We start from the raw sequence: 57,671 nt of genomic DNA, 5'->3' as shown, positions 1-57,671 counted from the left end.
TATTTCATCAAGGAAGGCCGCGAAGACCTGATCGAAAAATTTGGCATTCCGCTCGATGAATATCCAAAGCGCTGCGTCGAGCAGATCGCGAGCTGGAAACAGACCTCGCAGGACTACCGCAATGCCGACCGGATCGAAGTCAAGCAATCCAAGGAATATGCCTCCTCGATCGTCAACTCGGTGTGGACGGGCGAACCTTCGGTGATCTACGGCAACCTGCGCAACAATGGCGTCATCACCTCGCTGCCCAACAATGCAGCCGTGGAAGTGCCCTGCCTGGTCGACGATAACGGCCTGCAGCCGACCTATATCGGCGAACTGCCGCCACAGTTGACGGCGCTGATGCGCACCAACATCAACGTGCAGGAACTGACCGTCAAAGCGCTGATGACCGAAAACCGCGAGCACATCTATCACGCCGCGATGATGGACCCGCACACCGCCGCCGAACTGGATCTGGAACAGATCTGGAATCTGGTGGACGACCTGACAGAAGCCCATGGCACCTGGCTGCCCGAATGGGCTCGTGGCTCCCGGAAGCAGAAAGTCGCGTAAGCGACTGGCTTAATCCTCCTCTGCTTCCAACGGCCCCGGCGCGCAAGCGCCGGGGCTTTTTGTTTGAGGATGGCGGGGCATATTGCTTGTGGTGGCCCCCCTCCCTTCCCTCCCCGCAAGGGGGAGGGTGACATCCAGTTCTTTGCACTATCAAATCCCCCCACCGGGCTCACCCTCCCCCTTGCGGGGAGGGCAGGGAGGGGGTTCTAGCGGCAATCGCCAGATTCAGTGCCAGCTTTGCAGCGTCTGCCCGATCAGTAATACCGCAAACACCGACAGCGCCACTGCACTCACCTGCTCCACCCGCTTTGCCGTCAGTAAGCCGCGTGAGGATAGCGCCGCCGCAGCGCCCAGCGATTGCCAGGCCACCGCTGTCGCCACCACCAGCACCCCGAACACACCCAGATAGGGCAGGCGCGCCACAAAGCTGACATGCGGAAAAATGGCGAAGGCGAACACCAGCGCCTTGGGGTTGAGCAGGGTTGTGAGGAACACGCGACCCAAGGTAATGCCGGGCGCGGCGGTGTCAGATGCTGGCTTGCTGGTCCACAGTTTCCATGCCGACCAGAGCAGGAACGCGGCGGCGATGAGTTTGGCGGCAGTGCCGATCCAAGGTTGGCTGGTGCCGGCGGCGCCGACGAGTTCGGTCCAGACGGTGATGGCAATCAGATAACCGCCAAGTTCACCCGCCAATAGAGGTAGCGAGCGCTGCACGCCGCGTGCTGCGCCCGCCGCGGCCATCAGCGTGTTGGTGGGGCCGGGCACGATCAGCAGCCCCAGCACCGCCAAAACGAACGGCAGCAGATCGATCACTTCATGTCCCGGATGATGCGGAAGAATTCCTCATGCGGGAGCGCCAGTCTGGCGGCCTCGCGGTATTCCTTGGTGAGGCTTTCGACGGTCTCCCGGGCGAAGGCGCGCAGCTTGGGATCGGCGTCCATTTCCTTGCGGGCGACCTCGCGGTCGAGCAGGCCGAGCCCATCGAGCACCGGGTAGTGCAACTGGGTTTCGATATGGGGCAGGCCGTTGAGATAGGGCACGAACTGGTCCTGCCGGGGCATGGTGTGCTTCCAGAAATCGAGGCGCTGCCGGGTTTCGGCGTGGATGCGGTTGGCCTTCACGTCGCGCCAGAATGCGGTGTCGTCGCGCTCGGTGACATAGTGGGTGTTGACGAAGGTGCGGAAGTCATCGACCTGCCGACCGACACGATTGTTATAGTCCTTGCGATCATCCGGCGTCATTTCCGATGGCGCCTTGAGGAAGTTCTGCGCAAACAGCATCATCTGCACGATGGTGCCGTGGATCGAGGTGGACTCCAGCGGTTCGAGAAAACTGGAGCTGAGGCCGACGGCCACCACATTGCCGATCCAGGCGTTTTCCAGCCGGCCGATCTGGAACTGGATATCGCTGCGCACCTCGATTTCATGGCCGAGGGCGGCCTCGATTTCGAGCTTGGCCTCGTCCGGGGTGATGAACTGGTCGGAAAACACATAGCCGCAGCCATAGCGGCCCTGGGTCGGGATCTGCCACATCCAGCCATTGTTCTGCGCGGCGGCCAAAGTGTAATTGGCAAAATTCTCGCCGTCCTTGATCGGCAGCCAGAATGGCAAAGCGCGATTGACCGGCAGTTCGTTGGCATAGGAAATCCAGCCGGCCTGCAGCTCTTTCAGGATCAGCCGCTTGCGGAAGCCGGTGGCGTCGATGAAGAAATCGCCTTCGACGGTTTCGCCATTGTCCATCTGGAGGGAAAGGATATTGCCGTTTTCCGGATCGCGGGTGACCCCATCGACCACCGCATCGATGATGTCGACGCCGGAGGATTTGCGCTTGAGGAACTGGCCGACCAGTGCCTGATCGAAGTGATAGGCGTGATGGAACGGCCCGAGCGGGATCAGCGAGCCATCGGGCTTTTTGGCATAGGGCGCCTTTTTCTGTTCCAGCAGCGGTCCGAACAGATGCATGTCCTGCACCTTGCGGCCGGCGGCGACGGAATAGACGTTGAGATAATCGTGTGGCGCCCCGGCGGGCGGCTGGATCACCTGATGGGGATCATCGATCGGCCCATAATAAGTATAGCCCTTGTGGCGCCAATCCTGATGGCGGATGCCGAGCTTGAAGGTCGCCCCGGTTTCACGGAAAAATTCGAACTCGTCGATCTTGAAATGCTTGAGGAAAACCCGGAAGGCGGCCGTGGTTGCTTCGCCGACGCCGACGGTTGGGATCTTGGTGCTTTCAACCACCGAGAACGTCGCGTTCAGTTTGGCGCGCTTGGCGCTGTCCTGAAGGATGAAGGCCGTCAGCCAGCCGGCGGTTCCGCCACCGACGATGACGAAATGTGCAGGTTTTTCCATTGCTTATTGTCTCCCTGATCCACTTCTAAAACCAGAAAGGGCGCCCCACAAGAGGCGCCCTTCCGGCTAACAGGATTGGTTGCATCGAAGGCACGAAATCGGCATCACAAGCGACGGGATGCGCTGGCAGCGGGAGGTCTGCCAGTGCAGCTGGGCCTAGTGGTGGCCGCCGGTGACTTCGCGCAGTTCTTCGACGGAGCGAACGCGCTTGCGCGCCGCGCCTTCCCAATCCGTGGTCTTGACCGTGCCCTTGGCCAGACGCTCCCTGGCAGCCGGAACTGCGTGAGCGTACTGGGGAAGCCATTGGGCCTGGGTCACGACCAGTTCGTCGACCATCTGCCAGACTTCGTCGGGGGTGCAGATGGCACCCACCAGCGGGTCATGCAGGACGGCAAGTTTGAGCATGTCGATATCGCCCGTGACGGCGGCTTCGACGGACATGCGCTGCACCGAAATCGAAGCAGAGCAGGTAGCAGCGCATGCCAGCGGCAGGGTGATGCCTTCGACCATGTTGAGGCCGAACCGGTCGACAAAGCCGGGGCTTTCGATGATGGCGTCATCGGGCAGATTGGTGATGATGCCATTGTTGCGCACATTGAAATGGCCACGATAGACCCGGCCCGTTTCCATCGCCTCGATGATGTAGGAGGCGTGTTCGCTGGTGCGCTTGTGTTCGCTGAGCGGCTTTTTGGCCTGATCGAGGAACATCGGGAAATCGGTTTCGAACCAGTTGCGGCGTTCGGTCGAATAGCGCAGGTAGCCGCCGGTTTCGCCGTGGATCCAGTCGGACATGTCGATCCACTTGTTGATCTCTTCGGGACGCTTGCGGTACCACGGTAGGTATTCGGAGAGGTGGCCGTTGCTCTCGGTCGAATAGACGCCGAAACGCTTCAGCACGTCGATGCGCACCTTTTCCTGCTTGGAATAGACCGGGTGCTTTTCAAAGCCCGCTATCAGCTCTTCCTTCTCGATCTTGCGGCCCTTGGCGCGGATATCGATGTACCAGGTCTGGTGATTGATGCCGGAGCAGACATAGTCCAGTTCGCTGTCATCGACGCCCAGAACCTGGGCGATCTGATGGGCCCCGTGCTGAACGCCGTGGCAGAGGCCGATGGTCTGCACGCCGCCATAAGCATTGGCCGCCCAGGTGTTCATTGCCATTGGGTTGGCATAGTTGAGGAACACGGCGCCCGGCTCGGAGACTTCCTTGATGTCCTTGCAGAACTCCAGGATCACCGGGATGTTGCGCTGGCCATAGAGGATGCCGCCGGCGCAAAGCGTGTCGCCGACGCACTGATCGACGCCGTATTTCAGCGGCACCGAGATGTCCGAGGCGAAGGCTTCGAGGCCACCGACGCGGACGCAGCTCATGATGTAGCGCGCACCGGTCAGGGCTTCGCGGCGATTGGTGGTCGCGGTGACCTTGGCCGGGAGATTATTGACCGAAACAATCTGCGAAATGATCTGGTGAACCATGTCGAGATTGTGCGGATTGAGATCAGTCAGGGCGAACTCGACATTGGCGAATTCGGGAACTTTCAGCAGGTCGGAAATCAGTGTCTTGGTGAAGCCAACCGAGCCCGCGCCGATGACGGCAACTTTGAATGACATTGCGTTCCTCCAGATGCAGACGTGGCCGCCTGCCGTTTATTTCGGCACCATGTCTAGCTGCGTCGCGTTGACGGGTGTAGAGAAAGGTTATGCGAAGGCGGGTAATTTTGTGCTCAAAGATCTGATTGCCTATGGCCATTCGGTGCGTCGGGTGACGGCGCCCAAGGGGCCGGTGAGCCTGCATTGCATGGCCACGAGCGCTGGATATGAACAGCGTCTCAATGAGGTTTACTCGTGGGACGGGCTGCAGCGCGGCGCCGAGCCGTTCCTGGTGATCCAGCACACGCTGGCGGGCAGGGGCAATCTCGACTTCTCGGGCGTGCGCTACAGGTTGGTGCCGGGACAGACCATGGTGTTGAGCTTTCCACACGCCAATCGCTATTGGCTGGAGCGGGGCGAACACTGGGAATACTTTTGGCTCTTGCTCAACGGGCGCGAGGCGCTGCGGCTGGCCCATGCGGTGATCGACACGGCAGGGCCGGTCCTGACCATGTCCGAGCCTTTGGTGGATCGGCTGGCGGCGGCGTGTCTGGCGATTGTGGGGACCGAAGGATTGACGGCGGGCGCCGCATCGAGCGCCGCCTATGCGGCGGTGACCACCTTGCATGATGGCGCATTCGCCGATCGGGTGACGCCGGTTGGCGTATTGCCGCCGGCGCTGGCGCGGGTGACGGCGCATATCGACGGGCATCTGGCGGCGCCGCTGGACATGGACCGGCTGGCGCGGATTGCGCAGATGAGCCGTGGGCATTTCGTGCGGCAGTTTTCATCGGCAGTGGGGGTGGCCCCGTCGCATTATCTGTTTCATGCGCGGATGGAGCGGGTGACGCGGCTGTTGCTGGCGACGGATATGACCGTGGATGCGATCGCCACCGCATGCGGATTTTCCAACGGCAATTATCTGGCCAAGGCGTTTCGCCGGGCGTTCGGGGTTTCGCCGGTGGAGTATCGGTTGAACAACCGCAATCCGGCGATGGCGGGGTGAGCACGCCGGTGGCGGAAGCGCCCCCCTCCCTGCGCTCCCCGCAAGGGGGCGGGTGACATCCAGTTTTTGCAAGATCAGGCCTATCCACAAGGTTCACCCTCCCCCTTGCGGGGGGGAGGGAGGGGTTCTTGCTACTTCGCAGGTCCCGCGGGAAAAATCCCCGACATCACGACAAAGCCCGGAATGCGCCGAACGCGGTCGGTCCAGCGGCGGATGGCGGGATAGTCCTGCCGGGAGACGCCGCCTTCTTCGCTGAGCATGATGTAGGGGAAACAGGCGATGTCGGCCGTGGTGGGGTGCGCCGGAGTGCAAAGCCAGTCGCGGCCTTCGCGCTCACCGAACCACAGGTGTTCGTCGATGACGCGGAACAGGCGGTGAGCGCCCGCCTGGGCCTTTTCCAGATCGACATCGTAGAAGAAGCCGAGATTGAGCCGGGCGGCTGAGGCGGTGGCGGTGATGTCGTCGGCAATGGCGTGCCAGCGCAGGACTTGCGAGAGGATTGCCGGATCGGTGGGGAACCACTGGCCACTGGGATCATATTTGCGGGCGAGGTAGCCCAGGATGGCGCCGCTATCGACAAGCGTCAGGCTATCATCGACCAGCACCGGCAATTGTCCGAACGGGTTGAGGCGCAGGAACCAATCGGATTTGTGGGCGCGACCGGGGTAGAAGTCCACCGGCACGATGTCATAGGGCAGGCCGAGAATGCTCATCAGTAGGCGCAGCTTATAGCAATTTCCCGAAAGTTCGAAGTCGTACAGGGTGATCATGGCTGGTGATCCCCCATTGCTTTGACGCTACATTCTCCGTCGGTTCCCTCGGGCTTGATCCGAGGGCCGCCCTCTGCTCCGGGCGCGCTGTCAGTGGCCCTCGGGTCAAGCCCGAGGGAAAGAGCTGAAGGTGTGGCCACGGGAGAAAGCATCCTCATAAATCCAGCACCAGTCTCGGCGTCTTCGCCCGGGATACACAGGTCATCATGCAGGTATTGGCGCGTTTTTCGCTCTCGTGCAGATAGACGTCCTGATGGTCGGGCACGCCTTCGAGCACAGTGGTGAGGCAGGTGCCGCAGGCGCCCTGTTCGCAGGAGCTGGGCACCTGCAGGCCGTGGTCGCGCATGACGTCGATGATGCTCTTGCCGGCGGGCACCTGCAGGGTCATCGCCGAACGGGCCAGTTCCACTTCGAAGGCCGAACTGTCATCGATGGTCTTGGTGTTCTGGAAATATTCGAAGTGAATGGCGTCTTCCGGCCAGCCCAGATCGGTGGCGGTCGAGCGCACGGTTTCCAGCATCGAGCCGGGGCCGCAGACATAGACGTGTTCGGCAAACCGGTGCGGACCAAGCGTCGTCTTGATGGTTTGCCCGATGGTGTCGCGCGACAGGCCCGCATGGATGGTGACCTTGCCGGCCAGCGTATCGAGCTGGTCCTTGAACGCGACCTGTTCGTCGCTGCGGACGAAGTAGTGCAGTTCATAGGGCAGGCTGGATTTGTCGAGGAAACGGGCCATCGACAACAGCGGGGTAATGCCGATGCCGCCGGCGATCAGCACGGTGCGGGTGGCGTCGCGACGCAAAGGGAAATTGTTGCGCGGTTCGGAAATCGCCAGCACGTCGCCTTCGCGCACGGTTTCCACCAGTACCTTGGAGCCGCCTTTTGAGGCGCTCTCCTGCTTGACGCCGATGATGTAGCTGAGCAGGTCACCGGGGCCGTTGGTGATCGAGTATTGCCTGATCATGCCATTGGGCAGATGCACGTCGATATGAGCGCCGGGCTGGAACGTGGGCTGGTGGCCATCGATGGCGGCAAGTTCAAACCCCACGACACCATCGGCGCTTTGCCATTTGCGCTTGACCACGACATTGAGCGTGGTGCCGCGCGGGATGGCGATTTCGGGCATGGTGGAGAGTTCGGCGGAGACTTTTTCGAAGGCGGGTTCAAGCGGCGCGGGAGCCGGCCTGCGGACGGCAGCGCGTTCGACGCTGTCGCGGAGTTGGGTCAAGGTTTGGTTGTGTGACGTGAGCTGCTCAAGACCATCACCAAAAGTGTGGTCGAGCATGCCGCGGATGACAGAGCGGCTGGAGTCGACCGGCTGGATAAAATAGTAGGCCGACCGATGTCCTTCTTTGAATTCTACAGTCAGGCGGAGCGCCAATCCGGGTAGCCGCGTGGCGGTTGTTGCCACACCGAGAATTGCCCGTTCGGCCGGTGTCGCCCGCTGTTCGAGGTCCAGCAAAATGTCTTCAGCGGGGGCGTTGACCGGAACCGGACGCAGCACCAGCCAGTCGCCGGTTGAGGTGTCGATTGGGGCGACGAACGGCACGTCATTACTGGCCGCCGACCAGATCAGCCCCATGGCCTCACGCACGGGGTAAGTCTTGTTTTCGATGCGGCGTGCGGGCGCATCGGCGGGATGGGCGGGGATGTAGGTGCAGCCCGCAGAGCGGTTGGCGTAGCGCCAGCCGTGATACTGGCATTTGAGTTCGGCGCCTTCATTGATGCCGATGGAAAGGCGCACGCCGCGATGCAGGCAGCGGTTCTCCCAGACATTCACATTGCCGTCGTCCGCTCGCCAGACCGCCAGCTCGCGGCCGAGCAGTTGGGCTTGATAGACGTGCCGGAACGGCAAGTCGGTGGATGAGGCGATCGGATACCAGGTGGGATCGTCGGGGGAGGGAGACGACTGCGAACCCTGTTCAAACATCGCAGTCATCCTCACCCCACCATCGGGATCACGCCATACGTAATCCCTTTCTGGCTCAGCCACCGGCGGTAGGCGATGGCGGATTTGTCGGCGCGGATCGGCGTTTCGGCCCGGGGATCGAGGGGCAGGCGTTTTGGGAACTGGTTTTCGAGGATCGGCTTGTCCTGGCCGAAAATGGTCTGCTGGAAGCGGCGCAACTCGACCACGGTGGAGGTTGAATCGATCATCGATTGCAGCAGATGGGCGCGGCAGCGTTCCTGGGTCATCGGTTGCAGGAAAATTGCGATGACGTCGCGGCGGCTTTCGTCCTCGGGGCAGGATTTGTACAGCACCGAGCAGAACGGATGCGGTACGCGATAGACGTATTCGACCTCGATACCCTCGGTTGCCGACAGCGCAGCGCGGGGCTGGAAAAAGCGGCAGCGGGTGGCCAGCACCTCGTCGCGCTCCTCGGAAACCTCGACGTCGTATTCCTTGACCTCGGTGTGCGGCTCGGCCCCCAGAATGCCGGTGTGGACATAGGGAAAGTGGCCCATGTCGAGGAAGTTTTCGACAGCGCGCGGCGCGGAGGTGCCAATGCCGATGGAGCCGCAGCTCATGTTGACACGGTCGGGTTCGGCATATTCGCGGATGGGGAACAGCGGGCCGGTCGGGATGCCGAGGCAGATCCAGATATAGCCATAGCCGATGATGGCGGGGAGCGGGTTGGCGATGGCGCCGACTGCATCGCCATGCTGTTCAGTGGTCCGGAGCCAAGCCACCGGTTCGCCGCTGGCATCGCGCGTATAGGCGATCGGATGATCGAGCAGCAGCGTGACGTGGACGATGCCGGCTGGGGTTTCATCCCTGGCGGCAATGACATGCCAGAGATTGAGAGTAACCGGGTCGATCGGATTGGGCATTGCGGCTCCACGCACTTGGTGAAGCGAGATTAGCCGGTGTGGGGTGGGGCGCCAGTAGAAATTGCTGCAGGGTTGGTATGACGGGCGCGGCTCTGCACCCTCAAATGGCTATTCCCGATAAATATCGAACGCCCCAAACGCCTGCGTCGTTGCCATCATCTGCAGCCGGTTGACGTTGAAGTGCCTGGGTAATGTCGTGGTCCAGAAGATCGACTCAGCAATATCGTCGGCATTCATCGCCGTGGTGCCCTGATAGGGCTTGGCGGCCTTGGTTTCGTCGCCCTTGAAGCGGACCAGCGAGAATTCGGTTTCGGTCAGGCCCGGTTCGATATTGGTGACGCGGATGTTCTTGCCCTGCACATCCGAGCGCAGGTTGAGGGCGAACTGTTTGACGAAGGCCTTGGTGGCGCCATAGACGCTGCCGCCCGGATAGGGGTAGTCGCCGGCCACGGAGCCGAGGGTGACGATGTGGCCGCCGCCGCGCTCGATCATGCCGGGCAGCAGGGCGCGCACGGTATAGATCAGGCCATTGATATTGGTGGCCACCATGGTTTCCCAGTCGGTGATGTCGGTTTCGGCGGCGGGCTGCAGGCCCAGCGCCAGGCCAGCATTGGCGAGCACCACATTAATGGCTGCGAACCGGGCGGGAATGGTGGCGATAGCGGCATCAAGCGCCAGGCGGTCGCGCACGTCGAGGGTGATGATGTGAACCTTGTCGGTGCCCAGTTCAGCCTGCAGGGCCTCGAGCCGATCGGTGCGGCGGCCGGTGGCGATGACCTTGGCCCCAGCGGCGACATAGCGGCGGGCGGCAGCGGCGCCGAAACCGGAGGTGGCGCCGGTGATGAACACTGTCAATTCAGCCGGGTCGATCATCTGGTACATGGCGGGCTCCGAAGCGTTTGCTGGTGGCTTTAGCTAGCATGGCAGTGCTGCCGGTGGGCCAGCGAAATCGGCAAAATCTGCCGACCTTTTGGCCAACATTGCCAAAACTTACCCCACCTTACCAAGTTCTAACGTTACCAGGGGCACTATGCGGCGTTATAAACGCGCATTGTTCGGATGGTGGCTCGATTGAAGATTTTCATCAGAATTCTGGTTTTGCTGGTGGTGGCAGGCGTGGCCGCCGGTGCCTACTGGTGGACCTTCGCCGCGCCCAAGGCGGCGACGGTACCAGCGACGGTGGCGGTGACGCGGGGCAAGATCGAAACCACGGTGCTGGCTTCAGGCGTGTTGCAGGCCAATGCGCTGGTCAGTGTCGGCGCCGAAGTGTCGGGCCGTATCGACAGTGTCGATGTGGTGTTGGGTCAGCAAGTGGCCAAGGGTGATCTGATCGCCACCATCGATTCTCTCAATCAGGAAAACGCGGTGAAGGCGGCTCAAGCCGCTCTACAGGCGGTCAATGCGCAAAAGCGCGCCAAGCAGGCGTCGCTGACGCAGGCCGAGGCGGCCTTGACCCGGCAGACCCAGATGTTTGACCAGAAGCTGATCGCCCAGACCGATTTCGAAACGGCGCAGGCGGCGGTCGAGTCGGCGCAGGCGGAGATCGACGGGCTGGATGCCCAGATCAGCCAATCGACGCTGGCGGTTGAGTCGGCACAGTTGAACCTGAGCCGCACCAGGATCGTGGCGCCCAATGCCGGCACGGTGGTCGCGGTGCTGGTGGACGAAGGGCAGACGGTGACGGCCAATAATACCGTGCCCACCATCGTCAAGATTGCCGATCTCGATACCATGGTGATCAAGGCGGAGATTTCGGAAGCCGATGTCACCCGGGTGCAGCCGGGCCAGAAGGTGTATTTCACCATTCTGGGTGAGCCCGACAACAAGATCGACGCGACGTTGCGCGAAGTCGAGCCGGCGCCGACCTCGATCAGCTCGGACGCGACCACCACCGATACGGCGATCTACTATAACGGCCTGTTCGAGGTGCCTAACCCCGACCACAAGCTGCGCATTTCGATGACGGCGCAGGTCACCATCGTGTTGCAGGAGGTTGCCGATACGCTGCTGCTGCCGACCGGCGTGCTGCGCAATGGCCGCGATGGCGGCAAGATGGTGCTGGTCTACAATCCGGCAACGCAGGAGACGCGCCCGCATCCGGTCAAGGTTGGCCTCAACAACAATATCCAGGCGCAGATTACCGATGGCCTGGCCGAGGGTGATCAGGTGGTTTCGCCCAATGCCACGCCGGTTGCCTCGAGCGGCAACCGCAATGGTGGGGCCGGCGGCTTGTTTGGTGGCGCGCCCGGTGGGCTTGGTGGCGGGGCTGGAAGGCCACGCTGATGACCGATCCAATCATTTCCATTCGACAATTGCGGCGGTCGTTCCAGGCCGGCGCCGAGGCGGTGGCTGTGCTCAAGGATGTCGATCTGGACATTCATGCGGGCGAAATGGTCGCCATCATCGGCCAGTCCGGCTCCGGCAAATCGACGCTGATGAACATCCTCGGTTGTCTCGATCGGCCAACCTCTGGCACCTATAAATTCGGCGGCCGCGAGGTGGGCAGGCTGGGACCGGACGAACTGGCAGAGCTGCGGCGCGAGCATTTCGGCTTCATCTTCCAGCGCTATCAGTTGCTGGCTGATCTCGACGCCGTGGAGAACGTGGAAATGCCGGCGATCTATGCCGGTGTGGACGGCGGCGCGCGGCGCAAGCGGGCAATTGACCTGCTGTCGCGGCTGGGCCTGGGCGAACGGCTGACGCATCGACCATCGGCGCTTTCGGGCGGGCAGCAACAGCGCGTCAGCGTGGCGCGGGCGCTGATGAATGGTGGCGAAGTCATTCTGGCCGACGAGCCGACCGGCGCGCTCGACAGCAAGAGCGGCAAGGACCTGATGGCGCTGCTGGGCGAGCTGCATCGCGATGGCCACACCATCATCATCGTGACCCATGATCCGCTGATTGCTGCGCAATGCGAGCGGGTGATCGAGATTTCCGACGGCGTGATCATCGCCGATCGAAAGGTGGGTGAACAGACCGCCAACGCGCTCAAGGATGATGGTCCGATCCGCAAGATTGCCCGCTGGCGCGAGGGGCTGGACCGGTCGATTGAAGCGCTGCGGATGTCGCTGCGGGCGATGATCGCGCACAAGCTGCGCACGTTTTTGACCATGCTCGGGATCATCATCGGCATTGCCTCGGTGGTGAGCGTGGTGGCGCTGGGGCAGGGCAGCCAGCAGACGGTGCTGGAAAACATTGCCTCGATCGGCACCAATACCATCAACGTCTATCCCGGCACCGGGTTTGGCGACCGGCAATCCAACCGCATCCAGACGCTGGTGCCGACGGATGCCGAAGCGATTGCCGAGCAGCCTTATGCCGACAGCGTGTCGCCCCAGGTGACGTCCAATGCCACTGTGTTGTTCCGCAATACCTCGTCGAGCGCCTCGATCACCGGGGTGGGCGATGCCTACTTCCAGGTCAATGGCCGCGAGTTCATCGAGGGCGTTGGGTTCAGCAAAACCTCGATCACCGACCGGACGCAGGAAGCGGTGATCGACCAGAACGCCCAGACCGGAATTTTCGTCAATGGCGAAGATCCGATCGGGCAAGTGATCATGCTTGGCAAGGTGCCGGTGCGGGTGATTGGCGTGGTCAAGACCGTCACCGGTTTTGGTCCGGGCGGTAACAGCGCCAATATCTATGTGCCTTACACCACGGCAATGGACCGGATTTTGGGCCGGTCGTATCTCGGTTCGATCGCGGTGCGGGTGAAGGACACCTACGACATGGCGCAGGCCGAGGCTGAGATCACCGCGTTGGTGAACCGGCTGCATGGCAAGACCGATTTCTTCCTGCAGAACACCGCGACCATCCGCGACACCATCGAAAGCACCAGCCAGACGCTGACACTGCTGATTTCCACCATTGCCGTTATTTCTCTGGTGGTCGGCGGGATCGGGGTGATGAATATCATGCTGGTTTCGGTTTCCGAGCGGACCAAGGAGATCGGCATCAGGATGGCAGTGGGTGCCCGGCGCGGCGATATCATGCGGCAGTTCCTGATCGAGGCGGTGCTGGTTTGCTTTGTCGGCGGGGCGGCCGGGGTGGCGCTGTCATTCGGGTTGGGGCAGGCGCTGACCAGTTTCGTATCGGGTGCGCGGATGTCCTATTCAGCGCAAACCATTGCGCTGGCTTTCCTTTCGTCGAGCCTGATCGGGGTGATCTTCGGGTTCATGCCAGCCAGGTCCGCGGCGCGGCTCGATCCGGTGGAGGCACTGGCGCGGGAGTAACTGTCGCCGATCGGCAACGATCATCGATCACATTTGGAACAAATTGGCGCGCAGGGTGTTTATTGGCTCGGGGCAGCCTTAAAGTGGCCGCATGGATGAACCCTTCCTGACAATTCGGAGGGGTTGGCGCGGCGGTTGGTTTTAACTGAATCTTCGCCGTGCCCGATGATAGTGGCATTCCGGTTGGTGACAGCCGGACCAAGGCGGGGACGATCCACTGCTTAAAGCGCGTTTTGTATCGAGTATCAGCGCTGTCTGTCTGCTTGCCGCCATCACTGGTGCGGTGGCGATTACGCCTGCCTATGCGTTCAACCTGTTCGGCCTCAAGCTGTTCGAGGCACAGGCCGCGGCAGATGCCGACGCGGTGATTGGCGATCCGCAACCCTACACCATCGAACTGACCGTGACCTCGCCGCAGGGCGATGTTGAAAGCGTCGTGCGCAATGCGTCGGGGCTGGTGGCAGATGCCGGCAAGCCCGCGTCGGGTGCGGCCGGGCTGTTGGCCAAGGCGCGTGGCGATTATCGCAAGATCACTGCGGCGCTGTATGGCGAAGGCTATTATGGCGGGGTGGTCAATATTATGGTCGGCGGACGCGAGGCGGCCAGTATTGCCCCTGACGCCAACCTGCCTGATCCGGTGGCGGTGCAGGTCGCAGTCAATCCGGGTCCGCTGTTCCATTTCAATCGCGTCACGGTGGTCAATCAGGCGCCGCCGACCGATGATCCCAATGATTATGTCGAGCCGCCTTTGGGCATTGGCTACGGCGCAGGCGAGGTTGCCAAATCCACCGTGGTGCTGAAGGCCGAGCAGTTGGCGCTGCAGGCCTGGCAGCAGCAGGGTTACGCCAAGGCTGCGATCGCCTCGCGCGATGTTGTGGCAGATCACGATACCAATACCGTCGATGCGACGATTACCGTCAATCCGGGCGCGCGCGCTGTATTCGGGCCGGTAGCGGTCAGTGGCACCGAGCGGATGGATCCCAATTTCGTGCGGCGGCAGACCGGCATTGTCGAAGGCGAAGAGTATGATCCCGATGCGCTGGAACTGGCGCAGAAGCGTTTGGACCGGCTCGAAGTGTTCCGGGCGGCGCGCTTGCAGCCGGGGGATGTGATCGGGACAGGCGGCATTCTGCCGTTTGACCTGATCGTGCAGGAATTGCCCGGCCGCCGGTTTGGTGCCGGTGCGACGTTCTCGACGGTCGATGGACTGGGCCTTGAGGGCTATCACCTGTGGCGCAACCTGTTCGGGCAGGCCGAACGGCTGCGGCTCGATGCCAAGGTTTCCAGCATTGCCTGGCCGCTCGATACGGCGCAGTTCGACTATTTCTTTGGCGGCACCTTCACCAAGCCGGGGATTTTCACCCCGGATACCGATCTGGTCGCGGCGATTTCGGCCGAGCGCACCGTGGTGCCGACCTATAGCGAAACCTCGGTCAGCGGTCGGGTCGGGCTGACGCAGATTTTTTCGGACCAGCTGACCGTCGAAGGTGGGGCAACCTTCGAACGTAACCGGTTCGACGATGATTTCGGGACGCGCGATTTCTCGACGGTCGGGATTTATGCCGGGGCCGTGTTTGACGGGCGCGACGACAAGGTCGATGCCGCGCACGGCTTTTACCTGTCGGGCAAGGTCGAGCCGTTCTACGAATTTTTCTATGGCAAGACGGCGGTGCAGGCCACCGTCGAAGGCCGCACCTATTTCGGCTTTGGCGAGGACGACAAGTTCGTGCTGGCCGGGCGGATCAAGGCGGGCGCGCTGTTTGGCCCGGCGCTGAACGAGATTGCGCCGGACAAGCTGTTCTTTGCCGGTGGCGGCGGGTCGGTGCGCGGCTACGGGTTCAAGAGCATTGGCGTGGTCAACAATGGCGTCACCAGCGGCGGGCGCTATCTGCTGGAGGCCTCGATGGAGGTCCGTGCCAAGGTGACAGATGACATTGGCGTGGTCGGGTTTGTCGATGGCGGCTATGTGGCCGCGGATACCTTCCCAAGCCTTGCCGATCTGCGGCTCGGCGCTGGTATTGGCCTGCGCTACTACACCGGGCTTGGCCCGTTGCGAGCTGACTTTGCTATTCCGCTCAACAAGCGTCCCGGCGATCCCGACTATGCGCTTTATGTCGGTATAGGGCAGGCATTCTGATGGGCTGGTTCACTCTCATGCCACGGCGCGTGCTGGCGCTGCTGATTGGTGCGCTGGCGCTGTTTATTGCGGTGCCGCTTGTCGTCGTCACTGCGCAAGACGTGGCGCAGATGAGCAATGATCAGCAGAAGGATTGGCTGACCGGCTTTGTGCAGGACAAGCTCTCAACGCCGGAGCGGCAGATCAGGCTGTCCAATATCGATGGTGCGCTGGGCTCGGACGTGTCGGTGCGCGAGATTACCATTTCGGACAGCAAGGGCGTCTGGTTGCGCGTCAACAATGCGCACCTGACCTGGAGCCAGGCGGCTTTGTTCCTGGGGCGGCTGGAAATCCAGTCGCTGCAGGCGGAGTCGATCGATTATATTCGCAACGCCGTGCCCAGCGATCAGATGGACCTGCCGCCGCCCGAAGCCGGCACGCTGGAAATTCCGCAATTCCCGGTCGCGGTGATCCTGCAGGAACTGTCGGTGCCCAAGGTGACCTTCGGCGAGAACGTCTTCGGCCTCGGCTCGGAGATTTCACTGGGCGGATCGCTGACGCTGGATGGCGGCAATCTCACCAGTAAGCTCGATATCGTGCGCCTTGATGGGCCGGGCGGCACGCTTGGTCTCGATGTCGACTACAAGAAGGACAGCGCCAATCTCGATCTTGGCCTGAACCTGACCGAGCCGCCAAACGGGGTCTTGGCCAACCTGCTCAATATCGAGGGGCGCCCGGCGGTTGAGCTGAGCCTCAAGGGTTCTGGCCCCGTAAGCGATCTCACGGCGCAGTTGAACCTCAAAGCCAACGGCCAGACGGCGTTGAGCGGCGCGGCGGGGATCAAACAGACCGACGCCGGCTTTGCCACGCAGACGGTGTTGCGCGGGCCGCTGTCGACGCTGATGGCCGAGCCGTATCGGCCGTTCTTTGGCGCCAACACCATCCTCAATGTCAGCGCTTTGCTGCGCAAGGCGGGCGGGGTTTCGGTCAGCAATGTGACGCTGAGCGGCGGGCAACTGGCGCTCAAGGCCAGCGCTGAAACTTCGGCGGATAATTTTCTGCAGCAGCTGACGCTGAACGCACAGATTGCTGATGGCGCGGGTGGGTTGGTGACGCTGCCTGTTCCCGGCGCCGCCACGCAGGTGCAGGGCGCCCGGCTGACGGTGGATTTCGGGCAGAACAGTTCGGAAAACTGGACCAGTACGCTGGGCATCGATGGCTATCAGAGCAACGGCTTTGCGGCCAAGACCATCGCGTTCAATGTGGGTGGGGTGGCCGCAAATCTCAGCGATGCGGCAAACCGCCGGATTACCTTCAATGGCGATGGCACTGTTTCGGGCATTACCGCGACCGACGAGGTTGAAGCGGCGCTGGGCGACAGCATCGGGCTTGGTGTGGCGGGTCTGTGGACTGCCGGGCAGCCGGTGCAACTGGCGCAGTTCCGCGTGGTCGGCAAGGCGCTGACGGCGGCGCTCGATGGCGTGATCGATGGTGCGGTATTCAAGGGCAATGTGGCGCTGGATACCTCCAGCATCGCGCCGTTCTCGGGTCTCGCCGGTCGGCAATTGTCCGGCGCGCTGTCGCTCAAGTCCACTGGCAGTATCAGCCCGCTGGCGGGTGGGTTCGACCTGATGCTAGGCGGTAAAGGCACCGACCTGTTGATCGGCGACAAGATTGCCGATGGCATTCTGGCCGGCGTCGTTGATCTTTCGGGCCGGGTGGCGCGCGACACAAACGGCTTGACCTTCGACCAGTTCAAACTGGGCAACAGCCAAGTGCAACTGGCTGCAAATGGCACTTATTCCAACGCGCTGGCCGATTTCAAATTCACGCTCGACCTTGCCGATCTGAAGCTGCTGTCGGAGCAGGGCAGTGGCGCGGTCAATGTCGTCGGCACTGCCAAGGGGCAGGACAATGTGCTGGCGCTGAACCTTGCCGTGGCGGTGCCGAGCGGCACGCTGGCGGGCAAGAGTCTGAAAAACGCGATGCTCGGTTTTGCCGGGCAGGTCGACAAGACCCAACTCGCCGGCAAAATCACCGGCGCGGCGGCGCTCGATGGCTTCACCACCCAGCTTGGCGCGGATCTGGCGATCACGCCAACCACGCAAGCGCTGACCAACATCGATTTCCAGGCCGCCGGCACACGACTGACCGGCTCGCTGACCCGCAGCGCAGCAGGCCTGACTGATGGCGCGTTGAAACTGGCGTCGCCGGATATTTCCGTGGCGGCGGCATTGCTGTTGCAACGGGCCAAGGGCGCGCTCAACGCCGATATCAACCTCGACAGCGCCGATGGCAAACAGAACGCCGGCATACGCGCCGACGCCAGCGGTGTGGTGTTCAACGATATCCAGGTCGGCAGCGCCGATGTTTCGGCGACGTTGAGTGACCTGCTCGGCGTCCCGGTCATCAATGGCTCGGCAACGGCTCAAAAGGTGTCGGCAGCCGGAATCGACATTGCCGGACTGACCGCCAAGGCCACCCAGACCGGCACGACCACGGCGTTCGACGCACAAGCCAATCTGGCCAATGGAGCAGTGGCGGTCGTGGCCGGTTCGCTGGCGCCGCTTGACGCAGGTTATCGGTTGGCGCTGGATCGCGCCTCGCTGACGCAGGGGCAGTTGAACGCTACATTGGCGCAGCCAACAGTGTTGACTGTCAACGGCGCAGCCGTGTCACTCGATGCGGTTCGCTTTAACGTCGGTTCGGGTAGCATTACGGCCAGTGGCGTTGCGGGCAATGCTAACAATATCGTGCTCGATGTTAACGCACTGCCACTCTCGATCGCCAATGTCGTGGCGCCCGACCTAGCCTTGGGCGGCACGCTCAACGGCAAGGCGACAATAACCGGTTCGGCCAGCAATCCGGCCATAAACTTCACCGCCGACGCCAGCGGCGTGCAGGCCGCGGCGATTGCCGATCTCGGCGTCACCCCGATCACCGCCTCGGTCAATGGCACTTTCAACGACAACGTGGTGACCCTCGCCGCCTTCCGCGCCAACGGTGCCGGAGGCCTGCAATTGTCGGGCTCAGGCACAGTGCCACTGACCGGTAACGGCCTCAATGTCACCGTCACCGGCGCGGCACCATTGGCGCTGGCCAATCGCTTCGTCGCTGATCGTGGCGGGCAGGCCAGCGGCACCTTGGCGCTCAATGCCAAGGTCACCGGCGGCATCGGCGCGCCACAGTTTGGCGGCACAATCTCGACCAAAGGCGCCGGCTATATCGATCCGGAAGCCAATCTGCGGTTGCAGAATATCACCGGCTCGGCAGCGCTGAGCGGCGCCGCGCTGACCATCCAGTCGTTGTCGGCCTCGCTGGCAACGGGCGGAAACGTTAGTGTTTCCGGCTCTATCGGCCTCAGCAATGGCTTCCCCGCCAATCTGGCGATTGGGCTCAATTCTGCGCGCTACGCCGATGGCAACCTGTTCGTGGCGACGGCTTCTGGCAATCTGACGCTCACCGGAAGCCTGGTCGGCAATCCGCTGCTGGCGGGCAATATCGGTATTGAAAAGGCCGACATCACCGTGCCGGAGAATTTTGGCGGCGGGGCCGGGCTGATCGACGTCAAGCATATCGATCCGCCCAAGGCCGTGGCACAGACGCTGGCGCGGGCCAAGATCGATGAGCGCGCCGCGCCCAGCCCGCAGCGGCGTTCTGCGGGGCTGCTGCTGGACGTCAATGTCAACGCGCCGAACCAGATTTTCATCCGGGGCCGGGGTCTCGATGCCGAAGTGGGCGGGTCGGTGCGGCTGACTGGTTCACTGACCGATATTCAACCGGTCGGCGGGTTTGCGCTGACCCGCGGCCGGCTGGCGATCCTGGGACAGCGGGTGACATTTGAAAGCGGCACCGTCACGCTGGTGGGCGACCTCGATCCGTTCCTGAACCTGGTGGCGCGCACCGAGGGCGAGGGGATCACGGTCTTTGTCACCGTGTCCGGACGCGCTTCCAACATCGCGGTGGACTTCACCTCAAGCCCGGCTTTGCCGCAGGACGAAGTGCTGTCGCGGCTGATTTTCAATCGTTCCGTGGGCGAGCTATCGCCATTGCAACTGGCCAAGCTGGCAGGCGCCGTCGCCGAACTGGCCGGTGGCGGCAACAATTCGCTGCTCGACAGCCTGAGAGGCGCCGCCGGGCTGGCGGATCTTGATCTGGTCACCGACGACAAGGGCAATGTGGCCGTGCAGGCCGGGGCCTATATCCAGGACAATGTCTATCTGGGGGTCCAGGCCGGTGCCAACGGGCAGAGCAAGGTGACCGTCAATCTCGATATCACCAGCGACCTCAAGGCCAAGGCGAGTGCCGGGGCGGACGGCAATTCCAGCGTCGGAGTGTTTTACGAGAAAGACTACTGAGGGGCACGACTATGTGCCGGCCCCGGTGAAGGACCAGTGGGTCTGTACTATCCGCCAGCCGGCTGCGTCGTTGCGGTAAACTTCGGTGCAGTTCCAGCGCATTTCGGCGCCTTCGCTGCCGCCCCAGGACGTGAACCGGAATGTCAGGATGGCGGCAGTGCCGATGAGCTGAACATGCGGTTCGATCATTTCGTAGCGAGACGCGAAAATCTTGCCGCGAATGCCTTCGTAGTACGCTGTCAACTTGGCCAAGCCATCCAATCGCGCCGGCAGGAAAGGGTCGAAATAGACAACTTCGTCGGCGCACAGTTCGAGAAAACCTGAAGGGTCGCCCCTGCACCACCGGTCAAGCGCGGCCGCTTCAAGATTTACGACAGATTGTTTTTCGGTCACGGCTTGCCCCTTGTGGTGGTTGGATGCAATTGTTTGAACCAGAAAGCAAATCTGCGCCAGTATGCACAAATGGAGCCAATACTGTCGTATTTGATAGTGTGGGACGGACGGCGATGCGCAAGCAGCGGCATCAGGTTTATGGAAATTGTCCTGTGGAGGCGGCGCTCGACATTGTCAGCGGCAAGTGGAAGGCAGTTTTGATCTTTCATATTCTCGGAGGAACGAAGCGGTTCAATCAGCTTTCGCGCCTTGTGCCGGGGGTGACCCAGCGCATGTTGACCACGCAGCTCCGGGAGCTGGAGGCCGATGGCGTGATCGCCCGCGTGGTCTATCCACAGGTGCCCCCAAAGGTTGAGTACTCGATCACGCCCTTTGGTGAAACGCTGACCCCGGTATTGCAGGCACTGGCGCTATGGTCCCAAAACCACGCGCCGTCCAAGCCACCCGAGGACAGTATGGTGACCCAGACCGTGCAGTGACCTGGTGCGAATTGGCATTGTTATCTCCACCGCCGCGGCAAGGACCCAGGGGTCTCAAAGGCGGAGCGATCGGGTCTACTGGCTGCCACCAGTCTTGGCGGCTTTTTCTTTGTCGTACCACCAGGTCGCAGGGAAGCCGATGCCGAACTCGGGCAGGATATCGGCATGGCTGAAGCGGTCCCAGCGGGCGATACGGGCGTTGCGCAGGGTATAAGACGGGATGACATAGGCATTAGCCATCAATACCCGATCGAGCGCGGCGGTGGCGGCTTCGAGCGTGGCGCGGTCCTTGGCGAAGATCACCTTGTCGATCAGCGCGTCGACGCCCTTGTCGGCGATGCCGGCATAGTTGCGGGTATCCTGCTCATTGGCTGAACCGGAGCCGAACTGGAACCGCTGTTCGTTGCCCGGCGAGAAGGTTTCGCCCCAGCCGGAATAGATCATGTCGTAATCAAAACTGCGCGTGCGGTTGATGAATTGGGCGCTGTCGACGCTGCGGACGGTAGCGTTGATGCCGATCTGGGCAAGGTTGGTGACGAGATTGGTGGCGACGGGTTCGATAGTGGGGCCATCGAGCAGGATTTCAAAGCTGAGCTGGGTGCCATTGGCATCGACCAACTGGCTGCCGTTAAGGCTGTAGCCAGCCTGGGTGAGCAGGCCGAGCGCCGTGCGCAGGTTGGCGCGCAGCTTGCCCGGGTCGCCGCTGACGGGGTTCTTGTATTCCTCCGTGAAAACGCTGGGCGGAACCAGGTCCTTGACCGAATTGAGGATTTCCAATTCCTGCCCCTGCGGCAGACCCTTCCAGCGGAACGGCAGGCCAAAGAAGTAACTATCGATGCGGTCGTACTGGCCGTAGAAAATGGTGCGGTTGAGCTCCTCGAAATCGAAGGCATAGTTGATCGCCTTGCGCACCAGCGGGTTCTGGAAGATGGGTTTGCGCAGGTTGGGAATGAAACCGACCATGACGCCGCTGCCATTGTAGGCCTCGGGGAACAGCTGTTGCACGACGCGGCCGTCCTTGACTGCCGGGAAATCATAGGCGGTGGCCCAGCGCTTGGCGCGGTTTTCGCTCCACCAGTCGAACTGGTCACCCTTGAAGGCTTCGAATTCCACATCGGTATCGAGGTAATATTCGATGGTGTAGGTGTCGAAATTGTTCTGGCCGATCTGGGTTGGCTCGTTGATGCCCCAATAGTCAGGGACGCGCTTGTAGGTGATGGTGCGGCCCGCTTCAAAGGTGCCGATCTGATAGGGGCCGGACCCCAGTGGCGGCTCAAGGGTAGAGGCGCCGATATTGCGCTTGTTGCCCTTGGCGTCGGTTCCCTCCCACCAGTGCTGGGGCAGAACTATCAGCTGGCCAAGGATTTTTGGCAGTTCGCGGTTGCCGGTCTGGTCGAAGCTGAAGGTGACCTCGCCCGGCGCGGTTTCCTCGGCGCCGGTGACGTTGGCGTAATATTGCGCGTAGGTCGGGTTCAGCTCCTTGAGCTTGTCGAACGACCAGATGACGTCCTGCACGGTCACCGGCTGGCCGTCGTGCCATTTGGCCTTGGGGTTCATGCGGAACGTGACCGATGAATAATCGGCTGGATATTTCATCGCCTCGGCGAGCAGGCCGTAATCGGTCAGCACCTCGTCCTGGCTGGGGGTCATCAGGGTTTCGTAGATCAGGCCGAGGCCGCCTTCGAGCTCGCCCTTGGGCAGGATGGGGTTGAAAGTATCGAAGCTGCCCAAGGCGCCGAGGCGAACCGTGCCGCCTTTGGGCGCGTCGACATTAACGTAGTCGAAGTGCGTGAAGCCCTCGGGATATTTCGGTTCGCCGATAGCGGAGTTGGCGTGGTGCCATTCGCCGTCGCCCTCTATGGCGACGCTCGGGAGCGACAGTCCTGTCAGCAAAGCAAGCGCCAGTCCGGCGGCGGCAAGAGGGGCGAATTTCATGAATGTGCTCCCGGCAGATTGCTGATTTGTGACGCCAGCTTAGGGCCAAAGCGCGCTGCGGCACAGTGGGGCCGGATCAAGATTCTGCGCGTTGTCTCGGGGTGCTTCAGCCGAGAAGCTGGCGCATCATTTTTTGGGATAGCGCCGGGTTCACCAACAGGGGCGTGAGATCGCTGACCTGATCCAGCGAACCGATGACCGGAAGCTGTTTGATCATCGGATCGGTTATGCCGGCGCGGGCCGCCTCGGCGGCGTCATCGGCGTTGATGGTCGCGAAGGGGCGCCCGTGGTACGGGCCCACGACCGGCTCGAACCGGGTGATCCCGATCGCGTTCTGCCGGTGAGCCAGTTCAAGATAGGCCGCTGCAAGCGCCTCGCCACGCTCGGTCCACTGGTCCGCGCGCAATGCCCGCTGCAGATGGGGCGACAGGCTAGCGGCGATCGGGAGCCTGGCAAAGCTGCTGCCAAACCACTTCGCATAAGGGGCGTAGCGCCGGTCGAGCAGAAACCCCATCCGCATCACGTCGCGGACCAGCCGTGCAGCGACGACCCGCGACCCCAGATTGTCGCCGACCTGTCCGGTGCGGCCGACAAAGGCTTGTTCTTCAGCGATGCGCCGCCACTGGCAGGCGATCTTGTAGAGCCACACATCGTTGGGGAGGTAAGCCAGGTGCTCGCGAGCCTGGCTCAGGCGACCATCGTCATCGCGGAAGACGGCGCCGGTGGTAAAGGCCAGAAGCCTTTGTTCGGCAAAGCCCAGCCAGTCCAGAGAAGTCAGGTTCTCCGCCGATCGCACGGCCAGCAGGTCTTCCAGTTTTGCTTCGAAGGTATGAAATTCGAGGCCATGCTCAAAGGCGCCGGCCGCTTCGGCTCCGCTGGACGGCGGATTTGGCCGGCTGCGCCAACCGATGGGTTCACCGAGATAGCTCGTCGGAGCGACCTTGGAAAATTCATCGACCAGCCCACGCGCAGACAGCTCGAACTGATCGCGGCTCAGGAAAATCTGAACGCGGGGACCCCAATTATGGTCTCGTGATGTCTCGTCGTCAAAGCCGAGAAGCTCCGAGCCATAGCCGATCAGAGCTGCGGAGTAGCGGAGGTCGGGGGCCGTGCTGCGCAGCCAGGGCTGAACGATGTCGGCATAGAAACGGCGCGACAGTTCGATGCCTTGCATCGTGGGTGGCCTCAGCGGTTGCCTCGTTCATAAGCGGCGATCAGATCGGTCACGAGCACGCCATTGATCCGCATGCCGGTCAAATCGGCGTCCTGGATCTGCGAATGCGCCAAGGTGACGCCGCGAAAGGTCGCTCCCGACAGGTTTGCATCGGTAAATAAGGCACCGGACAGATTGGCATTGTTGAATCGCGCATCGGCAAGATTGATGTCGTCGAAAGCCGCTTCGCCCAGATTGGTATCGGTGAATATGGCCTTCGTCAAAACCGCATGAAATCGTGCGTTTTGCAGGTTCACGCCGTCAAAATTAGCCCCCGACATATCGGCGCGCTGATAGTGGACGCCTTGCATTTGCGGGCCATCAAACGGGCTGCCCTGCTGGTTATCGCTCAATGCAGTTTCCTTTGGCTTTTCAAACGCTTCAATGGTCAGATCGGGGTCAGGTCAAACGCTGCGGCCATTAACGCCCTGGTGTAATCGCTTTGGGGAGCGGCAAAGATTTGCGCGGTTTCGCCTTGTTCGACCACCTTGCCGTGGCGCATGACGATCATGGTATTGGCCAATGCCCGTACCACCTTGAGATCGTGGGAGATGAACAGGTAGGTCAGGCCGTGGCGGCGTTGCAGTTCGCGCAGCAGATCGACGACCTGGGCCTGAATGGAAACGTCGAGCGCCGAGGTGGGTTCGTCGAGCACGACGAATTTGGGTTCGAGCACCATGGCGCGGGCGATGGCGATGCGCTGGCGCTGGCCGCCGGAAAATTCGTGCGGGTAGCGGAAGCGGTTTTCGGGGGCGAGGCCCACTTCTTCGAGCGCCTTGACGACACGGGCGTCGCGTTCGGCGCGGCTGATCTGTGGCGCATGAACCTGCAGGCCTTCGCCGATGATATCGGCGATCGACATGCGCGGGCTGAGCGAGCCATAGGGATCCTGGAACACGATCTGCATATCGGCGCGCAGCGGGCGCATGGCTTTCCATGAGCGCGACTGGATTTCGTTGCCCAAAAAGGCGATACGCCCCTTGGACGAAATCAGCCGCATGATCGCGTAGCCAAGCGTGGATTTTCCAGAACCGCTTTCGCCAACGACGCCAAGGGTTTCCCCCTGGCGGATGGCGATATTGACGCCATCGACCGCCTTGATGTGGCCCACAACGGTCTTGAGCAGGCCGCGGCGGATCGGGAACCAGATGCGCAGGTCATCGGCCTGCATGATCACCGGACTGTCGGGCATCGGCTGTGGCGGCTGGCCCTTGGGCGCGGCAGCGAGCAGGTGTTTGGTATAGGCGTGTTGCGGGTTGGCAAAAATCGCTTCGGTGGGGCCGGCTTCGACGATTTCGCCATTGGTCATGACGCAGGTGCGGTCGGCGATGCGGCGGACGATGCCCAGATCATGGGTGATGAACAGCATGGCCATGCCGAGGTGCTGTTGCAGCGACTTGAGCAGGGTGAGGATTTGTGCTTGCACGGTAACGTCGAGCGCGGTGGTCGGCTCGTCGGCCACCAGCAGGTCGGGTTCGTTGGCCAGCGCCATGGCGATCATGACGCGCTGGCGCTGGCCGCCCGAAAGCTGATGCGGGAACGAGGCCAGGCGACTTGCCGGTCCGGGGATGCCGACCTGATCGAGCAGTTCGATTGTGCGGGCGCGCGCGGCGTTGGGCCGCATTCCCTTATGGATGGCGAGGACTTCGCCGATCTGGCGCTCGATGGTGTGAACCGGATTGAGCGAGGTCATCGGTTCCTGAAAAATCATCGAGATGTCGTTGCCGCGCACGGACCGCAACTGGGTCGGGGTGGCGGCAAGCAGGTCCTGTCCCTTGAACAGGATTTGACCGGAGAGCGTTGCCGAGGGCGAGAGGAGTTTGAGGATGGAAAGTGCGGTGACCGATTTGCCCGAACCGCTTTCGCCGACCAGCGCCAGGGTTTCGCCCGGCGCGATATCAAAGCTGACGCCCTTCGCAGCGTCGGATTGGCCGAAGCGGACACCGAGGTTTTTGACCGAAAGCAGGGGGGCGGTCACGCCAGTGTCTTTCTTGGATCGAAGGCATCGCGGACCGCTTCACCGATGAAGACCAAAAGGGTCATCATGATCGAGATGGTGAGGAAGCCAGTCAGCGCCAGCCAGGGGGCCTGAAGGTTGTCCTTGCCCTGGGCCAGCAGTTCGCCCAGCGAGGGTGAGCCAAGGGGCAGACCGAAACCGAGGAAATCGAGCGAGGTGAGGGTGGTGACCGAACCGGAGAGAATGAAGGGCAGAAAGGTCAGCGTGGCGACCATGGCATTGGGCATCAGGTGGCGGGCCATGATGGTGAGATTGGAGACGCCGAGGGCGCGGGCAGCGTTGACGTATTCGAAATTGCGGGCGCGCAGGAACTCGGCGCGGACGATGCCGACCAGCGACACCCAGGAAAACAGTAAAAGGATGCCCAGCAGCACCCAGAAACTGGGGGCCAGCACGCTGGAAATGATCAGCAGCACATAAAGCGCCGGGATCGAGGTCCAGATTTCGATGAAACGCTGGAACAGCAGGTCGATCCAGCCGCCGAAATAGCCCTGCACCGCGCCGGCAGCGACGCCGACGATCGAGGAGATGATAGTCAGCGTCAGTCCGAACAGCACTGAAATGCGGAAGCCGTAGATCAGGCGGGCCAGCACATCGCGGCCGTTATCGTCGCTGCCCAGCAGATGATAATTGCCCGCGACGCAATGGGGGTCGTCGGCCGCGAGCGGGTAGTTCTGGCAGATCTGGTCGCGGGTCATCAGCCAGCTCGGTTCGACTGGCGCGGCGTGCGGCAGGTAGCTGTCGATGACCACGTAGTCGAAGCGGATGGGTGGCCAGATCGCCCAGCCATTAGCCTCGATCTCGTCGCTAATGAAGGGGTCGCGATAATTTGGCGTGGCCAGAAACCCGCCGAACAGGGTTTCCGGGTAGTTGACCAGCACCGGAAACATGATCTCGCCCTTGTAGGAGATGACCAGCGGCTTGTTGTTGGCGATGAATTCGGCCGGCAGGGTGCCGATGAAGAAGGCGAGGAAAATCCACAGCGACCAGAACCCGCGGCGATTGCGCTTGAAATTGGCCCAGCGGCGGCGGTTGATCGGGCTGATCCAGCCAGTGCGAACCTGTTCGGCAGTGGCGCGGGTCAGGGCCGTATCGGTCATACTTCCCGGCTTTCGAAATCGATGCGGGGGTCGATCCACATATAGGTGAGGTCCGAAATCAGGGTGATCACCAGGCCCAGCAGCGAGAAGATGTAGAGCGTGGCAAAGATTACCGGGTAATCCCGGCTGCCCAGCGACTGGAAGCCGAGCAGGCCCAATCCATCGAGCCCGAAGATGGTTTCGATCAGCAGCGAGCCGCCGAAGAAGGCGCCGATAAAAGCGCCGGGGAAACTTGAGATGACGAGCATCATGGCGTTGCGGAAGACGTGGCGGTAGAGCACCTGATTGTCGGTGAGGCCCTTGGCGCGGGCCGTGACCACGTATTGCTTGCCGATTTCGTCGAGGAAGGAATTCTTGGTCAAAAGGGTCGTGGTGGCGAATGCACCCAGGCCCATGGCGATGATCGGCAGGATCAGGTGCCAGAAATAATCGAGCACCTGTTGATACCACGGAAAATTGGCAAAACCCGAAGAGGTCAGTCCGCGCAGCGGGAAGATGTTCCAGAAACTGCCGCCAGCGAACAGAACGATCAGCGCGATGGCGACCAGAAACCCGGGGACCGCGTAGCCTATGATAACGACGGTCGAGGTCCAGACGTCAAAGCGGGAGCCGTCGGAAATCGCCTTCTTGATGCCGAGCGGGATGGAGATGCCATAGGACAGCAGCGTCATCCACAGGCCCAGCGAGATCGAGACCGGCATCTTCTCCTTGATCAGGTCGATCACCGAAATATCGCGGTAGTAGCTGTCGCCGAAATCGAAGCGCAGATAGTTCCACAGCATCAGCCCAAAGCGCTGCAGCGGCGGCTTATCGAAGCCGAACTGCTTTTCGATCTTGGCGATGATTTCGGGCGATAGACCGCGCGAGCCGCGATAGAGCGAGCCGCCTTTGCCATTGCCTGCATTGGGCTGGGCGGCAAGATCGCCGGCGGCGCTGCCGGTGACCCGCTCGGTGATGGAGTGAGCCGTGCCATTCATGTTGGCGATGGCCTGCTCGACCGGACCGCCGGGAGCGAACTGGATAACTAGAAACGACACCGCCATAATGCCGAACACGGTCGGGATGATCAGCAGCAGGCGGCGAAGAATATAGGCGCCCATTGTTGCTCCAGGAGCTCAGAACCCAAGCCAAGCCCGGCAAGGCCTGGCCCCGCAAATCACCATGCGGTGAAACTGGACACCAGCATTTGTGACGGCTGCTGGCAAGCACGGACACGCGCGGGTGCATGGCAACGCCTCATCGGACCTTTTTGAACTTGCCCGTTGATCGAGAAGCGCATCTTCCATACTAGTTATGAGGCTGGCGCGCTGGAGCTTTGGCTATGGCTCACCCCCAGCGTGTTCGAGCGGACAGATAAACTTCAGGCAGGACTGATCCATGACCACCGATTACGACATTCGCTTCGCCATCGACCCCGTCACCGCCGCGACGATGAATACGGGCGAACTGCGCGAGCATTTCCTGATCGAAGATCTGTTCGCGCCGGGGCAGGTGAACTGGACCTATAGCCACTACGACCGCATGGCGGTGGGCGGAGCGATGCCGCTTGGAGCGCCGCTGGCGCTGGAGAGCATCAAGCCGACCGGCACGCCGGAGTTTTTGAGCCGCCGCGAACTGATCGCGGTCAATATCGGCGGGGCGGGCAGCATCACGGTCGATGGCACCAGTCATGAACTGGCGCATCGCGACATGCTGTATGTGGGCATGGGTTCGAAGGCGGTGGCGTTTGGCTCCAATCGCGTGGCCGAGCCGGCCAAATTCTACCTGCTGAGCGCCCCCGCCCATGCCAGCCATCCGACAGTGCGGATCGGAATTGCCGAAGCCAAGCGGCTTGATCTGGGCAGCAAGGACACGGCCAACGAACGCTCGATCTTCCAGTTCATCAATGCCGATACGGCCAAGACCTGCCAGCTTGTGGTGGGGCTGACGACCTTTGCGCCGGGTTCGGTTTGGAACACCATGCCAGCCCATATCCATGACCGGCGCATGGAGGCATACCTGTATTTCGACCTGAAGCCGGATGCCTTCGTGGTGCATCTGATGGGTGAGCCGGACGAAACCCGGCACCTGATCGTGCGCAACGAGCAGGCGGTGTTGTCGCCGCCATGGTCGATCCATTCAGGCGCGGGGACCGGCGCCTATACGTTCATCTGGGCGATGGCCGGCGACAATGTCGACTACACCGATGTCGACAAGGTCGGCATGGACGAATTGCTGTGACTGATCTGTCGGCATTTGGCCTTTCGGGTGAGACCGTCATGGTGACCGGGGCCAATACCGGCATTGGGCAGGGCATTGCGCTGGCGATTGGTCGCGCCGGTGGGCGGGTGATTGGCGTCAGCCGATCTTCGCTGGATGAAACCGCAGCTGGTATGTCGGTGCTTGGCGCGGAACTGGTTCGGGTCACGGCAGACGTGGCGCGCGCTGCCGATGCACAGGCGATGTTCGACGCTGTCTGGGAAGAGCATGGTCCGATGCACGGGCTGGTCAACAATGCGGGGATCATCCGCCGGGTGGATGCCGTGGATTTTTCCGAGGACGATTGGGACAGCGTCATGGACGTGAACCTGAAATTGGGATTCTTTCTGGCGCAGTCGTTTGGCCGCAAAGTGATTGCTGCCGGCAGGCGAGGCAAAGTGGTCAATATCGCGTCGATGCTGAGTTTTCAGGGCGGTATTCGTGTAGCGAGTTATACGGCCTCCAAAAGCGGGGTATTGGGGATTACGCGATTGCTGGCCAATGAGTGGGCAGCCAAAGGCATCAACGTGAATGCCATCGCACCCGGCTATATCGAGACCAATAATACCGAGGCGCTGCGGGCCGATCCGGATCGTTCGGCGTCGATCCTGGGGCGAATCCCGGCGGGGCGCTGGGGCGCACCATCGGACATTGGCGACGCGGCAGTGTTTCTGCTGGCGCGCGCATCAGATTACATGCATGGCGCCGTTGTGCCGGTTGACGGCGGATGGCTGGCGAGGTGATGAAATGACCAAGGTTTTTGCGCAGGCGAACGAAACGCCATGGATCGAACTGGCGCCCGGCAACCGGCGGCGCGTGCTGATTCATACGTCAGAGCTGATGCAGGTGGAATTTGGCTTCGACAAGGGTGCGGTGGGCGCGTTGCACAGCCATCCCCATATTCAAGTCAGCTATGTGGCCGAAGGCTCGTTCGAAGTCACCATCGATGGCGTGACCCAAGTGGTGGGGCAGGGCGGCAGCTTTATTGTGGCATCCGGGCTGGTGCATGGCGTGGTGGCGCTGCAGGCCGGGCGGCTGGTGGACGTGTTCACGCCGCATAGGGCGGATTTTATCTAGTCGAGTTCCTTCAGCATCACCGCGTAGGCGGTCTCATGTGCCCCGGCCCAATTCTCCATTCCCGGCCCCGTCAACTTCCCGCGTCGGGGCGGGATATAGCTGGAGATCTGGCGGATGGGCTCCTCACGCCACTGCAGGTTGAAGGCCGCGTATCTTGGGAAGAATTCCATGTCGGAATAGGGCAGGTGATCATGCACCCACCAGGCCATGGCTTCCCAGTCGCCGGTGCGTTGGTAATGGGGGATGAAGCGGTTGACGACGACGCAGGCGGTGGCGCCCACGCGGCCCTGGGTGTCGCGACGATCCCAGATGTGGCCGGCGTAGTTCTTGGCATTGGTCGAGCAATTGAGATCATGCAGGTTGCCGAATTCGTTGACCTGCGGCGAACGGTAAGCCGAGCGCACCGAGAGGCGGCCGAATTGTTGCTGCAGCGGTTCGAGCAGGGTTTCGCACAGCACCGTGCCAGCGGCGATGGCGAGGTCAGGATCATCGGGCAGGTTGGACAAGCCATTGATGGCGGCGATTTCCGAATAGAGGAAATCGCGCATGAAAAAGCTTTCGGACAGGCGCACGCGGCCGAAATCTTCAAGCGCTTTGACGGTTTGCGGTTTGCGCATGGAAGTCTTCACGACGGGGATGGACGCGGCAGCCTGCTCCTGTAACGTTCAAGGAACAACCCGGTTTCCACAGGACCATTTGATGCTGACCGCGATCTTTTATCTGGCGCTGGCCGCCGAAGCGATGACGGCAGCTTTGGCGGCGGGGCGGCGCAAGATGGACTGGTTCGGGGTGTGCCTGCTGGCCTGTGTAACCGCGCTGGGTGGCGGCACGACGCGTGATGTGCTGCTGGGTCATTATCCGCTGTACTGGGTGGCCAATCCCTATGTGCTGTTGCTGATCTGTGGTTCGGCGCTGGCGGCAATTGCGGCGGCACGGGTGATCGAAAAGCTAAGGTGGCCGTTTCTGGTGCTCGACGGGCTGGGCCTGGTGATTTTCACCATTGTCGGGTGTGACGTGGCGCTGGGCATGAACCAGCATCCGCTGATCGTGATCGTCGCGGGGATGCTGACCGGGATTGTCGGGGGCATCCTGCGCGATGTGCTGTGCAATGACGTGCCGCTGGTGTTTCGCGGTGAGCTTTACGCCACCATTTCGATCGTTACCGGGGCGATCTATTATTTCGGGCTCAAGATCGGCTTCAACCATGAAGGAGTGATTGTGCTGGCATTGGCGGTGGGGTTTCCACTGCGGGTGTTTGCCATCCTCAAGCATTGGGAAATGCCGAAATTCGTCTATGACAGGGATCTGCATTGAAACCGGTGCGCATAGTGCTATCGCGCGGCAGGGGCTTTAACTTGCAGGCGCAATCGCGCGCGCTCAACGGCTTGCCGGCGCAGAGCGTGTCGCGGCCGGGCCGGTGGGGCAATCCGTTCGTGATTGCCGAGATCGCCGAGGCGGAGAGCATCGATGCGATTGCGGCACAAGTGGAGGCGGTGTCGCGGTTCGAACGCTGGATGAATGGCACACTGGCCCCAGAGCTGTCGCCGGGACCGCCCTTGGACCGTGCCGAAATCCGACGGCACCTCGCAGGCCGGAACCTGGCCTGCTGGTGCAAACAGGGCACGCCATGCCACGCGAACATTCTCATCGATATTGCCAATGGCAAATAGGCGATAGGGCTTTATCGCCTCCGCTGTCTGTGGCAAGAAACTTCCATACAAGGCGGAGTTTTTGCATGCGACAGACCTGGCGGTGGTTCGGCCCCCATGATCTCACCAGCATCGATGATGTGACGCAGGCCGGCGCGGCAGGCATTGTCAGCGCGCTACATCATGTGCCCAACGGGGTGGTATGGACGCCCGAAGAAATCGGCAGGCGGCATCAGGAAATCGCGACACGACGCGACGGTTCGCCATCGGGGCTGACCTGGGACGTGGTCGAGAGCCTGCCGGTGACCGAGGACATGAAAAAGCAGAAAGGCGACTGGCGCCAGCACATCGAGAATTACAAGGTTTCGATGCGCAACCTGGCTGCCAGCGGGCTGGAGGTGATCTGCTACAATTTCATGCCAGTGCTGGATTGGACCCGTACCGACCTGCGCTGGAACCTGCCCAATGGTGGCTCGTGCATGCGGTTCGACATCAATGATTTTGCCGCCTTCGACCTCCATGTGCTGGAACGCTCAGGGGCCGGTGCCGACTATACAAATGCCATCGTCGACGAAGCCGGGCGGCGGTTTGGCGCACTCGATGATGCGGGCAAGAAGACGCTGGCGCGCAATGTGACTATGGGACTGCCAGGCTCGACCGAGTCGATGACGCTCGATGATGTGCGGGCGCATCTGGCCGAGTATGGCGCGATTTCGCGGGAGCGGCTGCGGGCCAATTTCGTGGACTTTCTCGAGGCCGTGGTGCCAACCGCCGAAGAGTTGGGCGTGCGGTTGTGCTGCCATCCCGATGATCCGCCGTTTGCGCTGCTCGGCCTGCCCCGGGTGATGTCGACCGAGGCCGATTACAAATGCATCATGGATGCGGTGGAGAGCCCGTCCAACGGCATGACCTTCTGCACCGGTTCACTTGGGGTGCGGCCCGACAATGACCTGCCGGGCATCATCGACCGACTGGGCCACAAGGTGCATTTCGTCCATCTGCGCAATGTGAAGCGGGATAATGACGACGTTGTCGGCTCGTTTTTCGAGAGCGAGCACCTCGGCGGGGACGTCGACATGGTGGCGGTGATCGCCGCCATCGTGCGCGAGGAAAATCGGCGCAAGGCGGCAGGGCGATCCGACCATGCCATTCCGATGCGGCCCGATCATGGGCAGGATATTCTGGATGATCTGGGACGGCGGTCGCAGCCGGGGTACCCGACGATCGGGCGGCTCAAGGGGCTGGCCGAGTTGCGCGGGGTGATGGCCGCGTTCGAACACGCGTCGCTGGGATTGAATTCGACAGCAGCGTCAGTTTAGCCGGGAGTCTTTACGACTTTTCAAAGTGTGGCGGGGCAATGTCGTGGCTGATTTCAGGCACGAGGCGAGCCATGGCTGCATTGCTGGTATTTCAGCGGCTGATGAACTGGTTGATGCCCGAGGCACTGGCCGGAGAACTGCATACCCGCAAGCGGGTGCAGATGTTCATCATCAGCCATCTGTTTGGCCCGTTCATCGCTGCGCCGATCCCGATTTTCCTGTGGTTTGCCGATCCGCATCCGTTTCCGCACGTGCTGATCCTGGCCGCTTCGATCTTCGGCTTCTGGCCGTTTCTGGCACTGCTGCGGTTGTTCCCGCGTGCTTATACGCAACTGGCGATGCTGTCGGTGCTCAACCTCAGCTTTTCGGTGCTGTGGGGCTCCTACAATTATGGCGGCACCAGCTCGCCGTTCCTGATGTGGTTTGTGCTGACGCCGCTGCTGGCGTTCATGTATCTGGGCTCGAACTGGACGGCGCGCATCTTCGTGTTTTCGCAGATCGTGCTCGGCCTCGGTGCGTTTTACGGATTTTATCTCGCCGCCAGCTTCCCGGTGCATATCCCGGTGGAGGAGATGGTGGTGGCCGGCGTGCTGTCGGCGCTTGGCTCCAATATCTATGTGTTCATGATGGCGGCATATTACTCCAGCGTGGTTGATAGCCAGTCCGAGTTGATCAAGGAAATCGAGCGGCATCAGGACACGCTCAAGATGCTGACTGACGCCAAGGAAGATGCCGAACGCGCCAATGGCGCCAAGTCGGAATTTTTGGCCAAAATGAGCCATGAACTGCGCACCCCGCTCAATGCGGTGCTGGGCTATTCGGAAATCCTGCTGGAAGATGCCGAACTCGATGGGCGCGGCGAGCAGATCGCCGATCTGCAAAAGATCAGTGCCGCCGGCAAGCATCTGCTGGCGATGGTCAACGACATTCTGGATATTTCCAAGATCGAAGCGGGCAAGATGGCGCTGTATCTGGAAACCGTCGATGTCGACAAGCTGATCGATGAGGTGGACGCCACGGCGCGGCCGCTGGCGTTCAAGAATACCAATACCTTCAATGTGGTGCGCGGCAACGATCTCGGCTCGATCCGGGCCGATGCCACCAAGCTGCGGCAGGCAGTGTTCAATCTGTTGTCCAACGCTGCCAAGTTCACCCAGAACGGGCATATTACGCTGTCAGTTACGCGGGCAGCGCAGGCGGATGGCGACTGGCTCGAGATTACCATCGCCGATACCGGCATTGGCATCTCGGCGGAACAGCAGAAGGCGTTGTTCTCCAATTTTTCTCAGGCCAACTCCAAGATTGCTGCAGTTTATGGCGGGACCGGCCTTGGCTTGTCGCTCAGCCAGAATTTGTGCCGGCTGATGGGTGGAGAAATCCACATCAGCAGCGAGCTAGGCAAGGGATCGCGCTTTGTCATTCGCCTGCCGGTCAAGGTCGAGCAGTTGAGCGAAAGCCCCGTTGCGTCGGTCGTCGCGCGCAGAATGCCCAAGCAGGACGATGAAGAATTCCTGCGCGACGCAGAAGGCGACGCTCAGGAACGGCAGACCGGTATGTCGGGCATGACCGGACATCTGCCCAATCACGACAAGCGCGAGCGCATGCTGGTGGTGGACGACGACCGCAATTTCCTCGAATTGGCGGAGCGTCTGCTGGTCAAGGAGGGCTATACGCCGATCTGTACCGATGCGCCGCAATCGGCGTTGCAGATTGCGCGCACGGTCAGGCCGGCGGCAATCTTCCTCGATATCCTGATGCCGGGCTTTGACGGCTGGGATGTGCTGGCCGCGCTGAAATCCGATCCGAACACGGCCAGCATTCCGGTGTTCATGATTTCGATCCTGTCCGAACGCAGCAAGGCGTTGGCCGCGGGGGCTGATGGCATCGTGATGAAGCCGCTCGATGCCGCCAAAGTCAAAGCTGCTCTGGCGGGGCTGAAGGCCACCCGCAACCCCAAACCGGTGCGTCGCGCCGTCAACCATTAATCGCAAGGAGCAGCTTATGGCGCTGGTTCTGATCGTTGAAGACAATCCCATCAATCGGGACGTGCTGGGTCGCCGGCTGGAACGGCGCGGCTTTTCCATCCGTTTTGCGGTGGATGGGCCGAGCGGTATCGAGGCGGCCAAGTCGATCATGCCCGATGTGATCCTGATGGATATGGGGTTGGGCGAAATGGATGGGTGCGAGGCGACCCGCCGCATCCGCGCCGATCCCGAAACCGCCGGTATTCCGATCATCGCGCTGACGGCAAGCGCGTTTGAGTCCGATCGCACCAATGCGCTCGGTGCTGGTTGCATCGACTTCGATACCAAGCCCGTCGATCTGCCGCGCCTGCTGGGCAAGATGCACCTGGTGCTGGGACTTAAGATGCCGGCAGCGGCGCTGGCGAGCGTGGTCTGATCTAGCGGCCTTTGATTGCCAGTTCGATGTTGAGCGTCTGGCGCATCGCCTGGAAGTTCAGCGGCTTCTGGTGGACGTGGGGCTTGTTGGGCCCCATGGTCTGAGCGGCGCGTTGCGCGGTCCTCAGCGAGCTTTCGTCCTGCCCGGATACGATGATCAACTGACCAGCGTATTTATGGGCGGCCAGCAGGGTAAAGAGCTCAATGGCGTCGATGTGCGGCATGCTCAAATCCATCGCAATAACATCGGGCCTGAGTGCGTTGACCAGATTGATCACGCCGCGCGGATCAGAGGTGGCAAAGGCTTCATGGCCGCAGCGTTCTGCAACCCGGACAATCAGTTCGGCGGACGGCGCATCGTCGTCCACCGCCAGAAGTTTGAGTGTCGTTGCCACGGCTTCCCTCTTAGGCGGCCCTCGTTGCGACGGTGCGGCTGCGGGCAGCGTCAGCATTTTCGCCTTCATGGCCGAGACGATATTCCAGATCAGCGTCATGCATCGCCTTGGCCAGGATCTTGACCACCTGATCGATGTCGGCGCGGTTGTGTGCGGCCATCACCTGGAAGCGGAAACGGGCGCCGCCCTGCGGCACGGCCGGATATTCCACCAGATTGGCAATGCCACCAAGGGCGGCCAGATGGCGCGAGGCAAAGCGGCCCATGGCTTCGGTGCCGATGCGGACCGGCACGATCGGGGACGGATCACCCAGGGTTTCAAGGCCAGCCTTGGCCATCTGGGCGCGCAGATACAGGATATTGTCCATCAGCTTGCGGCGCAGCGCCTTGCCTTCGTCGGAGCGCACGATCTCCAGCGCGGCGAGGATCGTTGCTGCCTGAACCGAGGACAGTGCGTTGGAGAAGGTGTGGGTGGCGCTGTAGTATTTCAGATATTCAGCAGTGGCGCGGTCCTTGACGGCGATGAAGCCGCCATTGGAGGCAAAGGTCTTGGAGAAGCTGCCGATGATGATGTCGGCGGCGTCCATCATGCCCTGCAGGCCGAGATGGCCAAGACCATCTTCACCGATGCTGCCCAGATCATGGGCGCAGTCGACCAGCAGCGAGGCGCCGAATTCGTCGCAGATGGAGCGCATGGCGCCCAGGTCCGGCGTATCGGAATGCATCGAGAACAGGCTCTCGGTGACCACCATGATGCCGTTCTGGGTATCATTGGCGCGGATGCGCTGCAGCTTGCGGGTCAGCGCTTCGAGGTTGAGGTGACCGTGATAGTGGATGTTCTGCGTGGCGGCCTTGGCGCCTTCCTGCAGGCACGAATGTGCCAGCACGTCCATGACAACGTGATCGTTGGGGCGCACGAAACCCTGCACCGAGCCGTAGCCGGCTGCCCAGCCGGTTGGATAGAGCACGATTTCGCGGCCGCCCATGAATGCGGACAGGTCCTGCTCCAGCCGGAGTGAATTTGAGGTATTGCCGAGCAGGGCTGCGGAACCGGCGCTATGGACACCGAATTCCTGGATGGCGTTGATTGCGGCCTGCTTGATGGCGGGGTGGGATGCCAGGCTCAGATAATCCTGGCTGGCAAAATTGATACCCGAAAAATTCTCGCCAGCGTCGCTCCTGGCGTCGCAGCGCGCCTTGGGGGCGGTGGCGGTGGAGCGGGCATAGGGCCACAGGCCGTGTTCGCGGCGCAGGCTCTGCCACTGATAAAAGCCAGCGACACGGCCGATCAGGTCGGAGCCTTCAGGGGCGCGGAAGTCGCGCAGGCTGCCGGCCAATGCTGCTTCGGGGACGGTCGCAACGTGCTTGTTCATGACGCTCTCCAACGTGGTGACCTTTCTGGCCATCCTTGGGAGCGAAAATACTGGTCGACTTTGAAAATCGGCTTAAATGCTTGAGTTTATTTTGTGTAATTGTCCGCAATCGTGGGGATGCTTAATAATTTCCACCCAATCTGTCGCATGCCGTTCATCAAAAGTTCATTGTTCGATTGCGGATTGTCAGGGGCGCGAAAGCACACTCAAAATTAATTGCTATAGGGCACTTTTGCTCCATGAGCGTCAAAATTCCATCCGTTCTCATACGGTTAGCTGCTGCGGTTGATCGGACCTTCGATCGTGCCATTGGCGCGGACGGCATGAAACCGCATTTGCGCAGACGGCTCCTGATGGACCAGTTCCGCTCGATGGAGGCAACATCCGGCGCGGTGCTGGTTGGCATGTTCGTGGTAACCGGGGTGATGACCGCCGTGTGCCGGGGCCAGCCCGAGTTCATGCGCGTGGCGATCTGGGCTGGCCTGTTCTGGGTCATCGGCGGGCTGGCGCTGGGTGCGCTGGCAATTCATCGCCGCAAGAGCGAAGACAGTGTTTCAATCCCGGCCAGCATTGGCCAAGTGCTGGGCTTTACTTTTGTTTGCGCCCTGATGTGGGCCGCAGGCTTTGTGGTAATGCCGGTTGCCTCCGATCCAACGATCCGTAATGCGGCCATGATTGGCATTGGCGGCATGCTGTTCATCGGCATGGTTGCGCTGCTCAGCTATCCGCAGGCGATGCTGCTTTATGTCCTGACCATGGTATCGGGCATTGCGACGAATCTGTTGCGACAGCAGGACGTGCCGGACCTGTGGGCCCGCAGCATGCTGCTGTTTTCAATGCTGGTGGTGATGACCGTCATCTGCCTCCGTCTGGCACGCCTGTTCGTGGCGCAGCGGGCATCCGACGCGCAGGTGCGCGAACGCGGCGAGATCATCGGACTGTTGCTGCGTGAATTCGAGCAGAGCAGTTCCAACTGGATCTGGGGCTTTGACAAGGATGGGCAGATCGACCGGCTGTCGACGGGTTTTACCGCCGCCACCGGCGTTGGCGAGGATGCGTTGCTGGGGGCCGACTTCATCCACTTCCTGCGCTGTATCACCCCGCCCAACGATCCCTTCATGGCACAACTGGAAAGTGACTGCGCCCACCTGCAAACGTTCCAGGATATCGAATTGCGCGTGACGGCCGGCGGGCAGGAATGCTGGTGGAGCATGACCGGCAAGCCGGCCTTTGACCAGGCCGGGGGCTATATCGGCTATATCGGCACCGGCGCCGACATTTCGGAGCGTAAGGTTGCCGAACAGCGGATCACGCTGCTGGCGCACCACGATCCAATGACCGGGTTGATCAACCGCACCAAGTTCACCGACCATCTCAATCATTGCGTGGCCCGGCTGGAGCGTTATGGCGCGCCATTCTCGCTACTGTTTATGGATTTGGACCAGTTCAAATCGATCAATGACAGCCGCGGGCATCTGATCGGGGACCGGCTGCTGATCATGGTAGCAAAACGCATCCAGGCACTGGCGCGCGAGACCGACTACGTGGCGCGACTGGGTGGCGACGAGTTCGCCATTATCCTGCCCAATGATTGCAGCCCGGAAGGCAATGCGACACTGGCGGCGCGGCTGATCGAGGAGGTCAAGAAGCCGTACCAGATCGATGACGACGTGCTCAGCATCGGCATCAGCATCGGCATCGCGATGGCACCGGCAAACGGTACGAGGCCGGACCAGATCCTGCGCAATGCCGATCTGGCACTGTATCGTGCCAAGGCCGATGGCCGTTCGGTTTACCGCTTCTTTGAAAACCAGATGGATTCGGAAGCGCGTGAGCGGCGCATGCTGGAAGTGGAACTGCGCGACGCCCTCAGGAACGACGAGCTGCTGCTGTACTATCAGCCGCTGGTGGCGGCGGACGACAGGCGGCCGGTGGGTTTTGAGGCGCTGATCCGCTGGAACCACCCGATCCGCGGTCTGGTGCCGCCGGCCGAGTTTATTCCGATTGCCGAACGCTCCAGCCTGATCGTCGAGATCGGCGACTGGACCATCGAGCAGGCGTGCCGGACCGCAACGACGTGGCCGGAGGGCATGACCGTGGCGGTCAACGTGTCGGCCAAGCATTTCCGGCTGTCCGATATTGCCATGGTGGTCAAACGGGCGCTGTCGCTCTCCGGACTGGAGCCGCACCGGCTTGAGATCGAGATCACCGAAGGCCTGTTGATGGAAAATCCGGACGAGGTGACGGCCAAGCTGGCGGAGATCCGTGCCTTGGGGGTGACGATTGCCATGGACGATTTCGGCACTGGCTATTCGAGCCTGAGCTATCTGCTGAAGTTTCCGTTCGACAAGATCAAGATCGATCGATCGTTTATCAACGCGTCGACGGACGACCCGGTGGCGCGCGATATTCTCAAGGCCATTGCCTCGCTGGGCAAAACGCTCAAGCTCAAGATCACGGCGGAGGGGGTCGAGACAGCGGAACAGGCCGATTTCCTTTCCGGCATCAACTGCCATCAATTGCAGGGCTATTTCTTTGCCCGGCCGCTCGACAGCATCGACATGCCCCATTACCTCCTAACGCATGTGCCGTCGCGCAGTCTGCAGGTCAAGGCCGAGGCAGAGTCTATCCTGATGGCGCGGCGCGCCCGCTAGTCGGTCAGGCTTCAAACTGGTCTGCTGGCACCACCAGACGATAGCTCACCAGATCATCATCAATAACATAACGGGCGCTACCGCCAACGGAGGCGGGGACGATGCGATCGAGCACCAACCTGCCAAAGTGAGGTGCGGCCGGCGGCTTTAGGTGACCGGCACCGGTTTCCTGCCATTGCACCACCATTTCGGCATTTTGCGGATCCGCCTGGTGGATTTGCGCGTCGATCCAGATGGCGCCTCGCCCCGGTTCGGCCAGGGCGCCATGCATCACCGCGTTGATGGCCAGTTCGTGCATGGCGAGCCCGATATGCATGGCGGCATTGGGAGAAAGCAGCGGGTTGTCGCCGGTGACGCGGATATCGGCAGGGTCCGCCTGGCCGACGCGGGCCATCTGCGCCGAAACCAGCGATTGAAACAAAGTGCCACGCCAATTGCTTTCGGTGACCATGTCCTGAGTGCTGGCCAGCGATTGCAGCCGGCCCCGAAAGCGGACGAGAAAGTCCTCGACACCGCCACTGTTGTGGGCGGTCTGGGCGGCGACACTCTGGACAATCGCCAGCAGGTTCTTGGACCGGTGGCTGACTTCGCGCATCAGGGTTGCGAGCGCCAGCTCGCGGGCCCGCAGATCGGACACGTCGGTGATGATGATGGTGATGCCGACAAAGACATGGGCATCGCGATCAGCGGAGAACCGGGCTTCAAACTGGTGGTTGCGTGCCCCGATCCGCAGTTCGAAATCGATGATCTGGGGAGCGTTACGATCGATGGCCATCTGGCGGGCATCGGCAAATTGGGACGCCACCGCGGATGGCAAGACATCGTCGTCTGAGCGGCCGATCAGGTCGGCTTGTGGCCAATGGGGCGACAGGTTCTCGACGAAATCATAACGACCGTCGAGACCCTGATGCAGCACGGCGACCTGTCGCTCAACGAGGCTGGCACTGAGCGCGCGCTGCACCATGCGTTGATCGATAGTGGACAGAGAGGGCGCCATGGACAAACTTTCTCTGCAGACCGGATCAGGCGCGGCGGATCACGCTCATGACCGGTGAAAGGACGAGAAAGGCCAGAAACAGCAGGAACAAGGTCTGCACGATGCCGACGGAGGCACCAGCGATGCCGCCAAAACCGAGCACGCCGGCAATCAGAGCGATGACGAAAAAGACCACTGCGTAATACAACATCGCACAATCCTTTCCGGTGCTTAAAGGAGCAACGGCGGGCAAAGGCGGCGGTTCCTTTAGCTCAAAAAATAAGGCCCGGTTTCCCGGGCCTTATTTACCGGGCTTATGCCGCCGCTCTTGAACCTTCTTCAAAGAACAGCGCCTGGCTGATCAATGCCTTGACCATGTCTGGATTGAACGGCTTGGTCACCAGGAACGTCGGCTCTGGGCGCTCCCCAGTCAGCAGACGTTCCGGGAAGGCGGTGATGAAGATCACCGGCACCGTATGTTGATTGAGAATGTCGTTGACCGCATCGATGCCGGAACTGCCATCGGCGAGCTGGATATCGGCCAGGATCATGCGTGGATTGGTCTGGTTGAACAACGTGACCGCTTCCTTGTGGGTGCGGGCGACACTGACCACCTTGTGGCCGAGGCTTTCGACCAGTTGCTCGATATCCATGGCAATCAGTGGCTCGTCTTCGATGATCATGATTTCGGTGGCGACCTGGCGGGAGATTTCCATCGAGGCTTCATCGAGCAGGCTCAGGAAGGTCTTGTCCGGCACGCCCAGGATTTCGGCAGCCTGCGAATGGCCGAAGCCTTCCACCGCGACCAGAAGGAACGCCTGGCGGGCGCGTGGCGTCAGGTTGGCAAGATTGTCCGAGGCGCGTTGTTCCCAGGAAAAGTTGGAAATCGGCTCGGGAACGCGAATGCTGGTTGTCGAAAAGATGGTCGAGAACAGCTTGTAAAGCGCTATGCGATCATTCGACGCCTCGGGAAACAAGGAAACGTCGGCAATGAGAGCCTCGAGCACCGCCGCCACATAGGCATCACCAGAAGTCTGGGAGCCGGTGGTGGCACGGGAAAACCGCCGCAAATAGGGCAGGTGCGGGGCAATCCGCATGGACAAAGACATTAGTACACTCCCTATGACGCTTGGTCGTCACGCTCCGAAATCATAAAACGTGACGCTGGCAAAAACGTTCCGCGCAATTGGAACTTTTTTGCAGCCAGTGCATTCTGTCAGCAAATCTGGGCAATCTGGCGGTTTTTACGCGATGGTGAAGGACAAACCTGTGAGTCAGCAACAACGGGCGCGCGTGCAAGCGGGACCGTCCGACGACGGGTTGGGCCCCAATACCGATATCGGTTCGCGTCTGCGCGCGCTATATGGCTCGGTGCAGGACGAAGGCGTGCCGGATCAATTGCTTGATCTGCTTGAAAAACTCGATAGCGCGGAAGCCGCGCAGAAGTCCAACACCGGTGCGCAGAATGGTCAGTGAAGCAACTGACGTGCAGGCTCCGTCGTTCAAGCGCGAAATGCTGGCAACCTTGCCCAGCCTGCGCGCCTTCGCGGTGTCGCTGACCGGCAAGCATGACAAGGCCGACGATCTGGTGCAGGACACTGTGATGAAGGCCTGGGCCAAGCAGACGAGCTTCGAAATGGGCACCAATATCAAGGCCTGGCTATTTACCATTTTGCGCAACGAGTTCTATAGCCAGATGCGCAAGCGGGGCCGCGAAGTGCAGGACAGCGACGGGGCGTTCACCGAGCGTTTGTCGGTCCACCCGCCGCAGTATGGCGCGATGGACATGATCGACTTCAAGGCGGCATTGTCCAAGTTACCGGATGATCAGCGCGAAGCGGTTATCCTGATCGGCGCTTCAGGGTTTTCTTACGAAGACGCCGCCGCGATCTGTAACTGCGCGGTCGGGACGATGAAAAGCCGGGTGAGCCGGGCACGCATCCGCTTGCAGGATTTGCTCAAGGTGAGTGGCGAAGCCGATTACGGCCCGGATGCGGTTTCAACGCAGGTGACGACGCAAACTCTGTCCATCGGCCAGGGACGGTAATCCGTAATCGCTTCCGGCTGCATTGCCCGTGGCCGCAAAATGGCCACGCCACAGTGGCATTCGTCATTATTGCGGTTTGATCACGATAGCATCCGATAGATCGTGCCATACTCATCGCAGCAACATGGCAGACTGACACTATGACGGATGCGGTTGCACCCATTGAAGTCGAAAGCGTCGCTGACCGGCTGGTCTGGCGACGCATCGTTGTGTTCATCAGCCTGGCGCTGGTGTTTCTGGCTGCGGCTGCCGCGTTTTTTCTGGCGCAGGGCGTCGATCAACAGATGCAGGACGTGGTGCGCACCTATGATCTGCGCAGGGCGGCGCGCGAGTTGACCATCGCGTTGGTGGATGCCGAAAGCGGCCAGCGCGGTTATCTGCTCACCGACGACAATGCCTATCTGCCGCCCTATTACCACACCCTGACCATCATAGATCAGGATATGGCGGTGCTGGGGCAATTGACCCTCGGCAATGCCGAACAGACTACGCGGCTGGATAGCATCAGCGAGGCGGTCAAGCGCAAGCTGTCAGAAATGTCCTCCACCATCGCGCTGGTGCGGGACGGGCATAGCGATCTGGCCAAATCAGTGGTCAAAGCCGGCGAAGGCACGGAGTTGATGTCCAATTTGCGGACCACGCTCGATGAATTCGTTGCGCAGGAAGATCAACGATTGCTGGAGCGCAACCAGAGCATCGCAGCGACGCGGCTAATGCTGGTTGTTGCCATACTGGTGGCGCTGGCCAGCGCGGTGGTGCTGACCTACGTCTTGTTCAATCGTACGCAGCGGCAGGTGTCGGCAATGGCGCGCAGTCAGGACGCCCTGTTCGGCCAGCGTGATGCCCTGACACAGCGGGTGCAGGAGCGGACGGCCGAACTTGAACAGTCGCAGGCCCATGCGTTGCGGGAGCGCGAACGCGTCGAAACGCTGCTCATGGAAGCCAACCATCGCATCGGCAATTCGCTCGCGACGGTGTCCTCGCTGCTCGGGCTGCAAATGATGCGTACCAGGTCGCCGGAAATCAAGGAGGCCCTGGAGGCGGCGCGACAGCGCGTGCATGCCATTGCCTCGGCACATCGCCGGCTGCGGCTGGGTGATGATCTTGAAACCACCGATGCGGCCGAGTTCTTGTCGGCGGTGCTCGATGATCTGCAGGGCAATTATTCGAACATCGAAGCTGTCCAGTTTACCCGGGCGCTGGAGCCGATCTCGATTTATGCGCGCGATGCGACCACGCTGGGCATCCTGGTCAGCGAGTTGGTGACCAATTCGCTCAAGCATGCGTTTCCCGAGGGGCGCAGCGGCACGATTGCGGTCCGGCTGTTCCGCGATCCGGTCGGGGTCGCCACGCTCGAAGTCAGCGATGACGGCCAGGGTGTGTCAGATGAGGCCTTGTTGAGCGAAGGCGGGCTTGGCTCGGTTATCGTCAAGCAACTGGCGCAGCAGTTCGGTGGCAAGCCGGTTTATGCCGTCGCGGACCAGGGCGGCCTGCAGGTGACCGTCGCGGTGCCCAAAATCGAACAACCGGCCAGCCGGATCAGTGCAACCCTTTGAGCTTTGCGCCGTTGCGTGAAGATAAGGTCGTATTCCACGCGACGATCGCCGGACCGATGGAGTTGCCTTGTGCGGTATGTGGCCGTTCTGAACAGCCATGGCGGAACTTTACGCACCATGGATCTCGAGGCTTTTGGCGCGCGTGCGGTGGAGATATTCACCCGACACGGCCATCAACTTGAATGCCGGGTTGTCGCCGGTGGCGACATTGCGCAGGCATTGCTGGATGCGGCCAACTCGCCGGGCGTTGAAGCGATCCTGGCGGGTGGTGGCGATGGCACGATTTCGTCGGCCGCAGATGTGGCCTTCCGCAAGAAACTGCCATTGGCGGTGCTGCCGGCAGGCACGATGAACCTGTTTGCCCGCGCCCTGAAGCTACCCCTCGATCTCGAACAGGCGCTGGAGGCGCTGGCGGGGGGCGAGGTCACCGGTATTGACATCGCGACGGCCAATGGCCGGCCGTTCGTGCATCAGTTCGGCGTTGGCGTGCATGCGAGGCTCGTGCGGATTCGCGAGACCATCACCTATCGCAGCCGCTTGGGTAAAATGTTTGCCAGCCTGCGCGCCATTGTCTCCACCATTATCCGGCCGCCGGACTTCGCGGTGGAAATCCACACCCGGCGCGGCCGGGAACAGCGGCGGGCCTCGGGCATCGCCATTTCCAACAATCCGATTGGCGAAGGCCATATCCCGTACGCCAATGCGCTCGATGGCGGGGTGCTGGGCGTCTATGTCGCGGCGCCGATGTCGGCATGGGCGCTGGCCAGGCTGGCATTCGATGTGTTCCGCGGCCATTGGCGCGATAGCCCGATGGTGTGGGAGAGCGAATTGCAGGAGCTGCTGCTGCGGTTTCCGAAGCGCAAGCATAATGCGCAGGCGGTGGTCGATGGTGAATTGATCGATCTGGCGCGCGAAGTGGTGTTGCGGGTGCATCCGGGCGCGCTGCTGGTGGTCGTGCCAAAATCGGAGACGCCCGTCGCTGTTGCCGCATAGAAGTAAAATAGTCAGGCGGGCTTGCAACCATTGGTCAGGCAGCGCGTTTGCAGCCTGATGTTGCGGTGGATTTTTGCTGGACGAATTGCGTCAGGAAGACAGAGTGATTGAGTCAGCAAAGCCACTTTCGGATGCGGTGCGCCAGGCACTCGCCGATCCGTCCAGGCTTGAAGTCCTTGAGGCGCTTGAGGTTATCGAAGGCCAGCCCGACCCGGATTTTGACAGGCTGACGCGGATTGCCGCACGATTATTCGGCGCCGAGTTTTCGCTGGTCACATTGCTCGACCAAGAAACGCAGCGCTTCAAATCCTGCTTTGGCATCGACGCGCTGAACGGCACCTCGGTCGACATATCGTTTTGTGCCCATACTATCGCGGCGGTCGATCGCGACCATCTGATCATTCCCGATATGCTGGCTGACCCACAATTTGCCGACAATCCATTTGTCACTGGCTGGCCGGGCGCGCGGTTTTATGCCGGGGCGCCGATCGTGGTACATGGCCAGCGGCTCGGTACGCTGTGCGTGCTTGGAACCACGCCGCGTGCTGAAGTCGATCCACAGCTGGTGGCACAGCTGATCGATCTGGCCGATGTTGCTTCCACGCTGTTTTCGCTGAAGCAAGAGGCTCGCGTGCGGGCCCGCACGTCGGCGGCACTGATCCGGGAGGAATGGCGCCATGCCTTGACGCTGGAGGCGGGCAAGGTCGGCAGTTGGGTCTGGGATGTCAAAAGCGGCGATGTCGGCTGCAATGATACGTTCCGTCGCATGCATGAACTGCCCGAGCGTGGCGGTATCCAGATCGAGCAACTGGTCGATGCTATTCTTCCCGGGGACCGCGCGGGAATGCAGGCAGCGTTTGATGCCGCTTTTGAAGGGGGCATCGACTTCAACGTGGAAGTGCGCGCCCGGCAAAGCGGCAACTGGCTGGTGATGCGGGGGCGGGTCTATCAACGCGATGCCTATGGCAATCCGCTGGTGGTGATGGGCGCCAGCTTTGACATTACCGAAAGCAAGGTGAGCGCCGAGCAGACGCGGCTGCTGTTGCGCGAGTTGAATCATCGGGTAAAAAATACGCTGGCGATGATCCAGTCGGTGGCGCGACAGACCATCCGGCAAAATCCGGACCCGCGCGATTTTATCGAGGCCTTTTCGGGTCGCCTTCGGACGATTTCGGATGCGCATGTGCTGCTGGCGGATCGCGACTGGGCCGGGGTGCATCTTTATGAAGTCATTGGTGCCCAGCTCGGTCCCAATTTCATCACCAGTCCTGACCGGGTCGAAGCCTCTGGCCGTGATGTATTCTTGCCAGCCGACCACGCGCTTGGGCTGGGGCTGATCCTGCATGAATTGACCACCAACGCCCATAAGTATGGCGCATGGTCAGACGCGGCCGGGATCGTGGCGATCGATTGGGATGTTGTGGAGAGCCCATCGCACGGGCTGCTGCTCAACTGGTCAGAGCGCAACGGACCGGCGGTTCAACCGCCGATCGACAACGGCCTGGGTGTGCGGCTGATTGAACGGAGCCTCGCCAAAGTGCTCGATAGCAGCGTTCAGCTCAACTTTGCTCCGGATGGGGTGACGGCGCGGGTTTGGATGCCGCTGCCGCCCACCAGTGTAGCGCTCTAGCGCGGGCTAGACATCGTCGTCGTCCGAATGACCAGCGCCGCCCAGTATGAAAAACGCGGCCACCGCAGCGAGCGGCAGGCCGATATTGCGCAGGAGCGGCGATTTCAACAGGATCGGCAGCACCGAAATCGCTGCTGTTGAGATCAACGCCGTGGTCTCGCTTGAGCGGCGACGTTCGGCCTCTTTCTGCTGGCGCGTCCCGGCGCCGATCTGGGCGAACAGATAGACTGCCACAGCGGTGACCAATGCGCCGGCGCCGATATAGAGCGCGGCAAAAATTGGTCCCACTGCCGTGGTAAGCGCCAGATACCCGGCAACCAGCAGGAAGCTCAGCGCGATCAGCCCAAACAAGGCGACGATGGCGTTGACCGCCACTGTGCGCTTGAGCTTTTCAGTCATTGCATCAACCTGGATGCCCATCAGCCCGGCAAGGGCCGCCAACAGGTTCATGGATTAAAGCCGCGAAAACAGGGCCAGAAGGAAACCGATGCCAACGGCGCTGGCAACAGCGGTCAGCGGCTTTTCGCGGATGGTATCCTTGATCTGTTTTTCGACCTGACCGGCCTGGTCCTGCACATCGGCGACGACATGCTGGCCCTGGGCGCGCAGGTTACGATACTCGCTCTTGGCGGTATCGCGGGCTTCGTTGACCTTGTCACCGCTGATGCGGGCAAGGGTTGCGGCAATGCCCTTCAGATCGCTCTGGAGCTGGCTGATCTGGTCTTCCAGATGCTTTTCGCGCACCGATGCTGTTGCAGCACGAGGAGCGCCATTGACTTTGCGGCGGGTGGGGGCGAGGTCGGTTGTATTGGCCATGTTGAAACGCTCCTTGAAAAGTTATCGAATAAACGCACGACGAGCCGAGGGGTTCCGGCGCTGCACTATGATTGGTGTCCTGGAAAAGGCCACCCCGGCACGATTGAACGTGCCGGGGTGAAAGGTGCGGGTCCAGGTGGGGCGACCTGAAAACCCGCGAGGCACATCGCCGTTTTGCGACGATCGGCAGGGAGCCGGACGTGCCTATTGGTATGACTAGACCCGGCCCAGAAGGACCAGAATGAGCACCACGACCAGAATTGTGCCGACAATGCCGGACGGAAAGTAACCAAAGCCGCGGGAATAACCCCAGCTTGGCAGGGCGCCGATCAGCAGCAGGATCAGCACGATGATGAGAATGGTACCGAGGGTCATGTGACGCTTCCTTGGGTTGACGCTAGAGGATGGTCAGCAACAAAACGGTGGCGATTGCCAAAAGGATCGTGGCTGGCAACACGGCCTTGAGGACATCGCCGTAATGGGTGCGCCCATCATAGCCGTCGGTGGACCACGCCATCGCGGTGCGACCGGCGTCTTCAAGGGCTCGAATTTCTGCCTGGCTCATGTGCTTCCTCCCGATCACTTCTGCCGTGAGGCAAAAGTCAGATTTGGCGGCGCCGTGTTGCGCTTGCCAAATCAACGGGTGGAACCGGATTTTGGTTCCACCGCGCTGTCGAGATATGGTTTGGTCTATTCGACCCGGAGCACGTCAACCGACTGGCTGGTCTCGTGTTTGCCGCTGGTCTTGAGCACGCCGACGATGGGCGAGATGTCGGCATAATCGCGGCCATGGCCGATGGAGATGTGGTCTGCACCGGCAATCATGGCATTGGTGGGATCGAACTCGATCCATCCCGCATGCTGCCCGCACCAGACCCGCACCCAGGCGTGCATCGCATCGGCGCCCTCGAGGCGCGGTTTGCCCGGCGGTGGATTGGTGCGCAGGAAGCCCGAGACATAGCCGGCGGGGATGCCGAGGCCGCGCAGACCGGCAATCATGATATGGGCGAAGTCCTGGCAGACGCCTTTCTTGAGCGCAAAGGCCTCATTGGGGCTGGTCTGCACGTCGGTGGCCTTGGGGTCGTAGTCAAAATCGCGGTTGATGGCGAGGCATAACGCCATGGCCATGGACAACACCGAATGACTGCCATGGATGGACTTGCGGGCATAGGCGGTGATTTCGCCATCGGGCCGCACGCGCTGTGACGCCGCGAGAAAGTGATGCGGGCTTTCCGGCTGCACCGACCACAGCCGGGCGATATCGGCCTTGAGACCATCCAGCGTTGGGGACAGATCGGCAGGCGCATGGATGTCTTCGACCATTACCCGCGCGGCGAGACGGACATCGAAATGGTCGTGGGCATTGTTGTAGGAAATGGTGGTGACGGAATTGCCGAAGAAATCGTGGAAGTTGGTTTCCCGGTCCGGCTTTGGATCGCAGGTCACCGCGGCGGCAATAACGCGCTGCACATTGAGAATGGAGATCGGCGCGACGCGGATCAGGTGACGGCCGCCCTGTGCGGGGGAGTCATAATCGTAATGCAGGTGGAGGCGGATATCGTAGAGCATGGGCGCTACACGAAATAGGCCGCCGCCACGAGGGCAGCGAGCATGCCGATATCGGCCGCCAGGGTTTCGAGGCGTTCGGGCGTCATGTCCTTGGGCTCGGCAATCATCAGATCGGTGTGCAATTGCAGCGCCGCCTTGGCGGCAGGGGACAGTTGACCATCATCGATGCCGCCGGGCAGCACCTCGATCTGCTGGCGCAGTTCGGCAAGCTGGAAGATCACGGAGCGCGGGTTGAGCGGATCCAGCACGAGCAGATCCACCGAGCTTTGCGTGCCGGCGCTGACCGAATAGCGGCGGCGATGCGACATGACGCTGTCGCCGATTTCGAGCAGCATTTCGAGTGAGCCATCCGGCGCGTCCTTGTCGGTGAGCCAGGCGGTGATACGGGCGATCTGGATGCCGCGTTCGAGGCGCCGGCCGAGTTCGAGGAAACGCCAGCCGGCGAAGCGATACATGTTTTCATGCACGAGGCCGGAAAAGCCGGCCAGCTTGCGCAGGATCACCGTCATGGCGCGGGTGGCGTCATCGCCCGGTTGGACACGGGTGGCAAAGCGCCGGGCAGATTTTTGCAGGTCGTTGAGCGCCAGCCAGCCATCAGGCGAGAAGCGGTCGCGGATCTGGCTGGCGCTGTGTACGGCGCTGTCGATGGCGGCTAAAAGGCCCTCAGGGAGGGCGGTTTCGGCATCGACATCGATGGTTTCGAGATAGTCGCGGGTGTGCTGCAGAATGGGCAGGTCGGATTTGCTGAGTTCGGCCAGGCGTGCGTTGTAGGCGCGCAGGATACGCACCGTGGCTTCGCAGCGTTCGGCGTAGCGCCCGAGCCAGATCAGATTGTCGGCAGCGCGGCTGGGCAGGCTGCCGGGTGAGTTGCGCACCAGCTTTTCGCCATCGCGCGGCAATAGCGATACGCGCTCGACCGGCTTGGAACTGACCACCCAGACGTCGGCGGCCTGGCCGCCGCGCTGCATGGCGATGGCGGCGGTATCGGAAGTCGAGCCGATGCGGGCGAAGCCGCCGGGCATGATGGTCCAGCCCTTGTCGGTGCGGGCGGCAAACACCCGCAGGGTGATCGGGCGCGGTTGCAACCTGCCATCCACATAAACCGGCGCCGTCGACAGTTGCACCGGTTCCTGTCCGACATAATCGGCACCACCATTGGCAATGCGTTCCAGCAGTGCGGCCTTTTGCTCGGACGAAATCGTCGAGCCGAGCGCCGTGCCGCGCTGGTCGTCAAACGGCAGGTTGGTGGCGAAGGCGGGACCGATCATCAGGTTGTCGAAATTCTTGATGACGTGCTCGCGTTCCGAGCCCTGGCCGCACCACCAGGTGGCGATTTCGGGCAGGTCGAGCGGCTTGCCGAGCAGGGACTGGGCCAGGCGCGGCATGAAGGCTGCGAGCGCGCGGGTTTCAAGAATCCCGGTGCCCAGAGCATTGATCATCGAGATCGAACCGTGGCGCAGCGCATCGACCATGCCGGGCGTGCCGATGCGGCTATCGTAGCGCAGTTCCAGCGGATCAACGAACGAGGCGTCCATGCGGCGCCAGAGCACGCTGACCGGCTTGAGGCCAGCAACGGTGCGCACCATGACCTGACCATCTTCGACGATAAGGTCCTCGCCCTCAAGCAGCATGAAGCCGAGATAGCGGGCGATATAGGCGTGTTCGAAATAGGTTTCGTTGTGCTGACCCGGGGTCAGGATGCCGACCCGCCCGCCGTCCTTGCGGGCCTGGGCAAACAGGGTGTCGCGGAAGCCTCGGAAGAACCCGGCGAGCCGGTGGATATTCATGGTGCCGTAGATATCGGACAGCGCCCGCGTGGTGGCGACGCGGTTTTCCAGCGCAAAGCCGGCGCCCGAAGGGGCCTGGGTGCGGTCGCCCAAAACCCACCAGGCGCCATTGGGGCCACGGCCGAGTTCAAACGCACAAAAATGCAGGTAGTGCCCACTGGTGGGTTTGATGCCGACCATGGGGCGCAGGAATTCGCTGTTGCGCGCTACCAGCTCGGGCGGCAGCAGGCCGCGCTGCACCAGGGTGTTGTCGCCATAGATGTCGGCGACCACGGTTTCGAGCAGTTCGGCGCGCTGTACCAGCCCGTGGCTGATCAGCGCCCATTCGGCCTCATCGATCAGCAGCGGAATATGGGCCAGCGGCCAGGCGCGTTCCTTGCCCTCGGCGCCATCGTATTTGCGATAGAACACGCCGGCATCGCGCAGATATTGATCGGCGCGTTCGAAGCGGGCGGCCAGCTCGGTCGGGCCGAGCGCATCAAAGGCCGACATCAGCGTCGACCAGCCGGGGCGGATATTGCCGGCCGAATCGATCATTTCGTCGGGCACGCCGGGCTTGAGCACGTAGTCGGCGATCAGGCTTCTGGTGAGTTGGGTGCTGCCAGGCCGCTCCTTGCGCATGTCCATTAGCTAAAGTCCCCGCTGAACTGCGCGAGGCAGTGCGGGGGCTTTATCCCTTTGGTGGGCCATGGCTATTGGCAAAAGTGCGGTCTTTCTGTTCCGTCTAGGTGAAGCTGGCGGCGCGGCGCAGGTCAAGCGTCAGCGGGAACTCGTCGGCAGGCTTTTCTTCCACCAGCCGGAAGCGGCCGCCGGTGTAGTTCTGTGGTTCAAACCGTGCGAGACGCCGGGCCTCGGCTTCATTGCCGTTGATCGGGAAGGTGTCGTAGCTGCGGCCGCCCGGATGGGCGACGTGATAGACGCAGCCGCCGACCGGACGCTTGGACCAGGTGTCGTAAATATCGAACACCAGCGGGGTATTGACGGGCAGGCGCGGATGCAGGCCGGAAGCTGGTTGCCAGGCCTTGTAGCGGACGCCGGCGACGGCAGTTCCAGCAGCATCGGTGCGGCGCAGCGGGACGGGGCGCTGGTTGCAGGTGACGATATAGCGCTCGGTGTTGATGCCCTGCAGCTTGACCTGCAGGCGTTCAACGGAGCTATCGACAAAGCGCACGGTACCGCCGATGGCGCCTTGCTCGCCCATGACGTGCCAAGGCTCCAGCGCCTGGCGCAGTTCGAGGCGGACCCCCTCGTATTCGACTTCACCGCAGAACGGGAAACGGAATTCGAGCAAGGCTTCGAACCAGGCCGGATCGACAGCGAATTTGTTGGCCTTGAGGTCCGCCAGCACATCAAGGAAATCCTGCCAGACATAGTGTGGCAGCATGAACCGGTCATGCAGCGTGGTGCCCCAGCGGGTGAATTTGCCATCGATGGGCTTGGCCCAATAGCGGGCAATGAGCGCGCGGATCAGCACCTGCTGGGCCAGCGACATGCGGGCATTGGGCGGCATTTCAAAGCCGCGGAATTCCACCAGACCAAGGCGGCCGGTGGGCCCATCGGGTGAAAACAGCTTGTCGATGCAGATCTCGGAGCGATGGGTGTTGCCGGTGACGTCGGTCAGCAGATTGCGGAACAGCCGGTCGGTGAGCCAGGGCGAGGGCATATCGCCTTCACCGGGTTTTGGCACCTGAGCGATGGCGATTTCAAGCTCGTACAGGCTGTCGTGGCGGGCTTCGTCGAAGCGTGGCGCCTGGCTGGTTGGCCCGATGAACAGGCCCGAGAACAGATAGGACATCGCCGGGTGGCGCTGCCAGTGCAGCACCAGCGACTTGAGCAGGTCTGGGCGGCGCAGGAACGGGCTGTCATTGGGCGTAGCGCCGCCAACAACGACGTGGTTGCCACCGCCCGTGCCGGTGTGGCGGCCGTCAATCATGAACTTGTCAGCGCCGAGGCGTGAATTGCGCGCCTCTTCATAGATCGCCGTGGTGGTGGCGACGCAATCATCCCAGTTATAGGCCGGGTGGATATTGACCTCGATGACACCTGGATCTGGCGCGACGCGGATGACGTTGAGACGCGGATCGCTGGGTGGCGCATAGCCTTCCAGATGCACCGGCAGGCCAACGGCCTTGGCGGCCGCTTCGGTGGCGGCGACCAGTTCGAGATAGTCTTCGAGCTTTTCGACCGGCGGCAGGAACACGCAAAGACGGTGATCGCGCACTTCACAGGTCACGGCGGTGCGGACCTGGCCTTCGATTTCGCTGATTTCCTGCTCGGTGCGATCCTGTTGCTCGCTGGCAGCTGTAAAAGCCGCGGCGGTCTGGGCGCGTGGATCGGCCTGGACACCTTCGCTCTTGCCGGCCAGCAGCTTTTCCGGATCGGGCAGGGTGCCCCGCGCTTCCCCGGGGTCCTGCGGCACGATATGAGGATAGTCAGTGGCCTTGAGGTGCTTGAGCGAGGACAATGGCAGGCGATAACCGGCCGGGCTATCGCCAGGGGCAAGGAACAGCTTGCCGCGCCGGGTTTTCCACTTTTCGGTCAACCACGGGCTCGACGCCTGGGCGTTCCAGCGCTGCACTGGCAGCACGTAGCCGGTGGGATTGGTCAGGCCGCGCGCGAACACCTTGGCGATGCGTGAACGAGCTTCGGGGTCGGCCAGTTCGGAATTGGCCGGATCGACATTTTCCGGCAGATTGGCTTCCTTGAGCAGCCATTCTCCCGGATCCTCGTAGGCTTCGTCGATGGTTTCGCCGGTGAGGCCGAGATTGGCCGCAAAAGCGTCGAGGAATTTGCGCGCATCCAAATGGGTGGCGGCGGTTTTGATGCCTTCGCGGGCGACGAGATTTTCGTCCTTCCACACCGGCTTGCCATCGACGCGCCAGTAGAGCGAGAAGGTCCAGCGCGGCAGGCTTTCGCCGGGATACCACTTGCCCTGGCCGTAATGCAGCAGGCCGGTGGGTGCAAAACGGTGGCGCAGCCGGCGGATCAGATCATCGGCCAGGGCGCGCTTGGTCGGACCAACGGCCTCGGTGTTCCATTCGCCAGCTTCGAAATCGTCGATGGAGACAAAGGTCGGCTCGCCCCCCATGGTCAGGCGTACGTCATTGGCCTGCAGCACGGTGTCGATCTTCTTGCCCAGTGCGTTCAGCTCATCCCAGCTTTCGTCCGAGAACGGCTTGGTGATGCGCGGATGTTCTGCAACGCGATCCACCCGCATGTCGAACCCGAATTCGACATTGGCAAAGCTGGCATAGCCGGAAATCGGCGCAGCGTTGCGGTAATGCGGGGTGGCGGCGAGTGGTACATGGCTTTCGCCGGTGAGCAGCCCGGAGGTGGGGTCCAGGCCGATCCAGCCGGCGCCGGGCAGATAAACTTCGCACCAGGCATGCAGATCGGTGAAATCGTGGTCAGTGCCGGCGGGGCCATCGAGCGAGACCAGATCGGGCTTGAGCTGGATCAAATAGCCGGAAACAAAGCGGGCCGCGAGGCCGAGATTGCGCAGGGTCTGCACCAGCAGCCAGCTCGAATCGCGGCAGGAGCCCCTGGCATTGCCCAGCGTTTCCTCGGGCGTCCAGACGCCGGTTTCCATGCGTACGATATAGGCGATGTGCTGCTGGATCGAGGCATTGATGGCAGTGACGAAATTCACCGTGTTCATTGGTGTCTTGTCGATGCCATCAAGGAATTTCTGCAGCAGGGGGCCGACCGGCTCCGGCTGCATGTAGATCGACAGGTCGTCGCGGATTTCTTCGGGATATTGGAACGGCCAGATTTCGGCACGCTCTTCGACGAAGAAGTCGAACGGGTTATAGACGGTCATATCAGCGACCAGATCGACTTCGATCTTGAGTTCGGTCACCGGCTCGGGGAACACGAATCGGGCGAGGTAATTGCCGTACATGTCCTGCTGGATATTGACGAAGTGCTTGGACGGGGAAACCCGTAGCGAGTGGCTCAGAACCTTGGTCTTGCTGTGCGGCGCTGGTTGCAGCCGGATGATCTGGGGCTGCAGAACAACCGGCCTGTCGTACTTATAGTGCGTCAGGTGATAGACGGCGGCTTTGATTGACATACGCTAGCGTCGCTCGCTGTAACGGCCACAAATTTTGACTTCCCGGTAAAGACTTTAGCCGGAGATTTCCGCCAGCGATAGGCGTTGTGGATGCGGGACGGCAATGCGCGCGTATAACCGGCGAATACCCGCCACAGCGTTGAAAAATTTTGGAAACGTTTGCCGTACGTACCTCAAAATTGTCTTGCCGCAAGGAAAGCAAAGAGATAGCGTCGCCGCTGAGCTTGGGAGGGCTCGGACGGCGAACGCCGCCTTTGGGAGAGATTTCCGCAGATCGAAGCTGGATGGTGCGCCTCGACGTATCCCTTTACGTCGGCTCGCCGACCGCTTTGTCACGGCCATCTTATTTCCGTCTTCCCAGGTTCATGACGTCGAAAACCATGGGAGAACTGACGTGACATTTCTGAAAACTTTGACGGCCGCACTGGCCGTTGGCGTCGTTGCGCTGACCGCATCGACCGCTTTTGCGCAGGACAAGGGCCTGATCGGCATCTCGATGCCGGAAAAGACCACGCTGCGCTGGATCAATGACGGCAACGCGCTCAAGGCCGAACTCGAAGCCAAGGGCTACACCGTCGACCTGCAGTACGCAGACGATGATATTCCGAACCAGCTGGCCCAGATCGAAAACATGGTCACCAAGGGCCCCAAGGCCGTGGTGATTGCCGCTGTTGATGGCACCACGCTGTCTGACGTGCTGCAGAAGGCTGCCGATGCAGGCGTCAAGGTGTTTGCCTATGACCGCCTGCTGAACCAGACTCCGAACGTTGACTACTACACCACCTTCGACAATTTCAGCGTTGGCGTGCTGCAGGCAAATTCGCTGCTCAAGGGTCTCGGCTATCCAGAAAAGAAGGGCCCGTTCAACATCGAGCTGTTCGGCGGTTCGCCGGATGATAACAACGCGTTCTTCTTCTATGACGGCGCGATGTCCGTCCTGCAGCCGCTGATCGACAAGGGCGACTTCGTCGTCAAGTCCGGCCAGATGGGCATGGACAAGGATGGTACGCTCCGTTGGGACGGCGCCACCGCGCAGGCTCGCATGGATAACCTGCTTTCAGCATCGTATTCGGATGGCGGCCGCGTTGATGCGGTTCTCGCACCAAACGACAACCTGGCACTGGGCATCATCTCGTCGCTGCGCGGCGTTGGTTACGGCTCGGCCGATCAGCCTTGGCCGATCATTTCGGGTCAGGACGCTCAGGTTCCCTCGATCAAGTCGATCATTGCCGGCGAACAGTACTCGACCATTTTCAAGGACACCCGCGAACTGGCCAAGACCACCGCTGCTCTGGTTGACACCGTGGTTTCCGGCGGCACCCCAGAAGGTCTCGACACCAAGACCTACAACAACAAGGTCAAGGTTGTTCCTTCGATCCTGCTGACGCCTTATGCGGTCGACAAGTCGAATTACGAACAGCTCGTCATCGGCTCGGGCTACATCAAGGCCGAAGACCTGAAATAAGTCTCTCCTGGAGGACCCTGCGCCGGTGGCGCGGGGTCTTTTTGCCTTTGACCGAGCCTATTTGCGCTGGTCGCGCCCGGCATAGGTGCTCATGGCCGTGCGGATATCGAGTTCGGTATCCTTGAGGTGATGCCGCATGGCATCGGCGGCACCCCGGCCATTGCCCTGCCTGATACAATCCAGAATCCGCTGATGGGCGTCGAGCGTGTGGCGCAGCGTTTGGCCGCGCTGCTGATGGCCGCGTCGGCTGAAGGCAAAGCCTTCGCGCAGCGGAATTGCCATGGCTTCGAACAGATACCCCATGACCCGGTTGCCGCTGGCCAGAGCGATGGCCTCGTGAAAGCCGATATCGAAGCGCTGGAAGGCCAATTCCTGCTCTTCGGAATAGGTGTCCGTATCACCAACGGCCTGGCGCATGCCGTCGAGCGCCTGTTCGATCGCGGTGATGCCGGCGCGGCTGGCGTGTTTGGCCGCCAGCGTTGCCGATTGAACCTCCAGCGACAGCCGGACCTGGAGCAGGTCGAACAGGCCATGGGCATCGTGGCGAATGACGGACGTCAGAAAATCCGTGAAGGCGGACCCGTTTGGTGCGCGTACCACGGCCTTTCGGCCCCTGGCGATCTCCAGCAGACCGCGTCCCTCAAGCATTTTGACAGCTTCCCGGATGGTCAGGCGGCTGACATCGTAGCGCTCCGCGAGCTCCGCTTCGC

General features: G+C 61.4%; 50 protein-coding genes (1 of these 50 running past the window's edge). 22 read left to right on the top strand and 28 right to left on the bottom strand.

The genetic code is table 11. The annotated features are described in order from the left end of the window. Positions 1-555, top strand: the final stretch of a protein-coding gene (locus ABIT12_RS06985; protein ID WP_348042461.1) for an alpha-glucosidase/alpha-galactosidase. It extends 813 nt beyond the left edge of the window; the window shows 555 of its 1,368 coding nt (coding positions 814-1,368); its start codon lies beyond the left edge, outside the window; the stop codon is at positions 553-555. A 225-nt stretch (positions 556-780) separates the two neighbouring features. Here the strand turns inward: ABIT12_RS06985 and ABIT12_RS06980 are convergent, their stop codons facing one another. The 3 genes from ABIT12_RS06980 to ABIT12_RS06970 form a co-directional block, all read right to left on the bottom strand. After that, complete coding sequence (locus tag ABIT12_RS06980) at positions 781-1,368, bottom strand: LysE family transporter (protein WP_348042460.1); 588 nt, start codon at positions 1,366-1,368, stop codon at positions 781-783. Further along, positions 1,365-2,906 (bottom strand): tryptophan halogenase family protein, encoded by a 1,542-nt coding sequence (locus ABIT12_RS06975; RefSeq protein ID WP_348042459.1) that lies wholly within the window; start codon positions 2,904-2,906, stop codon positions 1,365-1,367. The genes ABIT12_RS06980 and ABIT12_RS06975 overlap by 4 nt, the downstream gene beginning before the upstream one ends. A 156-nt stretch (positions 2,907-3,062) precedes the next feature. Then, complete coding sequence (locus tag ABIT12_RS06970; protein ID WP_348042458.1) at positions 3,063-4,517, bottom strand: alpha-glucosidase/alpha-galactosidase; 1,455 nt, start codon at positions 4,515-4,517, stop codon at positions 3,063-3,065. A 109-nt stretch (positions 4,518-4,626) separates the two neighbouring features. On the opposite strand from ABIT12_RS06970, the gene ABIT12_RS06965 reads away from it, so the two are divergent. Next, a complete protein-coding gene (locus ABIT12_RS06965; RefSeq protein ID WP_348042457.1) occupies positions 4,627-5,502 on the top strand; it encodes an AraC family transcriptional regulator in 876 nt (291 codons plus the stop codon). Positions 5,503-5,633: 131 nt separating this feature from the next. On the opposite strand, the gene ABIT12_RS06960 is transcribed toward ABIT12_RS06965, so the two are convergent. The 4 genes from ABIT12_RS06960 to ABIT12_RS06945 all read right to left on the bottom strand — a co-directional run bounded on the left by ABIT12_RS06960 (position 5,634) and on the right by ABIT12_RS06945 (position 9,986). Beyond that, entirely contained in the window at positions 5,634-6,272 is a 639-nt protein-coding gene (locus ABIT12_RS06960; protein ID WP_348042456.1) for a glutathione S-transferase family protein, read from the bottom strand. A gap of 154 nt (positions 6,273-6,426) precedes the next feature. Continuing rightward, the gene (locus ABIT12_RS06955) at positions 6,427-8,202 is read right to left on the bottom strand and encodes a Rieske 2Fe-2S domain-containing protein (protein ID WP_348042455.1); all 1,776 of its coding nucleotides are present in this window, start codon (positions 8,200-8,202) and stop codon (positions 6,427-6,429) included. 11 nt (positions 8,203-8,213) lie between these two features. Continuing rightward, positions 8,214-9,104, bottom strand: a complete 891-nt coding sequence (locus tag ABIT12_RS06950) for an aromatic ring-hydroxylating dioxygenase subunit alpha (protein WP_348042454.1) — start codon at positions 9,102-9,104, stop codon at positions 8,214-8,216. Between the two features lie 108 nt (positions 9,105-9,212). Then, the gene (locus tag ABIT12_RS06945; protein WP_348042453.1) at positions 9,213-9,986 is read right to left on the bottom strand and encodes an SDR family NAD(P)-dependent oxidoreductase; all 774 of its coding nucleotides are present in this window, start codon (positions 9,984-9,986) and stop codon (positions 9,213-9,215) included. Between the two features lie 189 nt (positions 9,987-10,175). On the opposite strand from ABIT12_RS06945, the gene ABIT12_RS06940 reads away from it, so the two are divergent. The 4 genes from ABIT12_RS06940 (at position 10,176) to ABIT12_RS06925 (ending at position 19,810) form a co-directional block, all read left to right on the top strand. Beyond that, entirely contained in the window at positions 10,176-11,387 is a 1,212-nt protein-coding gene (locus ABIT12_RS06940; protein ID WP_348042452.1) for an efflux RND transporter periplasmic adaptor subunit, read from the top strand. Beyond that, complete coding sequence (locus tag ABIT12_RS06935) at positions 11,387-13,336, top strand: MacB family efflux pump subunit (RefSeq protein ID WP_348042451.1); 1,950 nt, start codon at positions 11,387-11,389, stop codon at positions 13,334-13,336. Before ABIT12_RS06940 ends, ABIT12_RS06935 begins: the two co-directional genes overlap by 1 nt. A 283-nt stretch (positions 13,337-13,619) precedes the next feature. Continuing rightward, on the top strand, positions 13,620-15,473 hold the full coding sequence (locus tag ABIT12_RS06930) for an autotransporter assembly complex family protein (RefSeq protein ID WP_348042450.1): 1,854 nt from the start codon (positions 13,620-13,622) through the stop codon (positions 15,471-15,473). Beyond that, the gene (locus ABIT12_RS06925; RefSeq protein ID WP_348042449.1) at positions 15,473-19,810 is read left to right on the top strand and encodes a translocation/assembly module TamB domain-containing protein; all 4,338 of its coding nucleotides are present in this window, start codon (positions 15,473-15,475) and stop codon (positions 19,808-19,810) included. The genes ABIT12_RS06930 and ABIT12_RS06925 overlap by 1 nt, the downstream gene beginning before the upstream one ends. A gap of 9 nt (positions 19,811-19,819) precedes the next feature. Here ABIT12_RS06925 and ABIT12_RS06920 read toward each other — a convergent pair whose 3' ends face one another. Further along, positions 19,820-20,203, bottom strand: coding sequence for a nuclear transport factor 2 family protein (locus ABIT12_RS06920; protein ID WP_348042448.1), 384 nt, complete (start codon positions 20,201-20,203; stop codon positions 19,820-19,822). 23 nt (positions 20,204-20,226) lie between these two features. Here ABIT12_RS06920 and ABIT12_RS06915 point away from each other — a divergent pair, with 23 nt between their 5' ends. Beyond that, positions 20,227-20,682 (top strand): winged helix-turn-helix transcriptional regulator, encoded by a 456-nt coding sequence (locus ABIT12_RS06915; RefSeq protein ID WP_407065597.1) that lies wholly within the window; start codon positions 20,227-20,229, stop codon positions 20,680-20,682. Positions 20,683-20,757: 75 nt separating this feature from the next. Here the strand turns inward: ABIT12_RS06915 and ABIT12_RS06910 are convergent, their stop codons facing one another. The 6 genes from ABIT12_RS06910 to ABIT12_RS06885 all read right to left on the bottom strand — a co-directional run bounded on the left by ABIT12_RS06910 (position 20,758) and on the right by ABIT12_RS06885 (position 28,047). Further along, positions 20,758-22,617 carry an extracellular solute-binding protein gene (locus ABIT12_RS06910; RefSeq protein ID WP_348042447.1) on the bottom strand — a complete coding sequence of 620 codons (1,860 nt, stop codon included), beginning with the start codon at positions 22,615-22,617 and terminating at the stop codon, positions 20,758-20,760. A 106-nt stretch (positions 22,618-22,723) separates the two neighbouring features. Then, a complete protein-coding gene (locus ABIT12_RS06905; RefSeq protein ID WP_348042446.1) occupies positions 22,724-23,791 on the bottom strand; it encodes a DUF4037 domain-containing protein in 1,068 nt (355 codons plus the stop codon). 11 nt (positions 23,792-23,802) lie between these two features. Continuing rightward, the gene (locus tag ABIT12_RS06900) at positions 23,803-24,183 is read right to left on the bottom strand and encodes a pentapeptide repeat-containing protein (RefSeq protein WP_348042445.1); all 381 of its coding nucleotides are present in this window, start codon (positions 24,181-24,183) and stop codon (positions 23,803-23,805) included. Between the two features lie 35 nt (positions 24,184-24,218). Beyond that, positions 24,219-25,808, bottom strand: a complete 1,590-nt coding sequence (locus tag ABIT12_RS06895; protein WP_348042444.1) for an ABC transporter ATP-binding protein — start codon at positions 25,806-25,808, stop codon at positions 24,219-24,221. Beyond that, a complete protein-coding gene (locus ABIT12_RS06890; protein WP_348042443.1) occupies positions 25,805-26,947 on the bottom strand; it encodes an ABC transporter permease in 1,143 nt (380 codons plus the stop codon). The genes ABIT12_RS06895 and ABIT12_RS06890 overlap by 4 nt, the downstream gene beginning before the upstream one ends. Then, positions 26,944-28,047, bottom strand: coding sequence for a microcin C ABC transporter permease YejB (locus tag ABIT12_RS06885; RefSeq protein ID WP_348042442.1), 1,104 nt, complete (start codon positions 28,045-28,047; stop codon positions 26,944-26,946). The genes ABIT12_RS06890 and ABIT12_RS06885 overlap by 4 nt, the downstream gene beginning before the upstream one ends. A gap of 277 nt (positions 28,048-28,324) precedes the next feature. Here ABIT12_RS06885 and kduI point away from each other — a divergent pair, with 277 nt between their 5' ends. Genes kduI through ABIT12_RS06870 form a run of 3 tightly spaced genes read left to right on the top strand, consistent with a single transcriptional unit; the run spans position 28,325 to position 30,262 of the window. Further along, complete coding sequence (gene kduI / locus ABIT12_RS06880; protein WP_348042441.1) at positions 28,325-29,167, top strand: 5-dehydro-4-deoxy-D-glucuronate isomerase; 843 nt, start codon at positions 28,325-28,327, stop codon at positions 29,165-29,167. A 38-nt stretch (positions 29,168-29,205) separates the two neighbouring features. Continuing rightward, complete coding sequence (gene kduD, locus ABIT12_RS06875; RefSeq protein WP_407065599.1) at positions 29,206-29,928, top strand: 2-dehydro-3-deoxy-D-gluconate 5-dehydrogenase KduD; 723 nt, start codon at positions 29,206-29,208, stop codon at positions 29,926-29,928. 4 nt (positions 29,929-29,932) lie between these two features. Further along, positions 29,933-30,262: a cupin domain-containing protein gene (locus ABIT12_RS06870; RefSeq protein WP_348042439.1), complete on the top strand. Its 330-nt coding sequence runs from the start codon at positions 29,933-29,935 to the stop codon at positions 30,260-30,262. On the opposite strand, the gene ABIT12_RS06865 is transcribed toward ABIT12_RS06870, so the two are convergent. Further along, entirely contained in the window at positions 30,259-30,879 is a 621-nt protein-coding gene (locus ABIT12_RS06865; protein ID WP_348042438.1) for a hypothetical protein, read from the bottom strand. The genes ABIT12_RS06870 and ABIT12_RS06865 overlap by 4 nt on opposite strands. An 82-nt stretch (positions 30,880-30,961) precedes the next feature. On the opposite strand from ABIT12_RS06865, the gene ABIT12_RS06860 reads away from it, so the two are divergent. The 5 genes from ABIT12_RS06860 (at position 30,962) to ABIT12_RS06840 (ending at position 35,630) form a co-directional block, all read left to right on the top strand. Next, positions 30,962-31,576: a trimeric intracellular cation channel family protein gene (locus ABIT12_RS06860; protein WP_348042437.1), complete on the top strand. Its 615-nt coding sequence runs from the start codon at positions 30,962-30,964 to the stop codon at positions 31,574-31,576. Positions 31,577-31,617: 41 nt separating this feature from the next. After that, on the top strand, positions 31,618-31,932 hold the full coding sequence (locus tag ABIT12_RS06855; RefSeq protein ID WP_348063313.1) for a DUF4326 domain-containing protein: 315 nt from the start codon (positions 31,618-31,620) through the stop codon (positions 31,930-31,932). A 65-nt stretch (positions 31,933-31,997) separates the two neighbouring features. Continuing rightward, on the top strand, positions 31,998-33,230 hold the full coding sequence (uxuA, locus tag ABIT12_RS06850) for a mannonate dehydratase (protein ID WP_348042436.1): 1,233 nt from the start codon (positions 31,998-32,000) through the stop codon (positions 33,228-33,230). A 71-nt stretch (positions 33,231-33,301) separates the two neighbouring features. Then, a complete protein-coding gene (locus ABIT12_RS06845; protein WP_348042435.1) occupies positions 33,302-35,215 on the top strand; it encodes an ATP-binding protein in 1,914 nt (637 codons plus the stop codon). 16 nt (positions 35,216-35,231) lie between these two features. Next, positions 35,232-35,630, top strand: coding sequence for a response regulator (locus ABIT12_RS06840; RefSeq protein ID WP_348042434.1), 399 nt, complete (start codon positions 35,232-35,234; stop codon positions 35,628-35,630). A 1-nt stretch (position 35,631) separates the two neighbouring features. Here the strand turns inward: ABIT12_RS06840 and ABIT12_RS06835 are convergent, their stop codons facing one another. Further along, positions 35,632-36,081 carry a response regulator gene (locus ABIT12_RS06835; protein WP_348042433.1) on the bottom strand — a complete coding sequence of 150 codons (450 nt, stop codon included), beginning with the start codon at positions 36,079-36,081 and terminating at the stop codon, positions 35,632-35,634. Beyond that, complete coding sequence (locus tag ABIT12_RS06830; RefSeq protein ID WP_348042432.1) at positions 36,035-37,396, bottom strand: aminotransferase class I/II-fold pyridoxal phosphate-dependent enzyme; 1,362 nt, start codon at positions 37,394-37,396, stop codon at positions 36,035-36,037. Before ABIT12_RS06830 ends, ABIT12_RS06835 begins: the two co-directional genes overlap by 47 nt. Before the next feature lie 335 nt (positions 37,397-37,731). Between ABIT12_RS06830 and ABIT12_RS06825 the strand changes: the two genes are divergently transcribed. Continuing rightward, positions 37,732-40,050, top strand: coding sequence for an EAL domain-containing protein (locus ABIT12_RS06825; RefSeq protein ID WP_348042431.1), 2,319 nt, complete (start codon positions 37,732-37,734; stop codon positions 40,048-40,050). Positions 40,051-40,054: 4 nt separating this feature from the next. Here ABIT12_RS06825 and ABIT12_RS06820 read toward each other — a convergent pair whose 3' ends face one another. From ABIT12_RS06820 to ABIT12_RS06810, 3 genes are all read right to left on the bottom strand, one after another. Next, positions 40,055-41,047: an HWE histidine kinase domain-containing protein gene (locus ABIT12_RS06820; RefSeq protein WP_348042430.1), complete on the bottom strand. Its 993-nt coding sequence runs from the start codon at positions 41,045-41,047 to the stop codon at positions 40,055-40,057. 25 nt (positions 41,048-41,072) lie between these two features. Beyond that, positions 41,073-41,237, bottom strand: a complete 165-nt coding sequence (locus tag ABIT12_RS06815) for a DUF1328 family protein (RefSeq protein WP_348042429.1) — start codon at positions 41,235-41,237, stop codon at positions 41,073-41,075. Positions 41,238-41,340: 103 nt separating this feature from the next. Continuing rightward, the gene (locus tag ABIT12_RS06810; RefSeq protein WP_348042428.1) at positions 41,341-42,135 is read right to left on the bottom strand and encodes a response regulator; all 795 of its coding nucleotides are present in this window, start codon (positions 42,133-42,135) and stop codon (positions 41,341-41,343) included. Between the two features lie 160 nt (positions 42,136-42,295). On the opposite strand from ABIT12_RS06810, the gene ABIT12_RS06805 reads away from it, so the two are divergent. The 5 genes from ABIT12_RS06805 to ABIT12_RS06785 all read left to right on the top strand — a co-directional run bounded on the left by ABIT12_RS06805 (position 42,296) and on the right by ABIT12_RS06785 (position 47,252). Beyond that, positions 42,296-42,502, top strand: a complete 207-nt coding sequence (locus ABIT12_RS06805) for a NepR family anti-sigma factor (RefSeq protein WP_348042427.1) — start codon at positions 42,296-42,298, stop codon at positions 42,500-42,502. After that, positions 42,492-43,073 carry an RNA polymerase sigma factor gene (locus ABIT12_RS06800; protein WP_348042426.1) on the top strand — a complete coding sequence of 194 codons (582 nt, stop codon included), beginning with the start codon at positions 42,492-42,494 and terminating at the stop codon, positions 43,071-43,073. The genes ABIT12_RS06805 and ABIT12_RS06800 overlap by 11 nt, the downstream gene beginning before the upstream one ends. Positions 43,074-43,213: 140 nt before the next feature. Further along, positions 43,214-44,629 carry a CHASE3 domain-containing protein gene (locus tag ABIT12_RS06795; protein ID WP_348042425.1) on the top strand — a complete coding sequence of 472 codons (1,416 nt, stop codon included), beginning with the start codon at positions 43,214-43,216 and terminating at the stop codon, positions 44,627-44,629. 69 nt (positions 44,630-44,698) lie between these two features. Next, on the top strand, positions 44,699-45,622 hold the full coding sequence (locus ABIT12_RS06790) for a diacylglycerol kinase family protein (protein WP_348042424.1): 924 nt from the start codon (positions 44,699-44,701) through the stop codon (positions 45,620-45,622). Between the two features lie 103 nt (positions 45,623-45,725). Continuing rightward, positions 45,726-47,252, top strand: coding sequence for an HWE histidine kinase domain-containing protein (locus ABIT12_RS06785; RefSeq protein WP_348042423.1), 1,527 nt, complete (start codon positions 45,726-45,728; stop codon positions 47,250-47,252). A gap of 6 nt (positions 47,253-47,258) precedes the next feature. Here the strand turns inward: ABIT12_RS06785 and ABIT12_RS06780 are convergent, their stop codons facing one another. From ABIT12_RS06780 to ABIT12_RS06750, 7 genes are all read right to left on the bottom strand, one after another. Beyond that, a complete protein-coding gene (locus ABIT12_RS06780) occupies positions 47,259-47,702 on the bottom strand; it encodes a hypothetical protein (RefSeq protein ID WP_348042422.1) in 444 nt (147 codons plus the stop codon). A 3-nt stretch (positions 47,703-47,705) separates the two neighbouring features. After that, complete coding sequence (locus ABIT12_RS06775) at positions 47,706-48,068, bottom strand: DNA gyrase subunit B (protein WP_348042421.1); 363 nt, start codon at positions 48,066-48,068, stop codon at positions 47,706-47,708. A 216-nt stretch (positions 48,069-48,284) separates the two neighbouring features. Further along, entirely contained in the window at positions 48,285-48,443 is a 159-nt protein-coding gene (locus ABIT12_RS06770) for a DUF3309 family protein (RefSeq protein WP_348042420.1), read from the bottom strand. Between the two features lie 22 nt (positions 48,444-48,465). Further along, positions 48,466-48,633 carry a hypothetical protein gene (locus tag ABIT12_RS06765; RefSeq protein ID WP_348042419.1) on the bottom strand — a complete coding sequence of 56 codons (168 nt, stop codon included), beginning with the start codon at positions 48,631-48,633 and terminating at the stop codon, positions 48,466-48,468. A 125-nt stretch (positions 48,634-48,758) separates the two neighbouring features. Continuing rightward, positions 48,759-49,637 carry a transglutaminase family protein gene (locus ABIT12_RS06760; protein ID WP_348042418.1) on the bottom strand — a complete coding sequence of 293 codons (879 nt, stop codon included), beginning with the start codon at positions 49,635-49,637 and terminating at the stop codon, positions 48,759-48,761. A 5-nt stretch (positions 49,638-49,642) separates the two neighbouring features. Then, positions 49,643-52,045 (bottom strand): circularly permuted type 2 ATP-grasp protein, encoded by a 2,403-nt coding sequence (locus ABIT12_RS06755; protein WP_407065598.1) that lies wholly within the window; start codon positions 52,043-52,045, stop codon positions 49,643-49,645. 103 nt (positions 52,046-52,148) lie between these two features. Then, entirely contained in the window at positions 52,149-55,496 is a 3,348-nt protein-coding gene (locus ABIT12_RS06750; RefSeq protein ID WP_348042416.1) for a transglutaminase family protein, read from the bottom strand. A 394-nt stretch (positions 55,497-55,890) separates the two neighbouring features. Here ABIT12_RS06750 and chvE point away from each other — a divergent pair, with 394 nt between their 5' ends. Beyond that, a complete protein-coding gene (chvE, locus tag ABIT12_RS06745; protein ID WP_348042415.1) occupies positions 55,891-56,961 on the top strand; it encodes a multiple monosaccharide ABC transporter substrate-binding protein in 1,071 nt (356 codons plus the stop codon). A 57-nt stretch (positions 56,962-57,018) separates the two neighbouring features. Here chvE and ABIT12_RS06740 read toward each other — a convergent pair. Then, the coding region (locus tag ABIT12_RS06740; protein WP_348042414.1) for an FCD domain-containing protein at positions 57,019-57,671 on the bottom strand (653 nt) is incomplete at its 5' end.

This window comes from Devosia sp. (assembly GCF_039927955.1).
GTDB lineage: Bacteria > Pseudomonadota > Alphaproteobacteria > Rhizobiales > Devosiaceae > Devosia.
Note: the sequence above shows the minus strand (reverse complement) of the source record. Positions and strands in the feature narration are given on the sequence as shown.

What these genes read in the sequence shown, in the direction of transcription:
- ABIT12_RS06770 (WP_348042420.1), bottom strand. Translation starts at nt 48,443, where the DNA reads ATGACCCTCGGTACCATTCTCATCATCGTGCTGATCCTGCTGCTGATC.
- ABIT12_RS06925 (WP_348042449.1), top strand. Translation starts at nt 15,473, where the DNA reads ATGGGCTGGTTCACTCTCATGCCACGGCGCGTGCTGGCGCTGCTGATT.
- ABIT12_RS06760 (WP_348042418.1), bottom strand. Translation starts at nt 49,637, where the DNA reads ATGCTCTACGATATCCGCCTCCACCTGCATTACGATTATGACTCCCCC.
- ABIT12_RS06885 (WP_348042442.1), bottom strand. Translation starts at nt 28,047, where the DNA reads ATGGGCGCCTATATTCTTCGCCGCCTGCTGCTGATCATCCCGACCGTG.
- ABIT12_RS06845 (WP_348042435.1), top strand. Translation starts at nt 33,302, where the DNA reads ATGGCTGCATTGCTGGTATTTCAGCGGCTGATGAACTGGTTGATGCCC.
- ABIT12_RS06890 (WP_348042443.1), bottom strand. Translation starts at nt 26,947, where the DNA reads ATGACCGATACGGCCCTGACCCGCGCCACTGCCGAACAGGTTCGCACT.
- ABIT12_RS06870 (WP_348042439.1), top strand. Translation starts at nt 29,933, where the DNA reads ATGACCAAGGTTTTTGCGCAGGCGAACGAAACGCCATGGATCGAACTG.
- ABIT12_RS06865 (WP_348042438.1), bottom strand. Translation starts at nt 30,879, where the DNA reads ATGCGCAAACCGCAAACCGTCAAAGCGCTTGAAGATTTCGGCCGCGTG.
- ABIT12_RS06780 (WP_348042422.1), bottom strand. Translation starts at nt 47,702, where the DNA reads ATGAACCTGTTGGCGGCCCTTGCCGGGCTGATGGGCATCCAGGTTGAT.
- ABIT12_RS06765 (WP_348042419.1), bottom strand. Translation starts at nt 48,633, where the DNA reads ATGAGCCAGGCAGAAATTCGAGCCCTTGAAGACGCCGGTCGCACCGCG.
- ABIT12_RS06945 (WP_348042453.1), bottom strand. Translation starts at nt 9,986, where the DNA reads ATGTACCAGATGATCGACCCGGCTGAATTGACAGTGTTCATCACCGGC.
- ABIT12_RS06815 (WP_348042429.1), bottom strand. Translation starts at nt 41,237, where the DNA reads ATGTTGTATTACGCAGTGGTCTTTTTCGTCATCGCTCTGATTGCCGGC.
- ABIT12_RS06935 (WP_348042451.1), top strand. Translation starts at nt 11,387, where the DNA reads ATGACCGATCCAATCATTTCCATTCGACAATTGCGGCGGTCGTTCCAG.
- ABIT12_RS06775 (WP_348042421.1), bottom strand. Translation starts at nt 48,068, where the DNA reads ATGGCCAATACAACCGACCTCGCCCCCACCCGCCGCAAAGTCAATGGC.
- uxuA (WP_348042436.1), top strand. Translation starts at nt 31,998, where the DNA reads ATGCGACAGACCTGGCGGTGGTTCGGCCCCCATGATCTCACCAGCATC.
- ABIT12_RS06820 (WP_348042430.1), bottom strand. Translation starts at nt 41,047, where the DNA reads ATGGCGCCCTCTCTGTCCACTATCGATCAACGCATGGTGCAGCGCGCG.
- ABIT12_RS06950 (WP_348042454.1), bottom strand. Translation starts at nt 9,104, where the DNA reads ATGCCCAATCCGATCGACCCGGTTACTCTCAATCTCTGGCATGTCATT.
- ABIT12_RS06830 (WP_348042432.1), bottom strand. Translation starts at nt 37,396, where the DNA reads ATGAACAAGCACGTTGCGACCGTCCCCGAAGCAGCATTGGCCGGCAGC.
- ABIT12_RS06800 (WP_348042426.1), top strand. Translation starts at nt 42,492, where the DNA reads ATGGTCAGTGAAGCAACTGACGTGCAGGCTCCGTCGTTCAAGCGCGAA.
- ABIT12_RS06795 (WP_348042425.1), top strand. Translation starts at nt 43,214, where the DNA reads ATGACGGATGCGGTTGCACCCATTGAAGTCGAAAGCGTCGCTGACCGG.
- ABIT12_RS06955 (WP_348042455.1), bottom strand. Translation starts at nt 8,202, where the DNA reads ATGTTTGAACAGGGTTCGCAGTCGTCTCCCTCCCCCGACGATCCCACC.
- kduD (WP_407065599.1), top strand. Translation starts at nt 29,206, where the DNA reads ATGGTGACCGGGGCCAATACCGGCATTGGGCAGGGCATTGCGCTGGCG.
- ABIT12_RS06915 (WP_407065597.1), top strand. Translation starts at nt 20,227, where the DNA reads ATGCAATTGTTTGAACCAGAAAGCAAATCTGCGCCAGTATGCACAAAT.
- ABIT12_RS06835 (WP_348042433.1), bottom strand. Translation starts at nt 36,081, where the DNA reads ATGCTGACGCTGCCCGCAGCCGCACCGTCGCAACGAGGGCCGCCTAAG.
- ABIT12_RS06970 (WP_348042458.1), bottom strand. Translation starts at nt 4,517, where the DNA reads ATGTCATTCAAAGTTGCCGTCATCGGCGCGGGCTCGGTTGGCTTCACC.
- ABIT12_RS06755 (WP_407065598.1), bottom strand. Translation starts at nt 52,045, where the DNA reads ATGCGCAAGGAGCGGCCTGGCAGCACCCAACTCACCAGAAGCCTGATC.
- ABIT12_RS06860 (WP_348042437.1), top strand. Translation starts at nt 30,962, where the DNA reads ATGCTGACCGCGATCTTTTATCTGGCGCTGGCCGCCGAAGCGATGACG.
- ABIT12_RS06905 (WP_348042446.1), bottom strand. Translation starts at nt 23,791, where the DNA reads ATGCAAGGCATCGAACTGTCGCGCCGTTTCTATGCCGACATCGTTCAG.
- ABIT12_RS06810 (WP_348042428.1), bottom strand. Translation starts at nt 42,135, where the DNA reads ATGTCTTTGTCCATGCGGATTGCCCCGCACCTGCCCTATTTGCGGCGG.
- ABIT12_RS06840 (WP_348042434.1), top strand. Translation starts at nt 35,232, where the DNA reads ATGGCGCTGGTTCTGATCGTTGAAGACAATCCCATCAATCGGGACGTG.
- ABIT12_RS06910 (WP_348042447.1), bottom strand. Translation starts at nt 22,617, where the DNA reads ATGAAATTCGCCCCTCTTGCCGCCGCCGGACTGGCGCTTGCTTTGCTG.
- kduI (WP_348042441.1), top strand. Translation starts at nt 28,325, where the DNA reads ATGACCACCGATTACGACATTCGCTTCGCCATCGACCCCGTCACCGCC.
- ABIT12_RS06960 (WP_348042456.1), bottom strand. Translation starts at nt 6,272, where the DNA reads ATGATCACCCTGTACGACTTCGAACTTTCGGGAAATTGCTATAAGCTG.
- ABIT12_RS06750 (WP_348042416.1), bottom strand. Translation starts at nt 55,496, where the DNA reads ATGTCAATCAAAGCCGCCGTCTATCACCTGACGCACTATAAGTACGAC.
- ABIT12_RS06975 (WP_348042459.1), bottom strand. Translation starts at nt 2,906, where the DNA reads ATGGAAAAACCTGCACATTTCGTCATCGTCGGTGGCGGAACCGCCGGC.